General features: G+C 44.1%; 50 protein-coding genes (2 of these 50 only partly in view). 10 read left to right on the top strand and 40 right to left on the bottom strand.

Annotation, left to right across the window (positions count from 1 at the left end):
- The 6 genes from E1N14_RS07435 to E1N14_RS07410 all read right to left on the bottom strand — a co-directional run.
- Positions 1 to 301 carry the 5' end (the start) of a DUF4123 domain-containing protein gene (locus tag E1N14_RS07435; RefSeq protein ID WP_025012027.1) on the bottom strand. The gene continues 620 nt to the left of window position 1, outside the view, so the window shows 301 of its 921 coding nt (coding positions 1-301); it begins with the start codon at positions 299 to 301; its stop codon lies beyond the left edge, outside the window.
- Positions 302 to 316: 15 nt separating this feature from the next.
- A complete protein-coding gene (locus E1N14_RS07430) occupies positions 317 to 1,231 on the bottom strand; it encodes a DUF4123 domain-containing protein (RefSeq protein ID WP_152134885.1) in 915 nt (304 codons plus the stop codon).
- 28 nt (positions 1,232 to 1,259) lie between these two features.
- On the bottom strand, positions 1,260 to 1,967 hold the full coding sequence (locus E1N14_RS07425) for an ankyrin repeat domain-containing protein (RefSeq protein ID WP_025012029.1): 708 nt from the start codon (positions 1,965 to 1,967) through the stop codon (positions 1,260 to 1,262).
- Positions 1,968 to 2,055: 88 nt separating this feature from the next.
- Positions 2,056 to 3,426 carry a Tle-like phospholipase domain-containing protein gene (locus tag E1N14_RS07420; protein ID WP_025012030.1) on the bottom strand — a complete coding sequence of 457 codons (1,371 nt, stop codon included), beginning with the start codon at positions 3,424 to 3,426 and terminating at the stop codon, positions 2,056 to 2,058.
- A gap of 12 nt (positions 3,427 to 3,438) precedes the next feature.
- Complete coding sequence (tssI, locus tag E1N14_RS07415) at positions 3,439 to 5,499, bottom strand: type VI secretion system tip protein TssI/VgrG (protein ID WP_062793955.1); 2,061 nt, start codon at positions 5,497 to 5,499, stop codon at positions 3,439 to 3,441.
- Between the two features lie 156 nt (positions 5,500 to 5,655).
- Positions 5,656 to 6,174 carry an Hcp family type VI secretion system effector gene (locus E1N14_RS07410; protein WP_039035438.1) on the bottom strand — a complete coding sequence of 173 codons (519 nt, stop codon included), beginning with the start codon at positions 6,172 to 6,174 and terminating at the stop codon, positions 5,656 to 5,658.
- Between the two features lie 688 nt (positions 6,175 to 6,862).
- Here E1N14_RS07410 and E1N14_RS07405 point away from each other — a divergent pair.
- Both E1N14_RS07405 and E1N14_RS07400 read left to right on the top strand, forming a co-directional pair.
- A complete protein-coding gene (locus E1N14_RS07405; RefSeq protein ID WP_025012155.1) occupies positions 6,863 to 7,894 on the top strand; it encodes an IS630-like element ISSen5 family transposase in 1,032 nt (343 codons plus the stop codon).
- 95 nt (positions 7,895 to 7,989) lie between these two features.
- Positions 7,990 to 9,012, top strand: coding sequence for an IS110 family RNA-guided transposase (locus tag E1N14_RS07400; RefSeq protein ID WP_115389538.1), 1,023 nt, complete (start codon positions 7,990 to 7,992; stop codon positions 9,010 to 9,012).
- A gap of 314 nt (positions 9,013 to 9,326) precedes the next feature.
- Here the strand turns inward: E1N14_RS07400 and E1N14_RS07395 are convergent, their stop codons facing one another.
- The 10 genes from E1N14_RS07395 to E1N14_RS07350 all read right to left on the bottom strand — a co-directional run bounded on the left by E1N14_RS07395 (position 9,327) and on the right by E1N14_RS07350 (position 22,705).
- Positions 9,327 to 9,575 (bottom strand): helix-turn-helix domain-containing protein, encoded by a 249-nt coding sequence (locus tag E1N14_RS07395; protein ID WP_025011905.1) that lies wholly within the window; start codon positions 9,573 to 9,575, stop codon positions 9,327 to 9,329.
- Positions 9,576 to 9,915: 340 nt separating this feature from the next.
- Positions 9,916 to 10,821 carry a hypothetical protein gene (locus E1N14_RS07390; RefSeq protein ID WP_025011904.1) on the bottom strand — a complete coding sequence of 302 codons (906 nt, stop codon included), beginning with the start codon at positions 10,819 to 10,821 and terminating at the stop codon, positions 9,916 to 9,918.
- Between the two features lie 70 nt (positions 10,822 to 10,891).
- Positions 10,892 to 12,241 carry a phospholipase D-like domain-containing protein gene (locus E1N14_RS07385; RefSeq protein ID WP_062793892.1) on the bottom strand — a complete coding sequence of 450 codons (1,350 nt, stop codon included), beginning with the start codon at positions 12,239 to 12,241 and terminating at the stop codon, positions 10,892 to 10,894.
- A gap of 21 nt (positions 12,242 to 12,262) precedes the next feature.
- Entirely contained in the window at positions 12,263 to 12,943 is a 681-nt protein-coding gene (locus E1N14_RS07380) for a M48 family metallopeptidase (protein ID WP_025011903.1), read from the bottom strand.
- On the bottom strand, positions 12,943 to 16,929 hold the full coding sequence (locus E1N14_RS07375; RefSeq protein ID WP_025011902.1) for a type I restriction endonuclease subunit R: 3,987 nt from the start codon (positions 16,927 to 16,929) through the stop codon (positions 12,943 to 12,945). The genes E1N14_RS07380 and E1N14_RS07375 overlap by 1 nt, the downstream gene beginning before the upstream one ends.
- A 61-nt stretch (positions 16,930 to 16,990) precedes the next feature.
- Positions 16,991 to 18,226, bottom strand: a complete 1,236-nt coding sequence (locus E1N14_RS07370; protein ID WP_025011901.1) for a restriction endonuclease subunit S — start codon at positions 18,224 to 18,226, stop codon at positions 16,991 to 16,993.
- Positions 18,219 to 20,888, bottom strand: coding sequence for a type I restriction-modification system subunit M (locus E1N14_RS07365; protein ID WP_025011900.1), 2,670 nt, complete (start codon positions 20,886 to 20,888; stop codon positions 18,219 to 18,221). Before E1N14_RS07365 ends, E1N14_RS07370 begins: the two co-directional genes overlap by 8 nt.
- Positions 20,889 to 20,984: 96 nt before the next feature.
- Positions 20,985 to 21,920 carry a restriction endonuclease gene (locus E1N14_RS07360; protein ID WP_025011899.1) on the bottom strand — a complete coding sequence of 312 codons (936 nt, stop codon included), beginning with the start codon at positions 21,918 to 21,920 and terminating at the stop codon, positions 20,985 to 20,987.
- Between the two features lie 196 nt (positions 21,921 to 22,116).
- Positions 22,117 to 22,326 (bottom strand): AlpA family phage regulatory protein, encoded by a 210-nt coding sequence (locus tag E1N14_RS07355; protein ID WP_025011898.1) that lies wholly within the window; start codon positions 22,324 to 22,326, stop codon positions 22,117 to 22,119.
- Between the two features lie 169 nt (positions 22,327 to 22,495).
- Positions 22,496 to 22,705, bottom strand: a complete 210-nt coding sequence (locus tag E1N14_RS07350) for a helix-turn-helix transcriptional regulator (RefSeq protein WP_025011897.1) — start codon at positions 22,703 to 22,705, stop codon at positions 22,496 to 22,498.
- A gap of 145 nt (positions 22,706 to 22,850) precedes the next feature.
- On the opposite strand from E1N14_RS07350, the gene radC reads away from it, so the two are divergent.
- The 5 genes from radC (at position 22,851) to E1N14_RS07325 (ending at position 25,642) form a co-directional block, all read left to right on the top strand.
- The gene (gene radC, locus E1N14_RS07345; protein ID WP_025011896.1) at positions 22,851 to 23,342 is read left to right on the top strand and encodes a RadC family protein; all 492 of its coding nucleotides are present in this window, start codon (positions 22,851 to 22,853) and stop codon (positions 23,340 to 23,342) included.
- Entirely contained in the window at positions 23,335 to 23,697 is a 363-nt protein-coding gene (locus E1N14_RS07340) for a hypothetical protein (RefSeq protein ID WP_025011895.1), read from the top strand. The genes radC and E1N14_RS07340 overlap by 8 nt, the downstream gene beginning before the upstream one ends.
- Positions 23,698 to 23,770: 73 nt before the next feature.
- Complete coding sequence (locus E1N14_RS07335; RefSeq protein WP_051547189.1) at positions 23,771 to 24,178, top strand: DUF2787 family protein; 408 nt, start codon at positions 23,771 to 23,773, stop codon at positions 24,176 to 24,178.
- A gap of 108 nt (positions 24,179 to 24,286) precedes the next feature.
- Positions 24,287 to 24,847, top strand: coding sequence for a site-specific integrase (locus E1N14_RS07330; protein ID WP_025011893.1), 561 nt, complete (start codon positions 24,287 to 24,289; stop codon positions 24,845 to 24,847).
- Between the two features lie 69 nt (positions 24,848 to 24,916).
- On the top strand, positions 24,917 to 25,642 hold the full coding sequence (locus E1N14_RS07325) for a lecithin retinol acyltransferase family protein (RefSeq protein WP_025011892.1): 726 nt from the start codon (positions 24,917 to 24,919) through the stop codon (positions 25,640 to 25,642).
- 256 nt (positions 25,643 to 25,898) lie between these two features.
- Here the strand turns inward: E1N14_RS07325 and E1N14_RS07320 are convergent, their stop codons facing one another.
- Both E1N14_RS07320 and E1N14_RS07315 read right to left on the bottom strand, forming a co-directional pair.
- Positions 25,899 to 26,510, bottom strand: coding sequence for an inovirus Gp2 family protein (locus tag E1N14_RS07320; protein WP_025011891.1), 612 nt, complete (start codon positions 26,508 to 26,510; stop codon positions 25,899 to 25,901).
- A gap of 161 nt (positions 26,511 to 26,671) precedes the next feature.
- Entirely contained in the window at positions 26,672 to 27,997 is a 1,326-nt protein-coding gene (locus E1N14_RS07315; protein WP_025011890.1) for a MarR family winged helix-turn-helix transcriptional regulator, read from the bottom strand.
- Positions 27,998 to 28,223: 226 nt separating this feature from the next.
- On the opposite strand from E1N14_RS07315, the gene E1N14_RS07310 reads away from it, so the two are divergent.
- Positions 28,224 to 28,898, top strand: a complete 675-nt coding sequence (locus tag E1N14_RS07310; RefSeq protein WP_152134882.1) for a hypothetical protein — start codon at positions 28,224 to 28,226, stop codon at positions 28,896 to 28,898.
- 618 nt (positions 28,899 to 29,516) lie between these two features.
- Here E1N14_RS07310 and E1N14_RS07305 read toward each other — a convergent pair.
- The 3 genes from E1N14_RS07305 to rfbC form a co-directional block, all read right to left on the bottom strand.
- Positions 29,517 to 29,765, bottom strand: a complete 249-nt coding sequence (locus E1N14_RS07305; protein WP_025011888.1) for a DUF3297 family protein — start codon at positions 29,763 to 29,765, stop codon at positions 29,517 to 29,519.
- A gap of 379 nt (positions 29,766 to 30,144) precedes the next feature.
- Positions 30,145 to 32,388 carry a catalase/peroxidase HPI gene (gene katG / locus E1N14_RS07300; RefSeq protein WP_062793890.1) on the bottom strand — a complete coding sequence of 748 codons (2,244 nt, stop codon included), beginning with the start codon at positions 32,386 to 32,388 and terminating at the stop codon, positions 30,145 to 30,147.
- Between the two features lie 392 nt (positions 32,389 to 32,780).
- Positions 32,781 to 33,344, bottom strand: a complete 564-nt coding sequence (gene rfbC, locus E1N14_RS07295; protein WP_025011887.1) for a dTDP-4-dehydrorhamnose 3,5-epimerase — start codon at positions 33,342 to 33,344, stop codon at positions 32,781 to 32,783.
- Positions 33,345 to 33,553: 209 nt separating this feature from the next.
- Here rfbC and E1N14_RS07290 point away from each other — a divergent pair, with 209 nt between their 5' ends.
- On the top strand, positions 33,554 to 34,027 hold the full coding sequence (locus tag E1N14_RS07290) for a copper resistance protein NlpE (RefSeq protein WP_025011886.1): 474 nt from the start codon (positions 33,554 to 33,556) through the stop codon (positions 34,025 to 34,027).
- An 89-nt stretch (positions 34,028 to 34,116) separates the two neighbouring features.
- On the opposite strand, the gene E1N14_RS07285 is transcribed toward E1N14_RS07290, so the two are convergent.
- The 6 genes from E1N14_RS07285 to wecA all read right to left on the bottom strand — a co-directional run bounded on the left by E1N14_RS07285 (position 34,117) and on the right by wecA (position 40,494).
- Positions 34,117 to 35,118 (bottom strand): NAD-dependent epimerase, encoded by a 1,002-nt coding sequence (locus E1N14_RS07285; RefSeq protein ID WP_062793893.1) that lies wholly within the window; start codon positions 35,116 to 35,118, stop codon positions 34,117 to 34,119.
- A 41-nt stretch (positions 35,119 to 35,159) separates the two neighbouring features.
- Positions 35,160 to 36,323 carry a nucleotide sugar dehydrogenase gene (locus E1N14_RS07280; RefSeq protein WP_025011885.1) on the bottom strand — a complete coding sequence of 388 codons (1,164 nt, stop codon included), beginning with the start codon at positions 36,321 to 36,323 and terminating at the stop codon, positions 35,160 to 35,162.
- Between the two features lie 70 nt (positions 36,324 to 36,393).
- Positions 36,394 to 37,269 (bottom strand): glucose-1-phosphate thymidylyltransferase RfbA, encoded by an 876-nt coding sequence (gene rfbA, locus E1N14_RS07275; protein WP_025011884.1) that lies wholly within the window; start codon positions 37,267 to 37,269, stop codon positions 36,394 to 36,396.
- Between the two features lie 53 nt (positions 37,270 to 37,322).
- Positions 37,323 to 38,342, bottom strand: coding sequence for a dTDP-glucose 4,6-dehydratase (rfbB, locus tag E1N14_RS07270; RefSeq protein ID WP_025011883.1), 1,020 nt, complete (start codon positions 38,340 to 38,342; stop codon positions 37,323 to 37,325).
- A gap of 159 nt (positions 38,343 to 38,501) precedes the next feature.
- On the bottom strand, positions 38,502 to 39,386 hold the full coding sequence (gene galU, locus E1N14_RS07265) for a UTP--glucose-1-phosphate uridylyltransferase GalU (protein ID WP_025011882.1): 885 nt from the start codon (positions 39,384 to 39,386) through the stop codon (positions 38,502 to 38,504).
- Positions 39,387 to 39,450: 64 nt separating this feature from the next.
- Positions 39,451 to 40,494 carry a UDP-N-acetylglucosamine--undecaprenyl-phosphate N-acetylglucosaminephosphotransferase gene (wecA, locus tag E1N14_RS07260; protein ID WP_062793891.1) on the bottom strand — a complete coding sequence of 348 codons (1,044 nt, stop codon included), beginning with the start codon at positions 40,492 to 40,494 and terminating at the stop codon, positions 39,451 to 39,453.
- Between the two features lie 499 nt (positions 40,495 to 40,993).
- Here wecA and E1N14_RS07255 point away from each other — a divergent pair, with 499 nt between their 5' ends.
- Positions 40,994 to 41,683, top strand: coding sequence for an IS110 family transposase (locus E1N14_RS07255; RefSeq protein WP_152134881.1), 690 nt, complete (start codon positions 40,994 to 40,996; stop codon positions 41,681 to 41,683).
- 995 nt (positions 41,684 to 42,678) lie between these two features.
- Here E1N14_RS07255 and E1N14_RS07250 read toward each other — a convergent pair.
- The 13 genes from E1N14_RS07250 to E1N14_RS07190 form a co-directional block, all read right to left on the bottom strand.
- Entirely contained in the window at positions 42,679 to 43,392 is a 714-nt protein-coding gene (locus E1N14_RS07250; protein ID WP_025011100.1) for a WecB/TagA/CpsF family glycosyltransferase, read from the bottom strand.
- The gene (locus E1N14_RS07245; RefSeq protein WP_025011099.1) at positions 43,385 to 43,819 is read right to left on the bottom strand and encodes an acyltransferase; all 435 of its coding nucleotides are present in this window, start codon (positions 43,817 to 43,819) and stop codon (positions 43,385 to 43,387) included. The genes E1N14_RS07250 and E1N14_RS07245 overlap by 8 nt, the downstream gene beginning before the upstream one ends.
- Before the next feature lie 2 nt (positions 43,820 to 43,821).
- Positions 43,822 to 45,018 carry a glycoside hydrolase family 88 protein gene (locus E1N14_RS07240; RefSeq protein WP_082813113.1) on the bottom strand — a complete coding sequence of 399 codons (1,197 nt, stop codon included), beginning with the start codon at positions 45,016 to 45,018 and terminating at the stop codon, positions 43,822 to 43,824.
- A 12-nt stretch (positions 45,019 to 45,030) separates the two neighbouring features.
- Entirely contained in the window at positions 45,031 to 46,095 is a 1,065-nt protein-coding gene (locus E1N14_RS07235) for a glycosyltransferase family 4 protein (RefSeq protein WP_081782960.1), read from the bottom strand.
- 20 nt (positions 46,096 to 46,115) lie between these two features.
- The gene (locus tag E1N14_RS07230) at positions 46,116 to 47,477 is read right to left on the bottom strand and encodes a hypothetical protein (RefSeq protein ID WP_025011097.1); all 1,362 of its coding nucleotides are present in this window, start codon (positions 47,475 to 47,477) and stop codon (positions 46,116 to 46,118) included.
- The gene (locus E1N14_RS07225; protein ID WP_062793621.1) at positions 47,474 to 48,532 is read right to left on the bottom strand and encodes a glycosyltransferase family protein; all 1,059 of its coding nucleotides are present in this window, start codon (positions 48,530 to 48,532) and stop codon (positions 47,474 to 47,476) included. Before E1N14_RS07225 ends, E1N14_RS07230 begins: the two co-directional genes overlap by 4 nt.
- Positions 48,507 to 49,646 carry a glycosyltransferase gene (locus E1N14_RS07220; RefSeq protein ID WP_037437225.1) on the bottom strand — a complete coding sequence of 380 codons (1,140 nt, stop codon included), beginning with the start codon at positions 49,644 to 49,646 and terminating at the stop codon, positions 48,507 to 48,509. The genes E1N14_RS07225 and E1N14_RS07220 overlap by 26 nt, the downstream gene beginning before the upstream one ends.
- On the bottom strand, positions 49,639 to 50,841 hold the full coding sequence (locus E1N14_RS07215; protein ID WP_062793622.1) for an oligosaccharide flippase family protein: 1,203 nt from the start codon (positions 50,839 to 50,841) through the stop codon (positions 49,639 to 49,641). Before E1N14_RS07215 ends, E1N14_RS07220 begins: the two co-directional genes overlap by 8 nt.
- A 1-nt stretch (position 50,842) precedes the next feature.
- Positions 50,843 to 51,955 carry a UDP-galactopyranose mutase gene (gene glf, locus E1N14_RS07210; protein ID WP_025011093.1) on the bottom strand — a complete coding sequence of 371 codons (1,113 nt, stop codon included), beginning with the start codon at positions 51,953 to 51,955 and terminating at the stop codon, positions 50,843 to 50,845.
- Positions 51,952 to 53,220: a UDP-N-acetyl-D-mannosamine dehydrogenase gene (gene wecC / locus E1N14_RS07205; RefSeq protein WP_025011092.1), complete on the bottom strand. Its 1,269-nt coding sequence runs from the start codon at positions 53,218 to 53,220 to the stop codon at positions 51,952 to 51,954. The genes glf and wecC overlap by 4 nt, the downstream gene beginning before the upstream one ends.
- A 16-nt stretch (positions 53,221 to 53,236) precedes the next feature.
- Entirely contained in the window at positions 53,237 to 54,361 is a 1,125-nt protein-coding gene (wecB, locus tag E1N14_RS07200) for a non-hydrolyzing UDP-N-acetylglucosamine 2-epimerase (protein ID WP_025011091.1), read from the bottom strand.
- A 200-nt stretch (positions 54,362 to 54,561) separates the two neighbouring features.
- Complete coding sequence (locus tag E1N14_RS07195) at positions 54,562 to 55,533, bottom strand: Wzz/FepE/Etk N-terminal domain-containing protein (RefSeq protein ID WP_025011090.1); 972 nt, start codon at positions 55,531 to 55,533, stop codon at positions 54,562 to 54,564.
- 80 nt (positions 55,534 to 55,613) lie between these two features.
- A protein-coding gene (locus tag E1N14_RS07190) for an SLBB domain-containing protein (protein WP_062793623.1) crosses the window boundary here: on the bottom strand, positions 55,614 to 57,671 show its 3' portion. 762 nt of this gene lie beyond the right edge of the window; the window shows 2,058 of its 2,820 coding nt (coding positions 763-2,820); the start codon falls outside the window, past its right edge — the gene reads right to left on this strand; the stop codon is at positions 55,614 to 55,616.

The following is a 57,671-nucleotide window of genomic DNA, read 5'->3' as shown; positions in this document are numbered from 1 at the left end:
CGCCTTCCAGCACCCAGGCCATTCCCCAACCGGGTTGGCTACATATTTTTTGCTGCAACTCGGCCCAATTACTGCCATGAGCCCGGATAAGACACGGTGACAATGATGCGTGCAGCCTTCCCAGTTCCCCCCAATAGAGCCGGTTGAACTCGGGAGTTTCAGGAAGCTGTGATTCGGCTATACCTCTCACCGCTTCATTGAGTGTTGGATCTGCCAGCAAAAACACCGAGCCATTGACCAATAGCTGCCGCCATTGCTGTTCATCGAGTTGTTGTTGCTCTAATGCTGCTATTGCTACCACATCCCTGTCCTCTGGCTATTGCTCCAATGGAGGCAACCAATCATGAAAATCCATATCGCGACCGAGCGCCGCATCATTGCATACTTTTTGCTGAAAACGTCTCAGCGCCTTTTGATAATCACCATCCGTACACAAGGCCAAAAACACAGGATGGATAAAGTAATCTTTCCCCCAGACGAACCTGCGCTGTGCCATGATTTCACAACTCCTGGCATCTGCATCAGCAAACTGCTGTTGTACCCGTTGCAAGGTATCGAAATAGACGGCTCTGACATCCGCCGGCGAAAATTCTCTCCTGTGATAAGGCTGTAGCCTTAAAAACAGTTGCTGACTTTGCAGTTCACGCCGACTCTCGCGCGTCAAAAGCTCATATTGTTGTTCACTGAGTTGTATTTGCTCAAAAGCGGGTTCAGCCACTTGGTTTCCGATTGCCAACAGTCTCCAAGCTGCGCCTTCAGGCAAATAGAGGCCTTCCAAACCAGCGACAAAACTCTGTTGCTGTTCATCGCCCAGAGTTTGCCACAGCAATGACAGTATGGGAGCCGAAAAACTGTTAAATGGAGCGACTATGCCCTGAGGATAAAGAGCCTCAGTTCGCTGCAACCAAAAAGCGATGACTTGCTGCCAATCAAACCAGGTGGTGAACAAGATGCACCGCTGATCTGCCCCTGGTTGTTGCAGCAACCAAAGCATCAGGGTCTCGCAGGGGCTACCATCACTGAGCCGTAACAACAAAGGCTGCAACCCCGGTGCCGAGGCCAGCGATGCAATGGGAAGGCTGCGCCACTGTGCTCCCGGGGCAGTACTGAGAACTGACCATTGCTCGTCAAACCCGGCGATATCAAATGGCTCTATCAAGGCATAGCAATAATGACTTTGCCTGCCACTGATGATCTGGTGCATAAGCATGGGTTGTGCATTCCCTGACATTCAACAACATCCTTGGTTCCAACAGCGATCAGTAACCTGGTTTGCCTTCCTTAGCCCATATTGCCCGAACTTCTTTCGGTGAAAGCGGTGGAAAGCTAACCCCCTTCTCTTCAATAAACTGTTTGGATTTCATCAACCACTCGTAGTTGTCCGAAGATGACGATACCAGCCCACGGGACAGCTTTTTATGTATATTCCAGGCTAAATCCGCACCGGTATCGTTACGGTGGGTAAAGTCGGCTCCATGCTGCAACAGGAAGTACACCATTTCAAAGTCGTTGATGGCAGCAGCGTATTGCAAGGCGTTACTTCCAGGCCCATCGACAGCATTCACATCTGCATCGTGATCCAGCAGGATCTCAACAGCCTCCTTATTGCCTTCTCCTACGGCCTGAAACAAGGCGGGCTCTTTATTACGATCCACACTGTTGGGATCCCCACCGGCCTCAAGTAACATTTTCAGCCAATCAGTATCCTCATTCCCGGCTACAGCCGTAATCGCATTGTCACCATTCGCTCGCTTAAAGTTAGCGTCGGCCCCAAGTTTGAGTGCCAAAGCCACCGCCGCTTTATCCTGCTGTAAAATAAGCCATAGCAGAGGGGTAATATCCTCGTCACCATGAATATTGAGGTCTTGTCCATCAGTTAACGCCGCTCTGGCCTCTTTTTCATGGCCTTGCTGAATATGCTGAAGTACCGTCACCATTTCCGGCTTAAAAAACTGCTCAGCATCCATCTGTTTTCCTCCTACACCACAGGCACTCAGTACACAGGTTAAAACCACGCCTAACCAGGTAACACATCTTTTCATCTGGCAATCCTCTTCAGGCTGCTTGAGTCAAGGTTGTAATATCTTCACGTTTTTGAGCTTCAATACCGGCAATAACCTGGTCCATTCCATGCCTTGCCACAGGGTTACCACCAGCAATACTCTCCAGTTTATGCATTTCTCCCGGCGCGCTTGGAAGCGTATCCCGAGCCATCAATATACCGCTGGCCAACAGTCCAAGACCTGTACCGACTGGACCAAACAGGCTCCCAATTCCCCCCAGAAGCCCAGGCAATAACACTCCACGCCACTTCTGTACCCCGGTCAATACTTCGCCATTGACCGCCTGGGTTTGGATAAGCTTATCGATTTCAGCAATAGGCAGACCACCTCTTCGCTCCATGGTTTTGGGATGCAACCCGGCTGCGTTAAAGGTATACCCGTTTCGACCTGTCACGCCAACCGCGCTGGCTGCTAAACCGCCGCCCAGTGAATGGCCAACAATCGTAAAATCATCCAGTGAGTCATCCACCATATCGGCCAGATACATGGCCTGATTATATTGTTTAGTCTCCCCTCCGGAGCCCTGTTTCAGGTTGGTTGGCCAATCTTTACCACCAGTCACGCCGTTATTGGTTCCCCTGAACGTCAACATGGTTTCGTCGTTGATGGCTGATTTGAATAGCCCGGCGCCGAAACCGGTCTCTTTGTCCGAGAATACGGCATCCTTCAATCCCGGAATTTTGCTGGTATCCACAGCTTCCAGCCCCAAAGGCGGCTCAGGTAGTTCGCTGATGTGTCCCCGCTTGAATTCATCGACACGATACACATACTGGGCAGCTTCTGCTCGCAGTATATTGTCGTTGTTGAAAGCCAATCTTTCCGACGCAGCCTTTTGGGCCGCCGATGCCGAGCCCGCATGACTTTGGCTCAATGCTTTACGGGCTTCATATCGCGCCTTGCGCTCAGCAACACTGTTGACCGGGTCATTCAGAAAAGACACCATCTCGCCGGCATCAGCCCATTGCATCACAGGCAATGCGGCTAAAGGCAGCAACTTAATGAAGGGTGCATTGTCTTTTGCCGCAGCCTCACCACAGGGATGCTCTGTCGACTGGTATGGCGTATCACCAATTAAGACGTCCCCGGAGCCTGCGGCTACCGAACCTCCACACCCGACAGCATCACCGTACCTGGCAGCCGCTTTACCATTGATGGACACATTCGCAGAGCCGGCAGAGATACTACGACCATGAATGCCATGTGGCATTTTGGGACATGGGCAGGCGTGAAACAGGACCGAATCTCCCTTTCTGGCCGCAGGGATACCATTGATGCTGACATCACCGCTTCCAGCCGTTATCGGTGTAGCGGGAAAGCATCCATGTCCTGCACAGCTATCGCCAATTCGGGCTGCTTTTGGCATACGGTTTCTCCCTTAACGCCTGTCAGCCAGATCGGGCTTGGTTGGCTCAGCGGGCGCTTCCGGATCGACAGATTTGGGCTCAGTTGCGGTGCCAGGCGATCCACCTTCATTGATTTTGACTTTATTTCCGGAAATAGTGACGCCACCTGAGTCCAACTTGATAAAGCCACCCGGTCCCTTGATGGTCAGTTCCTGACCGGCATCCAGCACAATGGTTTTTGCTTTCTGAGAACTGGCATTGCCAACCTTAATCAGCAAATCTGCACCAATAATCCGTTCATCAGAAGCGGCGATATTGGTTTGGTTACCCCCATCAATGCGAGTGATAAGCCCTCCCCCTATATAGCGCTTCATCGCACCGATTATCTTGTGAATGAAGTTCCGCCCGACCAACAACTGATGATCTCTGTCTGTCTTAGCAATATCGTCCTGCGCAACCTGGGTATGGCGGTTGTTTTTCACCAGTTGGAACTGATCCTGACCTATGGTGATATGCTCATCCAAGCCGATTTCAGTTCGCTTGATGTTATTGATGACGCTATCCATGTCTTTTTGGGCATGGAGATAGATCTGCTCCCGGCTGGCCTCATCCTCAAACCTCAGTTCATTAAAACCTTCCCCTTTATGGGTTTGAGTTTTGAACAGTGTTCGGGTCTTGTGGTTAGGCAGCAGGTACGGGGTTGGATTGGCAGCATGATAAGTGCGGCCGGTAATGATAGGTTGATCCGGATCGCCTTCCAGAAAAGAGACTATCACTTCATGACCAATCCGCGGGATGGCCATAAAGCCATACTGGCCACCGGCCCACCCCTGGCTAACACGAACCCAACAGCTGCTGTGCTCATCTGCCTGGCCATATCTATCCCAAGGAAACTGCACTTTAACCCGGCCATATTTATCACAGAAGATTTCTTCATTTTTAGGCCCTACCACGGTAGCCATATGAGGACCCGTGACCAATGGCTTGGTCTTGGGCATAGCCAACCAGGGAAGGTTACCCTCTATCGCATGAAAACCGTTTTGATATTGGGTCGGGGTAGTGTTGTTGGTTTCCTCTGCCGCAGCGCCCTGTACGCCATGATGTTTCACAGCCACCAGCAGCCAATCACGGTTGAACGCAGTATCCGGATGCTCGGCAAGGTTCATTTTCACTCCGGCACTGGCCGTCACAATACTTGATTGTCCTACGGCCGTTTCAGTGTCGTTGCGCAAGGCTTGCAATCTGGCCGGTGTAAATAATCCCCCCTGAGCATCATCCTTGTAGCGTCCGGGGTAATCAAAATGCTCGTATTTATCCCCTGCGGCCGCTTGATGGAATGCCAACCGCTTGGCGGTTTCTGTTTGTAAAAAGCTATAAGCGGGCTTTTTGAAACTGTAATCCTTGAGTTCGGCCTTGGCACTCGCCAGTTGCTTGGCGTAACTGAAGCTGCAGACAAAAGGCACTTCGCTGTCGCCGCCGCTCAAGGCGTTATAGGGGAATAGTTGTTTGGCCGCTGGCAGCTTGCTGGTGGCATCACAGAAAATCAGCGTATGTTTGTCGTCACTGAATTCGAAATACCAGAACACCCCAGCCTCAGCCGCAAGACGGGTGATAAAGTCAAAGTCCGACTCCCGATACTGAACACAGTATTCGCGCTTTTCCGACTCGTAGCGTGCATCCCAACTGAAGGCATAATCACTGATACCCATTTCATCAAGCAGGGTGCTGAAAATCTGTTTGAGGGACTTTTCCTGAAAGATACGGCTGTTTTGTCTCAGCCGCAGCCGCGCCATGGCAGGTTCCATGGTCAGCTTGTATTGGGTCTGTTTATGGCCTGAGTCTTCCTTGGCAAAGCGACTGACTATGCCGTGAAAACTCCTGACTCGAACACCGTCCTGCCAAATACTCAAGACGCCATTCTTATCGACTATCTGCTCGGCAGTAATATCATCCCTGCGGCTCAGTAATATCAACTCTCCCTTGAAGGGCGAGGACAACTGCTCATCAAAATCAAACGACAGCAGGTTGAAACTATCGTCCGCCTCCGCTTCTGCCTTGAAATGAAACCGCAAACCACTGCCAAGATAAAACATAGCCGGTATCCTTGTTCGAGTTCGTCCTGACTCTAATCCGCTAGAATCACTCTTTTATTGCCATTGAGACGCTACTTGGAAAAACCTTGTATCAGATAGCAGAATGTATGCGGGCAAACGCCCGCATACATTCAAGCAAATCAGTCGTTGACTGAATTATGCTTCGATGGGCTTACGCCAATCGTCGGCACCAGAGGTACCGGCGCTGACGTGATCCCAGTCTATCTTGCGATAGGCCATGGACACTTCAACCAACTGAGTAAAGTCGGCTTTGTTGGGATCCTGACAGTGAGGCATATGACAGTTGATATCAATGATGGTGGCGCCTTCCAGCTTGGTCGTGAAGAAGTGCTCTTGCTTACCTTCGATAGAAGTGCGGTACCACTTGAGCTCAACCTTGGTCAGTTTCTCACCGGAAGAGAGCGAGTTGTACATGAGAGGAACGGCTTTGTTCAGCGCGACGGTGAACTTGAACGGCTTGTGCACACGCTGACCGGAAGGCATGCCGGACTGAGGGTCGGTTGGCACAGTCACAATGTGATTGAACTCCTGAACCAGCATCTCGTCTTCATGACCTTCCACAAAGATGTCACCGACAGATTCCGCAGTAAAGGCGCCGGCAGTGAGGTTGCCCTGAGTTTGGCCTTCGATAGAGATATAACATGGTGTTGGCATGATAAATTCCTTTTTAAAAATTCAAAGAGGTTTTGGATAAACCTGTTTGATGAAGAGCAACTCTCATGCCAAAATGTAACATACTGATTTATAATGAATACATAAAATGCCTTTTTATACTGGGCAATTTATTGCCCAGTTCCGGGCAATTTTTTGCTCAGCGGGCAATTTTTTGCCCGGTAAGCATTCAATATTTATAGTACGCAGCGACCTTAGATGAAGTCATTCTCCTACCGCCTTTAAAGCACACGCCTCCTGTTTAGCAAAGCAAAGATGAATACCTACGTAATTTAGGACGTTTGTTTAAATACTGTAAACAAAAAATATGAAAGACATCCCCAAAGGTCACTTTGACATTTAAAATCCAACACATTGAAAAGCATAAATAATTTATCAAACAAGGTCGTGCATTCCAATTGGAACTTCAGAGTAAAGTATGTTTAATGGAACACCAAACTCAGATGAGAGGTGATTGCACTTAAATTAAATTTAAATAAAATCAAACTATTAAGAAACATAGCCAAAATAAGATCATCATCAGATGATGGTCTACATCTCGGACTACGATTAAATGGTGCTTGGCTCTAAATAGCTGTTCCAAATAGTAGATCACAGGAAGGGAACTCAGTCCTGTTTGAGCGATCAGATCTATCGCCAAACAAACCCACCACTCGCCCAAGGACTGAGAATGGCCATTTTAGCACCACTATGCCGCGCTGAGCGCAAGCGCATGCAAAAATTGATTCAAAAAACCAACGATAAGCACTTTGCCAGGCGTCTTATTGCGATGTTGATGTTGCATCAAGGGCTGCCGGTTACCCAAGTTCAGCACATCACCGGCGCAGCCCGCTCCAGCATAGGCCGATGGTTGGGCTGGTACACCCAATGTGGCATCGATGGACTGAAATCAGAGAAGCCGGGGCGGCCAACCGTCTTGCCTATTAACCCGATATTGCTCTGCCTGTCACTGCTTATCCAGCTTTGTCCGGAAGACTTTGGTTACCAGCGTAGCCGCTGGAGCAGCGAACTGCTTGCCAAGGTGATTAATGCACAGCTTAAGCTATGCGTCGCTGCATCAACCATTCGCCGCCTGTTACCCGAAGCAGGCATAGTCTGGCGCCGCTCAGCCCCGACGTTGCGCATTAAAGACCCATACAAAGCTGAGAAAATGGCCGCTATAAATCAGGCTCTTGAACAGTGCAGTGCTGAGCACCCGGTATTCTATGAAGATGAAGTAGACATCGACCTTAACCCCAAAATCGGGGCGGACTGGATGCCCAAAGGGCAGCAAAAACGTGTTGTCACCCCAGGTAACAACCGCAAGCACTACTTGGCTGGAACGCTGCATACCAAGACTGGAAAAGTGCTTTATGTGAGCAGCGCCAGCAAGGCATCGGAGCTGTTTATTGCGGTGCTGGAAAAGCTCAAACGACATTACCGCAAAGCCAAAACTATCACGCTAATTCTGGATAATTACATCATTCACAAGAGCCGTAAAACCCTGGCTTGGCTCAAGAGCAACCCTAAGTTCAGGTTGTTGTTTCAACCGGTATACTCACCTTGGGTCAACAAGATAGAGCGTTTATGGTTGGCACTACATGAAACGGTAACACGCAATCATAGTTGCAGGAGCATGCGGGAACTTCTTGGCAAGGTATGGCATTTTATGGAAACCGTTTCGCCTTTTCCCGGCAACGGACACGGCATCGCGAAAATGTAGCAGTATTCGGATCTAATGAAATGGACACCTCCCCACAAAGACTTCAGTGAGCCATGCTGTAAGTGCAAACCAACAGCAATATGAAGAGGTGTCCCATGGAACAAATTATCGGAATTGATCTGGCAAAGCGAGTTTTTCAGGTGAATATCGTATCTGCGCAGGGTGAGAAGAAAGCGAATAAAATGATCACCCGTGAAAAATTGACGGCGTTTATTGTTCAGCAGCCTCCGTCCCGTATTGTGATGGAAGCGTGCGGCAGTGCAAATTACTGGTCACGCCAGTTCAGGCAATACGGACATGAAGTTAAACAAATCAGTCCACAGTATGTTGCCCCCTTCAGAATGGGCAGTAAAAATGACAAAAATGATGCAGCTGCAATTGTCGAAGCTGACAGTCGCCCGGGTATGCGCTATGTGCCGGAGAAGTCTATTGAACAGCAGGATATTCAGTGTCTGCACCGGGTTCGCCAGCGGCTGATGAAAAACAAAACCGCGCTGATTAACCAGATACGGGGGCTAGGCCTGGAATACGGTATCGCCATACCGGAAGGGGCTCATAAAATTATGGCCCACCTGCCTGAGCACCTGGAGGATGCAGAAAATGAGCTCACCACGCTCAGCCGGGAGCTGTTCCATGAGATGTTGCAGGAACTTCAGGACAATCAGCAGCGGATTAAAACTCTGGATCTGCGCCTTGCGCTTATCAGCCAGCAAAATGAGGATACCCTCAGACTGAAAAGCATACCTGGTATCGGGCCATTAGGGGCTTCAGCCTTGACGGTAGCTCTGGGCGACAGCGCTGATTTTCAGAATGGCCGGCATTTTGCCAGCTATCTGGGGCTGGTTCCGAAGGAGCACAGCAGTGGTGGTAAAGTCAGACTACTCGGGATAACAAAACGCGGAGATGGTTATCTGCGAGGACTGCTTATTCATGGCGCCCGCTCAGTGGTTTACCGGGTCATCAACCTTCCGGAAGAACGATGTGGAGGTCTCCAGCGGTGGCTGAAAGGTATTATTGCCCGAAGTGGCGTAAACAAAGCTGTAGTGGCGCTGGCTAACAAAAATGCCCGAATAGCGTGGGCGCTAATAAACCAAAAAACAGAGTATATCGTTAAGTAACTAACTGATTTTAATAAGTCCAAAGAGTTGATGTGCTGACAGGTAGAACCGACTCTCTGTGAACCTGACAAATAGCTGGGCTGCTAAAAGCCATGGCACTAATGAGGACAGAGAGTACGGATGTTCATCAGGGCTCACGAAGCCGGATATATGTGTGTGGCTACTTTGTCAGAAAGAGACCTGCCGGTGCTTGCATCGGAGAGGTGTCCATATAAGCTATTTAGAATTTTATATACCACTAAGAGTGACGCTTCCGCATTAGCTTTGGTGAATACTTGGATGAGCAGGCTGTACGATTAACAACATTTCCTTAGTTACTTTTTTGCCCGCTGAGATTTCAGATATTCAATACAATCCGAAGGGTCCACCCCTAACGCTTCACAGTAGACAATAAATTCTGCAACATCCATACGCCGAGAGAGACTCTCCACATTGCCGATAATCGAATGATGTCGCCCGATAATTTGGCCCACATCCCTGAGGGATAGTCCCTTGTCTTCTCTAGCTTTTTTTAGCCAAGCGACAAAGTCTTGATTAATAGTTGAGTAAAGTTGCTTTTGCATAGTTTGGAGACTATATCGGCAAAATAGCTTGTCTCGATTTTCGAGACGACATATACTCAACGTCCAGGGCTTATGAGTGTTAGCGAACTGACTTGAACTAAGCGTCCACAAGCAAATGGGCATTGGCAGAACCAGGAGAGCTTTCTTATTCCAGCCCGCTGTCAATATTGTTTTTTACTACACAAGGAAATTCATGATGAAAGTTATAAGTATCGTAAAAAGCCTCTCCGCAATGGTTCTAAAGTGTCCGAATTGTGGTTCCTCAGATGACATCATTCCGTACGATGGAGGTTGGTGTTGTCGAGATTGTGGCTGCGAGTGGGATTAAGTTAAAAAGGGGCTAAAGCCCCTTCTTTTCAGCTAGCCGTTCTGTTCTGGCATTATCAAAGCTAGCTACGACACTAGTGTGGTGGGTCTTGTCCCTTATGGTCATCTTGTCAGCCATGCTTAGCCACAGGTCCAACGCGGCACGGTGGCCAAAGCTATCACGCTCTGGATCAACATCTTTCAAGAATGTTGCCGGACAACTAACGAGTTCTTCGATTGAGCAGCGGCCCTGAACTTTAACCGTAGTAGCATCCTGATAAGCGTATTCGTAAACAGGCAGACGCAGACCTTGTGCTATTGGCTCAAGTAATTTGGGTTTAACGTAGCAGCCAAAAATGACCGAATATTTTCGAAGCATGTAGGCCAAGTTCACCGCGAGATAACCCCGAGTTCGCCAGTAGAATGCGCTCTCGTAACACACCAGCTCGAAACGGTAAATCTTGCGTTGGTTGACCTCTCCAATAGGTACAGAGATCATCAATAGTCCTGAGTGATCGGGATAGAATGGCTTGTTGTGGGTGGGAAGATATAGTGTTGCCCTAACTGGCATGCTTCTATTTGCACTTAGGCTATCAAAATAGTCTTCAAAACCTTGGGGGTTCTTGTAGAAATTTTGAGGCTCGTATACCTGCTCACTGGCACAGTCCAACCAGTCTTTGTTAACCCCAAATAGCGTGGCGGCCTTTTCAATATGACCACTGGTAAGTACCTTAGTGAGTGATTCAGGAGATTGGCAATCGGCTATGCTGAGGCCATGGCCGAAGAAATCGGGGATTTGACTTGGTTTTACGCCGTGGGCGTTGAACAAAGCAATAAAGCGGCTGGAGGGCGTCTCAGGATCAGTTGCAAGCTGCTTTTTGATCCAATCGAATGGCAGTTTCGCTAATTGAAAAAACGCTAAAGTTTCACTAAATATCATTATCATTCCCTTGATGAATCAAACCAAGATATATACTGATATCATCTTAATTCTTTGCTAAAAAATGGAGTTATATATTTACACGAACCGAATATCCCAACGCCCTTAAAGATTTATTTGTCCGTCCATTCCTAGGTGGTGTGATTTCTGGTTTAGCCCAACCAACTACTTCTGCAATAGAATTAATCCCATAATGATTAAATTTATAGTCATCATTTTTCCCAGCAAGATATATTCGCTCCCATATATCTTCTGATTTGCCTCCGTAGAGGACAAAGTCTAAAAGTTCAAAAATTGATTGCCCTTTATTATTACGACTATTAAACAACAAATCCGTAAACAATGGCAGTCGCTCATCTCGTGATAATGATTTTTTCCCTGGTTTACCAAGTGTTGCCGTACTCATTTTAATCAAGTGGTCCATTGTCGCATGAGTCGAACTTACGAGCCCTTGTAAATCATCTCTTTCAAGTGTTCGAATCGTATCACGCTGTAAACATCGTTTAATAAGAGGGGCTCGAACCAGCAAGGTGTGGTCTTCTTCAGAAGGCGGTTCCGGTAGCCTTTTCCACCAACCCAACATTGACATGAGTGCAGATTGAGGATCTTTATGATTTTTTTGATAGTATTCTTCGTAAGGGTACGTGTTATTACTTTGCCTTACCTGATTGTAATAGTAGGCGTGCAAAAATTGATCTACCTGCCAAAATTCAGGGGTACTTGACTCTATCCAAACAGGTCTAAAATCATTGATTTGTGAAGCTATATTTCTAATTGAAGACAGGGCGAAATCCCATTCTTTTTTAAAATTATCTTTTCTCCTGTCTTTGACACTTTTATCATCAACAAAGCTTACCCCCTCCCAAACAGGTACTTTTCGTTTTCTCTCCAGTTTTCTCTCTTCAGCCATCTTCCGCGTTTTAATTTCGAAGAGAAGACTCTGCTCCTTTACGATCTCTTCAGTTAAATCAACACAAGCATCCAAAGCCTCCAAATTATCGAAAAACTCTATAAGCTGCTCATACATTCCGCTTCCAATTAGGTCTGCTTCGGTAAAAAATACTCCAGCTTCAATGTTACTATTCCATGCTCTGTCGGTGAGATTTGCTGACCCTATATAGGCCCCATGGCCTTTCCACCAGATTACTTTACTATGCAACCTATCTGGCACCAGTTTACAAAAAACATTATTCATTAAATTTTTCAACAACTTAGACAAGAAAACTGGAGAAACCGGTACTTTATGGTCGTAACGCATCCAAATGTCTAATCGAAACTTATTACTCACACAATGCTCCAACAGTTCAGTCCTGTCATCACCATAGGCAATTGCAGCAACTACACCATCGAGCTCTGCTCCTGAAGGAGGCAGTAATGACCTAAAAAAATTCTTGTTTAAACCATTGGCAATTAACTTCATGAATACCACCATCCCAGTTGGCTAGAGATCCAATCCAGCTCCATTAAGCTTCAGCCAAGAAACCTGTTTCTGGTAGTCAGGCATTATTTTATCTACCAGATTCCAAAACGCAGCATCATGGTTCCGATACACTCTATGAGCAAGTTCATGAACAACAATATAATCAAGTACCGAAAGCGGTGCCATTAGACAGCGCCAGTGAAAATTCAAGTCGCCCTTTGGTGAGCAGGAGGCCCAGTGGTGCTGAAGCTCCATTACGCGGATTGCACGATAATTCACTCCTAGCTTTGGGGCGAAATGCTCTACCCGTTTACTAATACGAGATAACCCCTTAGTGCGATAGAAGTGTTTGAATAGCTCGCTACCGTATTCCGCTTTATCACGGCGCATGAGGAAGTAACCATTTTTCAGGATCAAGTCTTCTTTCTGCTCGTCCACCAGCTTTAAGCGATAATTGCAGCCCAGGTAGGGAAAGCCCTCACCGCTCACGAACTCACGTTCGACTTTAGTGCGGTTAAGATCTTCCCACTCTGCAAGGTTACGATAAATCCAACTGCGTTTTTCCTCAATGATGCTCTCTACTTTTTCAATATCGTAACTTTCAGGCGCAAGCACAGTGACATTCCCATCCCGTTCGATAAGAATGCTGGTGGTCTTTCGCTTGCTTTGTTTCAAGCTGTATTTGATATCTTTGTATCGCATTAGTGATGTTTATTCTTATCTGGGTTGGGTAAATTGCGGTCACGCAGTTGTTTTAGTGCATCATCAACTAAGTTTCTTTCTTCGGTATAAGAAATCCGATAATTTGATTCATTAAGCCCGCGCTCTGCTCGATTTCGTTCAACCAATGCAGGTAACTCACTTTTAACTCGACCACCTTTTGAAACTATGTCTTTTATCGGTTGTCGTCCCTTCAAGGCAGTCGTTTTAATGACATCGTAGATAAAATTGGTCATTACCCCCACGACAACAGTTATAAACAAACTGCCTTTTGCTGTCTCTTTTAAGGCAACTATAGGCTTATGTTCAAAATCAGGAAAAGTTAGCTCTGATTGAATTGATAGAATTATATCGGCAAGAGCTTCTCGAACATCTTCAGCATTAAGTAAAAACTGCTTCCTGACTTCATACGGCAGCGATGAATGGTGTTCTGCGTCTTCAACATAGTGAATATCGGTTGCTACCTTAATCAACGCTAGTTCGTAGAAGCTCTCATATTGCTCCAGCTCTTGGGCCAGGAATAAATCAACACCATCCAAGTCATATTTCAACAATGAGAGGTCTGGTTGCTTGCTGATTTGTTTTTGTAACGCTTCAGGGGCAATAGCACGAAGCATTTCGATAATTTCATCGATACGCTCATTCAGCGCCTGTTCAGACAGAATTAACAACTCCCTCCTGCGCGCTAATGCCACTACTTCAGTTGTCAGTTGCTCACTTAGCTCACTCAATTGAGGTACGCCACTTAGTAAGAAGCGCATTTCAACTTTCCCTTCTAGCTCCGAAATCAAATCATCGCGTTCCCAGAAGTCTAGGCTGCCAATATTCTCACCCAGCTCGTCCATAATGGCGTCGACACAGGCTTTGACCTTATCCATAGGCTTAACAGGCTCGCCATTTGGGAATGCAATGCTGACAATCAGATCAAAGAATGGGTCGGCGATTTTAGCGTTAGGGCCGCGTCCCGCGTCGATTTCATCACGCAAGGCGCTCTGAGCTAGAATCAATTTATCCCAGTTGCCCGCATGCTTCTTGATAATCTCATCCAGTTTTTCACTCATTCTCTTGTAAAAAACTGGGTCATCATCCGCATTGACTTTGCAGTGCTTACGAATGGCGTGCTCCATCTCACTCGCTTGTGCTTGTAAATCCGCCTCTTTACCCATATGTGCCATAAACGCATCACTGAACAGATCAATCGGTTTGATTTTAGGGTTTATACCCAGGCTGATCAGATGCTCGTTTACAAGGTGGCGAATTTTTGCACCCACGCCTTGGAAGCTCATACTGTCATCTTGGTAACGCTGACGTGCTTTCGCTTGAATATGCACAAACTGGTACATAGGCGTTTTGTAGGGGTCCGCCAAGGAGTTGGGCATGATGATGTCCATGCTTTGAAGAAACTTCTTCAAGAACACGTTGAAACTGTCACGCTGGCGAGGGTCTTCTAAAACTGCAATCGCTTGAAGCTGAACTTGATAGTGTTCATCGACATTGAGCTTCTGGTTCACAAACGCTTCAATGTTGTAAACCTTGAGGTCAGTAAACAGCTGAAGCAATCGGCGATATCGACTTTCCAAAACCGGTACTTCGCTATCAATGTTTTGCAAGCCTTTCAGAATGTCGTCTTGATCATCCTGAGAGTACATAGACAGCGCATCTCTTAGGTGATGAGCCAGACCAATGTAATCGACGATATACCCACGCTGCTTTTCTTTCGCAGTGCGGTTCACACGGGCAATAGTTTGCAGCAAATTATGTTCTCGCAATTTCTTATCGAGATACATTACCTGTTCAATTGGCGCATCGAAGCCCGTTAACAGCATGTCGCAAACAATCAAGAAAGCGACGCCAGTATTTGGCTTGCTGTGATCAAACTTCTTCTTGAAGCTCTCAACGGCTTTTAGCTCTTTGGCCTGCTTTCTGGCGTAGGTGAAAGACGCAGCTTCATTGTTATCATCACTGGAGATCACGACCGCCGTTTTCAAAAACTCAAGGCGTTCAAGCCAGGCTTTGTCGATACATTGCTCTGGCTGTTTTTTGTATCGCTCGATTTCTTTCGCCAGCGCTTTTTCAATGTAGGTTTGGTAATGAACAGCTGCTTGCTTGGAAGAGCACACCACCTGAGCTTTAAAGCCTGCTGGCAAAATCTGCCGTATGTAGTGTTTTACTAAGTCCTCAGCAATTTCCTCAATGCGCTTCTCTGCTTCAAGAATATCCCCTTCCGCACCGTACTTCTTACGGATCTCTCTTAACTCTTCTTCTGTTCTGTCCGCAAAGAGATCTTCAAACTTGGTATCAAACCCCGCTTTATCGTAAATCGCACTGTCAGCGGTTTTACCTTCGTAGAGGATTTTTAACGTGGCACCATCATCGACGGCATCCTGAAGTTTGTATTTGTCGATATAGGCTTTTTCTTGGCTGACGCCAAAGCGCTTCCAGGTTGGATAAGTGTGATGGTCCGCAATAAGCGGCGTTCCCGTAAACGCCACTCGGGTTGATTTGGGGAAAGCATCAAACAAATTATCTGAAAGGCTTGGGCGGTCTTTTCCGCCTCGCTGGGTGCGGTGCGCCTCATCCACCAAGATCAGCACTTTTTCACCGGCGTTGATCACGCCGAAAGGTCGATGCATGACAATCTCAGCATCAAAGTCAGCTTCCAGCTCTTCAATACGTTCAACGTCACCTGCTTCTTTTGCTTCTGCAAGATGCTTAGATAACAGCTTACGAACGGATTCAGGCAGGAAACTGCTGTCTTGCTCGCGGAACTTATGCACCATCACCATGTTAGTGTTCGAAGTGTCGTTCGCCAGCTTCTCTTTTGCATCCTTGGTGCTCTTGATCTCAATGACCGTATCACCAATTAACGCAGCGGTATTGGTCAGTTGCTCTTCAAGGTCACTCCGGTCGTTAACCATCAATACCTTGTAACTTTTCAGCTCAGGATGGCGACGAAGCTTGCGCACCAAGAACACCATAGTCAGGCTTTTTCCGCTTCCCTGAGTATGCCAAACCACGCCTGAACGTTGAATGCCCGTTTCGCCCTGCTCCATCCGCTCAATGATTTTCTGCACCGCGCGAAATTGTTGGTAACGGCAAATCACCTTTATACGAGGGCCGTTGTCGGTATCCATAAACAGGGTAAAACAACAGGTGATATCAAGCAGTCTTTGTGGGTGGAGCATGCCCTGAACGAGCTTTTCCTGGCTGCGATGGGTGCCAATTTCTGGTGCAATATAAGGCTCGGTATCGGGGTGGATGGTTTTCCAGTTGAAGTAGTAATCTTCATTTGAGGTGATGGTACCCACTTTGCAATCATCACCGTAGGTGCTGATCATCAACTGGTTGGTAAAGAACAGAGCCGGTTCACCTTCGCGCAGTTTACTGTGTTCAGGCTCGCGCAAGTCTGCATAGCGGCGCAATTGGTCAATACCTGCTGCCATTGGGTTACAGCAATGCTGTGACTGCTCTTTACACTCAATCACCACCAACGGCAGGCCGTTGACGAACAATGCAATGTCTGGGCGAATGTGCTCTTTCCCCAACCCTGGCGTATCAACACGGAACTGATTGATGGCGGTGAAAGTGTTGTTTTCCCAGTTATCAAAATCAATCAGCTTAACAACCGGATCTTCTTCGCCGGTCAGTTCGTTACGGTCGATCTGCCACTTATGCAGACGGCCAATAAACTCTTCATTGGCTGCCAGTAATTTGTGAGTACCAAAGTCGGTGACGTCATCCAGCAAGACATCGAGTTGGCTATCCGTCAGCCAGGGCTTACCGTCATCCGTGGTATTGATGCGATGTACTGCGGCTTTAAAAATGTCTTTTAAGATGACTTCACGAAAAGAGCTGCGAAAGCTGGTGGTTGGGTCGGTAGGCACACCTTGCCCTAAATCCGTCACATCCCAGCCCATGCTTTTAAGCTGGTTTAGCAGCGGCTTTTCAACCAATAGGTACTCTGACATTGTTTGATATCCTTATTACTGGCAGCGAGGCGTTAGCCTGCTGCCATTTTCTTCTTTTTTGTTATGCAGGTACGGGGACTTTGCCAGTTAAGAGGTCTTGCATTAGGCCTGCTTTTTGAACTTCGAGTTTTTGTAGCTCTCTCTTATTCAAAAGCATCATGTTCTCTATTGCATTGAGCCTTTCTGATATTAAAAATTGTTCCTCAGAATCACATAAAACTGCGTCCAACTGTTCGATAGCACCTTGAAACAAGTTAGGTTGCGCAGCCTGTAATGCCGAATTTATCATGGCTTTTTGCATCTTCTCAGTCCTGAGCCACCAGCAAATGTAACTGGACTGCACCAAGTTGTTATCCAGTTTTACTAGCGCTACGCTTCGAACTAAGGCACAACTAAAGTTTTCCGGAACTTCACAAACTCGCCCTATTGAACCTGAGCAAGAAATAAAGATGTCGCCGGCTTCAGGGAAGCATCGTTTTATCATTCGCTGGTATTCAAACTCTGGGACATAATCCACTTTAGAGAAGTCCAGATAACCATCATGAATATTTCGTGCACTTAACAAATAACGGCCTTCAGAACTACGCTTAGGTGTGTGGTGATCCCCATCAGTAATTTTTGTAGCTAATTTCGCTAACTTTGCGACACTCCACCCCTTCGGCAACATCCCCAAAGGCGTTTTATGATAAAGCTCTGGCGCTTCTTCAAACGTTGGACGAAGGGCTTTGGTTTCTGGGTCGATACCTCGGCTAAACAAATCTGCCATCATGCCTTGTTTGATAGCAGTGTATTTGTCGATAAGGGCTTGAGTGGCGTCGATTTGGTTGTCGATGGTGCGTAAGATCATACCTATCTTGGTCTGAGCTTCCTTACTTGGCGCTTTCACAACTGCGGTTGCTATATCTTTCACTGATAAATGCTTAACTGTTGTCGCTGCTGTAACAGCATTCAGTTTTGGTAGAAAGTCTGCCAACCAATAAAAAACAAAATTCATATCAAGTTCAGAATTAGGCTTTTCAAATATTTTAAGCACACGTTGATTGAGAACTCCCTCTCCACCTTTCCATCGAACAATATGAAAATCTCCATCCATGCCAATGAGTACGTCATCGTTTTCAACTAGATAAAGATCAGAATACTCCCCTTGATAGAAAACATCGGGAGTTTCATTATCTGTAACGTTACGAATTCTGATTAGTGGCATCCCATCCTCAATCGAAAACATCTCCGAAGAAAAAGGAAAGCCTGATAACGACTCAATATGCTCACCCAGAACATACTCTTCAAAATCACTCATAACCCAGCTCCTTCATAAAGCCAGCTAATTTGCCCGCTTCCTGCTCTCGCTTGGCAATGATGCTTTTGGCGGTAACTTGGTACTTGCGGTGTAGGTTCTCGATTGCAGCGATACGGTCAAGCAACAAGGCACGCACATAGCTTTGATACTGGCGATCCAACTCAGTTTTGAACCGGTCCAGAATCAACACTCTCGCCTGTTCTGGTGTGATTGCCGCTCGGGCAGCCTCAAGCAGTTCATCTCGGCGTTTTTCAGTTTCCTTGATTTCTGCTTTCAGCTGCTTCAATTCATCTTCCAACGCTTTGTGTGCTGCAAGCTTGATTTCAATTGCAGATGCTTCAGCAGCCGCCATTGCGCCTTTTCGCGCGTGCTCTTTGATCAGCTCAAGGTTATCTAACTGAACGCCAAGTTCATCCGCTAAGGCAAGAATCTCGCCATGGACTGCGAAGTTCAGTTCTTTGGCTGTCAGCCCTTTTGCAAAATCCCCTTGCTTAGTGCCTTTGGGGAGTTCTGCACTGTTTTTCAGCTGGGTGAATGCATCTTTGATTTGGGCTTTCAGCACTGCCAAGCTGGTTTTGATCGTCGCTTTGTGTTCTTTCAGCTCGTCTTTAAGCTGTTTAACATACTCAGATGGCAGCGCAGGATTTTCATCAGTCGGCTCGTAGTCCTCTTCATCTGCTGCATCCACAAAGGCTTGTAGTTCGCTGATACGCGCCTGTTTGGTCTCCAGCTCTTCTACCACATCCGCGCACTGGCTGGCGAACAGCACTTCGTCAGGAATAAGCTCAGCGTTCCAACCGCTTGCAGCAACAGATTTAAAATCTGCTTCCAGGGTTTTAAACCAATCTGCCAATGCGCCACGCACCTTGTATTGGTTCAGCAGTTTGGTCGGCATTAGGTGCTTTTCAATGGTATTCAGAGATTCTCGGCGCAGTGCAAATACACCTTCATCACCAAGCTTTTTGTCGCCCAACGCTTCAAAGCCTGCAAAGTCTTGTTTCCAATCATCCAACGCCGCTTGAAAATCCGCATGTTTTTTCAGTACTGCTGGGAAGTTTTCAATATGTGGTTTGAGCGATGACAGTCCTTCAAACTCATCGGCAAAATCTTGAAACTCGTCGTTAGTACGTGGAACGAACAGGCTTTCTTTCAATCCTGGGTAATCATTCCAAGTGCTTTGTAGCGCATCAATTTCTTTGGTTGGAATACCGCCGTTTAAGTGTGCTTTAACGTTTTGAGGCTCAGGTGCTGGGCTGTTATCGACATAGCGGCGAATATTGAGGTTGTAATCTTCACGCGCCAGTTCGTCTTTATGAACCAAACGCGCATATTTTTCGACGCCAGGATGCTTATCATCTTCCAGCATGGCTTTATAGACGCTGGTGATTTTCTCAATATCTTCAGGGCGTAAGCTGTTTTGGTTTTTGCCTTCACGATATTCACGGTCAGCGTTAATAAACAGCACTGAGTCACGGCTTTCACGTCCAGCTTTGTTGAGCACCAACACACAGGCTGGAATGCCCGTACCGTAGAACAAACCTTGCGGCAGGCCAATCACGGCTTCAAGAATGCCGCGCTCAATGAAGTCTTGGCGGCAAGTACGCTCTTCTGCACCACGGAACAATACGCCATGAGGCATGACCACGGCAGCTTTACCGTTGGCTTTGAGCGAGGCCACCATGTGCTGCACAAACATCAAGTCCGCTTTTTTACCAGATTCTGGCATAAAGGTGTTGAAGCGTTCTTTGAGCTGCATATCCGCTTTCTTATAGTTTTGTGAAAACGGAGGGTTGGCAATTACGCGATCGAAAGGACGCACTTCACCATCTTTGGTTCGGTGCAGTGGTGTGGCTAGTGTGTCACCATTTTCAATGTCTGCGCCGCCTGTTCCGTGCAAGATCATGTTCATCTTACAGATAGACCAGGTTCCGCCATTGTCTTCTTGCCCGAACAGGTGAATTTTCTTAACGTTGCCGCCCGTTTCCTGCACGTAGTTGCGACTTTGGATCAGCATACCGCCGGAACCACAGGTGGGATCGTAGATTTCCATGCCTTCGGCAGGCTCAAGAATTTCCACCAGCAAGCGCACCACTTCAGCAGGGGTGTAGAACTCACCGCCTTTTTTACCTGCACTGTCGGCGAAGTATTTGATCAGGTATTCGTAGGCTGCGCCCAATAGATCGGGGAACTCAAAATCGTCATTTGAGAGAGGGATGCTGTCAAAGTGCTGAATAAACTCAACCAGACGCTCATCAGGGATAGGCTTTTTACCCACCTTACGGTTGAAGTTAATGTGCTTGAGTACGCCTTCCAAGCCTTTCTTGGTATTGCTCTCTTCCAATGCTTCCAGTGCTTTGTTTAACCCTGAGCCGACGTTTGTTTTTAAATGACGCAGTTTTTCCCAACGCGCTTTCTCTGGTACGAAAAAACTAAACTGAGACGCTTTACCAACTACGGTTTGGATAGCTGCGTCACTATGGCCTGCTTTTTTTAACTCTTTTACTTTGGTTTCATAGTCTTTATGAAACTGGTCAGACATACGTTTAAGGAATAGAATCCCGAAAATGTATTCTTTGTATTCAGAAGCATCCATCTTGCCCCGCAGAATGTCACAAGCTTCAAAAAGCTTACGGGACAGTTTGTTAAGCGTCAGTTTTTGCATTTCATTTCCAAAAGTTATTGAAGATCTATCTTAGTAATCAGTTTTATTGGGGGCCTAAATTCACTCAGGCGAAAATAAATACAAAGTAAAAGTTGGCTAGTCTACCAAAAAATAATCTGAGTCTATCGCCTTTACGGCATATAGCTCGCGAGTCGAAACGCCAACATTGTGCTCTATCATAAGCGCCGCAAGTTCACGGCCATCTATGAGCACTATGCGCTTTTCAATCATGGTGACGAAGTCGCGAGCATCTTTGCTGAAGCTCGAAGTGGTGATAAACACCCCTTTGCGGGCGCGGTGCATATCGAGCGCACCAGCAAAGGCTTGGATATCCGGCCTGCCGACTGCGTTATCGCGATAGCGTTTGGCTTGCAGGTAGATGGAATCAAGCCCAAGTTTATCTTCCTTGATGATGCCATCTATACCGCCATCGTTACTGTACTGAGTCGCCTGCCCTGCATCCTTTTGGCTGCCGCCGTAGCCCATGGCCAGCATTAAATCGACCACCAGTTGCTCAAAGAACTTGGGTGGCAGGCTGTGAATTTGCTCAAGCAGTTCATCGGCCAGGGCAGCATTTAGAGCGGAGAAGGCTTTTGCCATCAACTCAGTGGGTGTTTGGTTATCATCGTTGTGGCTGACACTAATGGCACGGGCGCGATTGGATGGTTGGCAGGGCCGGGCAGTGTGTGCGCAGCGAAAGTCGTTAAAGTCATCAAACTTGGCCAGGTAATCGTTGTTAATCAACTGACCACTTGCCAATGCGTCTAGTCCTCTTTGGGTGATCTCACACATACCTCGCTTTGGCTGGCTAATCAGACCGGCCTTAACCATGTAGGTTTTGGCCCAGCCAATGCGACTACGGATATAGGTTTGTTTACCACTAGGCAGAAGGAGTTCCAGCTGCTGCAGAGAAAAGCCATAGAGGGCAACGACCTCATCATAAACCTGCTTAAGCGGTTTTTGCTGCCCGTCAGTCAGTACCTTCAGTACCGCTGGCATCATCTCTTCGTAACTCGGAATTGTCTCGACCATCCCTGTGCCTCTTATCAAATCTTAGATTAAGGTGATACTGCTTTGGACCACACGCCATTGACAACCGGTCATTCTCATGACGATTTTTTGATAGATGCCAGTGACTTAATTTCCCTTAATACTGATGGATGATTGTGCCAGAGTCAGCGAACCCTATCCAGTGCGACGGGCCACAGAATCCCACTTTGGTTAAGCCTTAAGCAGGTTTGATTAGTTGGGTACTACTCGCGTCTCGTTTGCTGATTTTATCAGCAATCCATTCATCTATCTCATCCTCTACCCAAGCCTCCAGCCGGGAACCTAGCTCCACTGACTTAGGGAAGTAGCCTGCCACCATGTAGTTGTTGATGGATGAACGGCCAAGGCCGGTGCGTTCAATGACGTGCTTCAACTTGATGAGTTTCATACTGTGCTTCTGTCAAACTCCAGTCCCCCATGTTGGCAGACTATTCGGTCTGCCAACATGGTATTTAGAGTGAAGTTAGAGTAGGCCGCAGGCGGAAGGGGTTCGTCATTCAAACTCAAGTATATAGCGAGTATCGACAAAGTATCTTCCAGTACGTTTCAATAACTATCTATGCAGCCGCTTTCGATGTATTTTGGCCATCGTCCCTGGCGGCAATTCGCTCTTCTATCCAGTTCAAAATCTCTTCTTCTACCCAGCCAACGGAGCGCTCGCCGAGGGATACAGAGCTTGGGAATTTTCCGTCAGCCATCATGCGGTAAACACTGGCGCGGGACAGGGCTGTCAGGTTCAGTACTTCTTTCAGTTTAATTAATCTCATGATGAGCTCCTGTTATTGACTCATCACATAAGCGCTGTCAGTAATTTTTAACTTTTCCGCATCCACTCTGCAGCCCGCTTTTCGAAACATTTTCAGATATATATCACCCCTGTGCATAAACCAGAGTCATCATCAAGGAGGCGATATGCACAGAACCATTTCTGCACCCAGCAACAACTGGTCTCACACATCCAGTCAAATCCTCGAAACCGCGGCCGGCATCATCGCCGAGCGCTATGTTAGAGGTGACGTATTCACCAACCCAAGCGCTACCATGGACTTTCTGCGCTTCAAGTTGCATCAACATGAGCGCGAGGTATTCGCGGTCATGATGCTGGACAGCCAGCACAGATTAATTGAGTTCACCGAGCTGTTTTACGGCACGATTGATGCTGCCAGTGTTTATCCCAGGGAAGTTGTTAAAGCGGTACTGAGCTGCAATGCAGCGGCAGTTATCCTCACTCACAACCACCCTTCCGGTGTTGCCGAACCTTCTCAGGCCGACAGGCGTATCACCGAGCGGTTAATCAACGCTCTCGGTACCATAGATGTGCCAGTGCTGGACCACATTGTGGTGGGCGACCAATGTGTGTCGTTTGCGGAGCGAGGTTGGCTGGAGGGAAGGCACCATGATTGAGTTTACCGACAGCTTTTCGCAGGCTGCGGTGGCTGAAGCCTGTCAGGCATTCCCTGAATTGCGGGCGTATCTACTCAGAGAGCTTACCCTGCCCACGTTCGAGCGACCGCTGAATGACACAGGCGAGGTAATTGGCGCTCCCCAGGTGATGCCATTAACGTCACTGCGCAAAACCGTGTTGTATGTGTCTCACAAAGATATGAATGGTCACATTCCCAGGGAAATCGGCTTTTGTCGCTACCTGCAGCGCTGCGACACTTACGGCGTGCCGTTTGGTCCTTGGCTTAAGGTGATCAACGGCTGCTACTTCAATCACGGCTCCAATACCCAACCGAATTGGAGCGCCCACAGCTGAATCCCAAACCTTTTATCTATCCCCTGCCCGCTTGGCATCCACCAAGCGGGCTTTTTGTTTTTGGAGAATCGATATGAACATTATCCAGTACCAGGCTCTGACCTTACCCGCCGACTTTTATGAACTGCTAAAGATGCACGCCAAGGACTATCAAACCCAGAAAGCCCGCTTTATCACCCTCAATTTTGCCGATCCGGATTACAACGCCGAGCGGGGTGGCTTCCATCCGGTGGAGATAGGTTTGAGTCGTCAGGGCGATGCCTGGGCACTCAGCTACTTTACCGACTTCGCTTTCTATGGTCGGGTCATGCCGGAATTGGAGCGGGAGATTGACGTGCATTTTCAGGCTCAGGAGGTTTACAGCACCTTCTACGGAACTCGGCCTTTGCGGGAAGTCGCGGGGTTGGTGCAACTGCTGCTCAAGAACTTCCTCAGCTATGTCGCCATCGACGCTTATGTCGTCAAAGTGCAGGCCCACTGAAGTGGTTCTCAAAAAGGTATTGTGGGCACCAGCAAACCCAGGCCCAATAGGGGTTGGCAAGAGGCTGGTTCCCATATTCATCAAATAGCCAAATGAGGGAACTTCACCATGAAAGAAGTCGAGGCGGTGAAAAGCCGCGATACCATCAAGCTTATCAGCTACCTGCTTGAACGTCACTTTGGTCAGCAGATGGCTGATGTCTGGAATATCGGTCTTAATCTGGCGCTGCGGATCTCTGATCTACTGGCGATCAGATTCAGTGATATCCAAGGTGACAGGCTCAGCATCATTGAGCAAAAAACCGGTAAAAGAGCCGACATTAAACTCAACGCCAAAACCAAGGCTTTGATCGACGCTATTCGCCAGCGTCACCCGGACCACATCTATCTGTTTCAGTCTTACCGTAGCCAGCAGATGCAACATGCAGCGCCTAAGCCGCTCAGTCGTCGAGCCGTGACCAAAGCCTTTGCCTTCGTTGGTGAAGACATCAGGCTTGCGTTAGGGACCCACTCAATGCGTAAAACTCGCGGTTACCACTTGTACCAGTCCTGCAAGGATATTGGCCGAGTGATGCGTATGCTCAGGCACCAATCGGAAGCGGTCACGCTGCGTTACATCGGCATTACCCAACAACAGATAGACCGCGACTTTATTGAACTGGAAATCTAACCCTAAACCTTTCCCACTTGAGAGCAGTTGCCTAAAAGGGCGCTGCTCTCTTTTTATTTGGAGTACAACATGAAGAAATTCAAAGCCGGTGATCATCTGGTTACCAATATCGATCCGCTTGGATTGACTGAACACCATGGTCTGTGTGTTGGCCATGATCAAGTTATCCATCAACGTAAAGATGGTTTTGTTGAGCAACTCAGCCTGAGTGAATTCTCGGGTGGGGCCAAGGTTCGTCGCAAAGCGATTGCATATGATAGAGACGGTGCTGTGAAGCGAGCAGAAAGCCAATTGGGTTGCAGGCCCTATGACCTGCTCAGCAATAACTGTGAACACTTCGTCAACTGGTGTATCGATGAAACAGAAACGTCCAATCAGGTCAGTAACAACCTCCATTTCACAGCACAAGTGACAGCTCGAGCGGGATTGCTTGGCTGTGCCGCTCAACGTGCAGCACAAGGGAGCCTGGCCAATATTGCCCTTGCATCAACAGCAGCCAAAGCCGTCGGTGAATACATTGGGTTACCGGATGCAGTGAACAGGGCCATTGGGACTCCAGGCGATTTGGTCGCCAAACCACTTGAGACTTTTATCAATGGCACCAGTGAAACACTGAGTACGTCCTCCGGGCATTTAAGAGCAGGAAACTATAGTGAAGCTGCAACATCACTCGTCAAAGGTTCATTGGAAACGGCTGTATATTGCACCATAGTCAAACCCCTTGAAGTTACCGGAGACGGTATTGTGGCAATTGTGGATATTGGCAAGGATATCTGGAGCTGGCTACGTCATTGAGACTTTGGCTCTAGGGCTTAGATATCTAAGCCCTAGAGCCACTTCAATATTTGTGTCGATGACATGGGGATGGTAAACATTGTTAGGTCAATAATGGCTCTTCGATAACGAAAAGATGATCAACAACGTCTTTATCGTCACGTCTGCAAAAAACACCAGCAAAGCCAACAAAACAATGACCGGTACTGAATGGAATGCTCCACTTATAAAATTGAGCGATCATCTTTGCGTATTCAGCATCGATGCTGAATGCGGCTCATCCCATAAACAACTGCTGACTCGAACCTATATTGCGGCAACCATCGTAGATGTCCTTAGTAGCCGCCTTTGCGAGGTAACTGCAGCGCTGCATCACAGCCTGGTATTGCAGAGGGAACTCATCTGAATTTCTATCTAGCCAATACACGCCGTTCTCACAGACATGAACCAGCCCAATAGCATTATCCACTGGAACCCCAATCGCACTGGCCCAAGCCTTCAATATTCGGTTATAGGTGTTACTCCTGCCAAACACTGTCTGTCCAAAGCCACAGACAGCATCCTTGTTGAAAACGAATGCCACGTGATAATGCCAGTTCTGCGAGGTCTCTTTCTCCCGGCACCAAACATAGCCAAAACCTATTGGATGTTCGCTGGCTCGCTGTCGATCCCATGGCGTTATATGGGCTTTGAATGAGTCAATAAAACGGGAGATTACCCTAGGGTCACAGTACTGTTCTGACTCAGGAAACCTTAGGTCAAATCTCAGCACACACACTCGGTTAAATTGCGCCAAAGATAAATCCAGTGTCCTTTCAATAATCTCAAGGTACTCGGGAATCCAAAGGGAGCGATTGGCTATGGCTGAGAAAGCGTTTAAATGGAACATGATAGTCATCCTTCGTGATTGATTCACATGATGACTACTGCCAGTAGAGTTTTACTGTTGCTTGCTAGATACCCTTTCCAATAAACGCATACTAAATAGAATCCCCTTTATTGTTAATATACTACTAATCCGAATCAGCAAAGCTTGGGAAGCTCACTAAATCAGTAACAAATGAGCTTGTCCACTTGCTGAATGGAAGGATGAGTCACTCTGGAGTTAGTCATCAACAACACATCACCTAACACCAAGCAGTTGTCGTATTTTTCTTCATTAGGAACAAGCACACTCAACACGCAGGAAGTGACCCATACCTGCTTCGGCTCTTTTCCTGGCTCTGTGTGAAGCTCCAAAAAAGATACAGCCTGATCGTGTAATATAGTGGCCATATGCTCATTCTTTTGGTGTTCCAACACACGTAGTTCGCCACCCAAACAGCCAACAAATACTCGCAATTGCCGTGAGACTAGTTGGACTAAATTGGCCACCTCGTTCGTCAACTCACGGAGGGTAAACACTCCAAGCCAATAAGCGCCGTCAACATCAGATGATTCATCTACTATCTGCTTCTTGTTCGCCTTTGCAAAGTTCTTCATATCCATGGAAGACAAGCCATTGGCTAATATAGACATAACCTGCTCACGTAGCGCTACTTCCGAGTCTCTCCTCGTCTGATTAGGCTCATCCTGTAAATCAGCTCGTTCACTAATCGATGAATAGCATGGGGCGAGTAAAAAAATTGCCGACCTGCAAACATGGTAAACCAAGGCCCGAAGCTTCTGATTATGAAAAATCTTCGCTAATTCAAAATATCTATGATCTGGCAAATAAGATGACTGGGAAGGCAATCGTCCTTTTCGCGAATGCTTTGCAGCCTTCAGATAAAAATCCTCAAGCTTAAATAAGAATCTAAGAGGGGCTAATTGACTATCCCCGAGCGAAACCCCCAACTTTATTAATTTCCATTTTGTCGACTGAGGTTGGAGTTTGTATACAGGAGGTGTTGGTCCAAACAGAGGAGTGCGTGCTAAGTGGCTTACTGCAATTGATACTACACCTTTGCGGGATAATGCCTTAGCCGCTCGGTAAAACTGCTCTTTTGACATTCCCAGCATCTTGCTTAAGGTACCAAAGTCAACACCGACAACATATCCAGCCCTGTTGGACGCCATTAATAGTGCTATCCAGACCAACCGCATTTGCACAGTTATGGCTACCCGTTTTTTAGAACCAGCGGCCTCAACTGATTTTGGAAGACTGAGTACATGGTCAATTTCATCCTTCCAGCTACACTCCTCGGCGGTCCATACAGACCACATTAGCCTCGCTTCGGGAGTGAGATAATAGTAGAAACGAACTTTTCTCCGGTCACCTTCAAGCGCATCAGAAGGGCTCTTTATTTTCCAAAGATATCCCTCCCTCACCAAGTAATCTAAAGCTACTCCAAGATGGCGTTTCGATATCCCCAAATGAGCTGCGAGCTCATCCATTACCCCTGATTGAAAGGCATGACCGAGACGAGCAGCACAAGCAAACAGGACAAACCTAGTTTCTGGTGAAGCACCAGTCATTGAGTTTAAGAGATGCATCTACTGAATTATGGTTTGCCTATATGTTTGGTCAGATATACCACATAAAACTCAATAAAACAGCCATTGTTCAGCAAATGTAACACATGTTATGTTACATGTAATAACTCAGCTTGGGCTACTTTTTATGTTGAAAGACCACCAATTATCATCTCCAGATATCCTTAAACGATTCGATTTTCTCAATGTAGACACGCCTGCTGCGCGAGAGTGGGTCAGGCGCTATCTGTTAAAGCAAAAACAAATCCAGATTACTGAGTGCTCGCCCAGTATGGAGAACATTAAACTTGTACTCTTAAATCACATTCAGGCTCATCATTTAAGTGCCAGTGACATCAAGAATCTTTCCCGAGCGATGGGGAACGCTTGGCGTGTAATGCGACATCGCAAGGAAAAGAAAATTGGTACTCTGTCAGTCAGCATGCCCAAAGCCGTGTTAAATCAACTTGACGAAATGTGCCGTGGGCAGAAGAAAGCGGAAATCCTTACACTGTTGATAAACGGTGGGTATGAAAAGTTCTTAGCGTCTAAACAAGAGCTAAAAGCCAAAAAGGCAGAAAAAAATCTAATCAAGCAAATGGCCCTTGAACATAAGAAACTGGAGCTTCGGTTGAAAAGGCCACCAACTACAGAGAAAGACTCTCAAGCAATCCAAGAATTACAAGTGCAAAATGATGATCTAACGCACTGCATCGCCACACTTTACGATCTTATCTATTTAGCAAATGAGCGAGACCAATATATTGATACTCAAAAGTTGATTGAGGCAACAAAGTTATACTACTCTGCTTTCAGCAAGTAGCCCCAAAGTAACCAAATCAACGTTTAGGATGCTGAACTCAATTCCAAAAGGAGAGTTCTTCATAACTAATTAAAAATCAATAGAAATTTGAAAGAGTAGTGCACATTAAGACTTGGTATTCCAAATGGTGTACCAAAGATAAAGTCAAATCACTATAAATCATTTAAAAACAAAAAGATAAAAAGCAAATTCAGATGACGCCGCCCCACCAAATAAAACAAAGGGTTAGCAGAAATGCTAACCCTTTTTCTTTTGGTTTTGTCCACCGATTGCCCACGTGTTCAATTTTAGTTCCCAATGTTCTCCAATAAGTTACTGCAAGTGGCATTACTATCGGCGGGATGACCGTTCCTCTGCAAGTTAACTACTGCCCAGTTGAGAACCTCACACCAACAAATGGCCCTAGTGGCAGGATAGATAATGGTGGGAATAAGTTACTCCTGTTCAAACCGGGGATAGGTTTAACTTACTGTCCGGAATTAGTTGACAGCTACAACCGCTTCCAGCTCACGGTTTGGCAGTACTCCCGAAGGTCTGTGACCTTGGCAGTTCAATTTCCAAGTAACAAAAAAGGGCCATCCTTACGGATAGCCCTCAGGGGTTAATTGGCAGATAAGCTTACTTATAAAAAGCTTCTACTGTGCCTTTGATGGTCATTAGCAGGGGCTGGCCGCGGCGGTCGAGCGCTTTGTGAGAGGCGACTTTAATCCAGCCTTCGCTGATGCAGTATTCTTCCACGTCATTGCGCTCTTTGCCATTGATGCGAATGCCCACATCGAACTCAAACACTTCGGCCACATGGTGTGGGCTGCGTGGGTTGATAGAAAGGCGATCCGGCAGAGCGGGTGGTACTTTGGTATCGGTCATAATCTTCATCTTGGGTAAATAAAACTCGCAATATTGTAGGCAATCCCCCAATCTGGCTCAATAGCGGCGAATGGCTTTATCCACACGGTTTATGCCCTTTTTATCAATCCAATCAGCCAACTTGGTTGTTTGGCCATGGGTTACTCGATTGCACGCCCGTTGATATGTGAATCAATAGAGTCTCGTTCCAAACAATTAACGGCGTATGCGACGAGCCGGCAGCTGAAGTTGTTCTAATGGCCGAACAGCTCATCCCCAAATCCAATAGAAATAGTACTTGGGAAAGCCCCAAGAAAAATCGGCGCAAAGCCAAAGCCTGCGCCAATTTCATGGGGTGGATTATCCCCTTATCTTACTTGTTTACATCAGCCGTCAACGATTACTGCAAATCGAACCTATCCAGCTCCATCACCTTGGTCCAGGCTCTGGCAAAGTCCTCAACAAAGCGGGTCTTGCCATCGTCTGCGGCATACACTTCAGCAACGGCCCTGAGTTCTGAATGGGAACCAAACACTAAGTCGACCGGCGTAGCCGTCCATTTGAGTTTGCCGGACTGACGATCAAGGCCCTGATAGAGACCAGCCTCCTTGCCCTTTTCCCAACGAGTGGACATATCCAGCAGGTTAACGAAGAAATCGTTACTGAGCTTGCCTGGGCTTTGGGTGAACACCCCATGCTTGCTGCCGCCGCTGTTGGCATTCAGCACTCTGAGACCGCCGACCAATACCGTCATTTCAGGAACCGTCAGGTTAAGGAAGTTCGCCTTTTCAATCAGAGCTTCGGCCGGTGATGCAGGGCTTTGATCACTGAAATAGTTTCTGAAGCCATCGGCCTTGGGCTCAAGCACGGCAAAGGAGTTCACTTCGGTTTGGGCCTGAGTCGCGTCCATACGCCCGGGATGGAAGGCAACATTGACTTTAACCCCGGCATCGGCCGCGGCTTTTTCTATGGCTGCACTGCCGCCCAATACAATGAGATCGGCCAGCGACACCTTTTTACCACCCTTGGCTTTCTTGTTGAAATCCTTTTGGATTTTCTCAAGTTTACCAACGACTTTCGCCAATGCCTTGGGATCATTTGCCGCCCAATCGCTCTGAGGCTTCAAAGCGATTCTGGCACCATTGGCGCCGCCACGCATATCTGTGCCACGGAAAGATGACGCCGCGGCCCAAGCCGTTTTCACCAGCTCAGGCACGCTGAGGCCTGAATCCAAAATGGCCGCTTTCAGCTGTTTGGTATCGGCCGCGTCGATCAAGACATGATCGACGGCTGGGATAGGGTCTTGCCAGATCAGATCTTCAGTAGGCGTATCTTTGCCCAGGTAGCGGGTCTTCGGCCCCATATCTCTGTGGGTCAACTTGAACCAAGCCTTAGCGAAGGCCAGCTCAAACTCGGCCGGGTTGTTGAGAAAACGGGTCGTGATTTCGCGGTAAATCGGGTCTTCCTTCAGCGCGATATCACTGGTGAACATGATGGGAGCATGACGCTTGTCGGGGATATGGGCGTCAGGCACCAAATTGGCGGCCTTGCCATCGGCAGGGATCCACTGAATGTGGCCGGCCGGGCTCTTTGTTTGAACCCAATCGAAGGTGTAGAGCCAGGTTAAGTATTCCATGGTCCACTTGGTGGGGTTGGAAGACCAGGCACCTTCCAGGCCGCTGGAAACCGTATCTTCCGAGTGACCTTTACCACAGCGGTTTTTCCAGCCAAGACCCTGCTCCTCTATTCCGGCGGCAGCGGGTTCTGCGCCGACACACTTGGCAGGATCATGGGCGCCGTGAGCCTTACCGAAGGTATGACCACCGGCGATCAGCGCCACGGTTTCTTCATCATTCATGGCCATACGGCCAAAGGTATCACGTATTTCCTGGGCAGATGCCAAGGGATCGGGCACGCCATTAGGCCCCTCAGGGTTCACATAGATGAGCCCCATCTGGGTGGCTCCCAAGGGTTTTGCCAACTCACCCTTTTCATTGTGGCGTTTATTGTCGAGCCACTGTTTTTCGGCGCCCCAGTTAACCTTTTCGGCTTCCCAGTCATCAGTGCGGCCACCGGCAAACCCGAAGGTTTTAAAACCCATGGACTCCAGGGATACGTTACCCGCCAGTACCATGAGGTCAGCCCAGGAGATCTGGCTGCCATACTTTTGTTTGATTGGCCAAAGTAGGCGGCGAGCCTTGTCGAGACTGACGTTATCGGGCCAACTGTTGAGAGGCTCAAAACGTTGCTGGCCACCACTGGCACCACCGCGACCGTCAAAGATGCGATAAACACCGGCACTGTGCCAGGCCATACGGATAAAGAACGGGCCATAGTGACCATAATCGGCGGGCCACCAGTCCTGGGACGTGGTCAACGTGGTTTTGATATCGGCTTTGACGGCGTCCAAATCCAAAGAGCCAAAAGCCTTGGCATAATCATAATCGGCGCCGTAGGGATTGGATTCAGCGCCGTGCTGGCGCAGCGGCGATAGATCCAGTTGCTGCGGCCACCAGTAGGCGTTGGTTGTTGCGGCCTGAGGCTGAACAGCCGATTGCGACTGCGCCGCTTGGGTAGCGGCTGCGCCAAAAACCATAGCGACAGACAGCGCCACCGCGGTCAGAGATGGGATACTTGATTTCATGTTGGAAGTCCTCTTCCTTGGTGAAGGGCGTGGGATAAGCCACTTTCCCGATTCAAGTGCCGCGAATGCCGGCGCCTTTGGTTAGCACGCCTTAACAAACGGGCACAGTTAAACAGCGGCGAATACGGCCTGCCGCTGTTCACTCCAAGGTAGTGAGGAAACTTATTCGCGACTAACGATTAAATCAGATTGTCGTAATCTAAAAAGAAGTATCAACTAATTTAGAGAATGGTATTCTGTAGTTACCCAACTATCTCCGGTACATTCCTAACCCGGTGAGATTGACGCCATTTCAGCCATCTCAAAAACACAAACCTGCTATTAAGCCATTCTGCTTAACCATTCTCTAAGCCAAAGATTGGAAGTCAGTAACTACTATCAAGTATTCGTGTTTAAACCCACTTTTGAGCGCAAAAGGGCTTGGCCTGTCTGTCTTTGGCAGAGAGTAATGGCTCACCCTGTGCGATATTCAGCGGCCAGTCTATCGCTAAGTCAGCATCGTTCCAGACAATGGCACCTTCATCGCCGGGCTGATAATAATCGCTGCACTTGTATATCACCTCGGCCGGGCCCTTGGTCACATAAAAACCATGGGCAAACCCTGGTGGGATCCACAGCTGACAGCGGTTCTGTGCCGATAAATACAAACCGTGCCACTTTCCAAAAGTGGGAGATTGGGGACGAATGTCGACGGCGACATCGTAGATCTCACCGCTGATAACCCGAATCAACTTACCCTGGGGATATTGGCGCTGAAAATGAAGCCCCCTAAGCACTCCCGCGCCAGAGCAACTGTGATTTTCCTGCACTAAAGTGACAGCAGCCTGACCGGAATCCATTAAGGCTTTTTCAAAACCGGAGGCTCGAAAGCACTCCATAAAATAGCCCCGGGTATCGCTGAAGATCTCGGGCGTAAACAATATCAGACCGGATAAAGGGAGAGATTGAGCTTTCATCAAGAGACACAAAAAACGGTAATTGAAGGGATTGTAGCAGGAGTCGCAGTCATAGGACGATAGCCTTTCCATTGCATTGCGTAAACAAGCCGGTTACGTGACTGAATATGCTCTGAACCGTAACCCAGATGGTGTGACAAAAGCCTTACTCCCGCCAAAACAGCTGTGCTAGCCTGAAGGCCAACTTAGGTAACTTAAGGGAATAAACCATGAACAAGTCCACTATTTTTGCGTTATTGATGACGAGTGGTATGGCGCTTGGCTTGGCGGCTTGCCAAGACCAGGAGACACAATCTCCAGCCACTAACAGCCAAACAGAAACGGCTACAGCCCCCGCCGAGCAAACAGCGCAAGTACCAATGGGTGATACCAGCCAAAATGCGCTGGATTGGGAAGGAAGTTATAAAGGGCTGCTGCCCTGTGCAGATTGCTCAGGAATAGAAACCACGCTGACGCTCAAGGGAGACAACAGCTATCGCCTGCAGCAAGTGTATCAAGGTAAGGACGAGAGCATATTCAGCGAAAGCGGTAAGTTCACCTGGGATGCCAGCGGCAGCAAAATCACCCTCGAGGATGGCAGTAAATATCTGGTAGGGGAAAATCAGCTGTTTATGCTGGATAGAGAAGGCAACCGCATCACCGGCAGCCTGGCGGATAACTATAGGTTGAATAAAGAACAGTAATTGGCACAGTGTAAAGCTGCATAGTTAAGCTAGGACAGCCAAGTCAAGCCATAGTGCGCTTCAGATCTGAAGTGCACTATGGCTCTTTATCAATAAAAGGCTTTATACCAATCAGCAAAAGCCTTCACCCCTTCACTGATCCCAACTTGTGGTTTGTAAGCCACAGCTTTAAATAAATCTTCGGTATCTGCCCAAGTGGCCTGAACATCACCATCTTGCATAGGAAGCATAATTTTTTCGGCCTTGTGCCCGAGTGCTGCTTCAAGCTCGCTGATAAAGTCCAATAAACGAACCGGGCTGCCATTGCCTATGTTGTACACGCGATATGGAGCACTGCTTGTTGCCGGAGTGCCCTGCTCTACCGTCCAATCACTTTGTGCCTTTGGCACTTTATCGGCCACTCTGATAATGCCTTCGACAATATCATCAATAAAGGTGAAGTCACGGCTCATATCCCCCTGATTAAACACCTTGATTGGCCTGCCAGAGGTAATGGCATCGGCAAACAGCATAGGTGCCATATCCGGGCGCCCCCATGGGCCATAGACGGTGAAAAACCTCAGTCCCGTTGTTGGCAAGCCATATAGGTGCGCATAGCTATGAGCCATCATCTCATTGGCTTTTTTGGTCGCCGCATAAAAAGAAACTGGATGATCAACCGAATCCGTTGTCGCAAACGGCATCTTCTTGTTCAGGCCATAAACAGAGCTGGAAGAGGCGTACACCAAATGCTCTATGCCGTGATGACGACACCCTTCCAACACAGTAAGAGTGCCAACAAGATTACTGTCTGCATAAGCATAGGGATTTTCAATCGAATAACGGACGCCGGCTTGGGCACCCAAGTGGATAACCCGCTTAAAACCACCTTTGGCAAAGAGTTCAGCCATGGCTTCCCGGTCTGCAAGATCAAGCTTTTGGAATTGGAAATGGTTAAAGTCAGCCAGCTTTTGCAATCTGGCCTGTTTTAAACTGACATCGTAGTAATCATTGAGATTGTCGATACCAACCACTTCGCACCCTGCCTCACAAAGCCGTTCGCAAACTCGGGCACCGATAAAGCCGGCTGCGCCGGTAACCAGATATTTCATTTTGTTGGCCTCATTCAACTTGCAGCCCTTCTGCGTTGTATTCAGTCATTTCCAAACAGATCCCGGGTATAGACTTTATCGGCAACATCCCTTAGCTCATCGACCATGCGATTGGAAATAATCACATCAGAGACCTGCTTAAACTCAGCCAAGTCGCTTATCACTCGCGAACGGAAAAACTCATTCTCCTCAAGTACCGGCTCGTAAACCACCACTTCAATCCCTTTGGCCTTTATCCGCTTCATCACACCTTGCACTGCAGAAGCGCGGAAGTTATCTGAGCCAGACTTCATTATCAGCCGATACACCCCAACCACTTTGGGCTTTCTGGCAATAATAGAGTCCGCAATAAAGTCCTTACGAGTTCTATTGGCATCCACTATGGCCGCAATCAAATTGTTGGGAACCTGGTTGTAATTGGCAAGCAGTTGCTTGGTATCTTTCGGTAAACAGTAGCCACCATAACCGAATGATGGGTTGTTATAGTGACTCCCAATCCTGGGGTCCAAACACACACCATCAATTATCTGGCGGGTATCCAGCCCATGGGTTTCAGCGTAAGTATCCAGCTCATTGAAATAAGCCACACGCATGGCCAAGTATGTGTTGGCAAAAAGCTTAATGGCTTCGGCTTCTGTGCTGCCGGTAAAAAGTACCGGAATATCTGGTTTTAGCGCGGCTTCAGCTAGCAGATGAGCAAAGCGCTCTGCCCGCTCAGAACGTTCGCCGACAATGATCCTCGAAGGATAGAGGTTATCGTATAAGGCTTTGCCTTCTCTCAAAAACTCAGGTGAGAATATGATATTGGCCGAGTTGTACTTCTCACGTAATGCTCTGGTGAAACCAACTGGCACAGTTGACTTAATTACAATGCAAGCAGAGGGATTAACGGCGACAATGTCCCGCGTCACCTCATCGACGGTACTGGTATCAAAGTAGTTAGTCTTGGGGTCATAATCAGTCGGTGTTGCAATGATGACATAATCTGCACCGCGATAGACTTCTTTGTCCGTTGTGGCAGTTAACTGCAACTTATTGCTCACCAAGTGCTGTTCAATAAGCTCATCGGCGATGGGCGAGCGCCCGGCATTGACCATTGCCACCCTCTCCGAGGAGACATCCAAAGCCCACACCTGGTTATGTTGTGCCAACAACACCGCATTTGACAAGCCCACATAACCCGTACCAACAACCACTATCTTCATTTTATTCCCCAATGGCTTATGCTGTACGCTAACTTAGCACAGGAGAAAAACGACCGATACAAGACAGAATTCATAAATCGAGTAAGGAGCAAAGATAGGCTGCATATTCACTGCTTCCCATAGATATCGCGTATTGCCTGAGTTGTTCTTTGGATATCCAATGCTGTCGCAAGGCTATTTCCTCAAGACAAGCAATCTTTACTTGCTGCAATGTTTGAATACTCTGAACAAAACATGCAGCCTGGTGAAGCGACTCTACGGTACCGGTATCAAGCCAAGCAAACCCTCGACCCAAGCACTCAACATCTAGGACGTTTTCCATCAAGTAATGATTGATAAGGTCTACTATCTCGAGCTCGCCTCGCGCAGAAGGTTGCAAGCTCTTGGCAATGTCTGATGCTCTTCCATCTAAAAAATACAAACCTGTCTGTGCCCAATTAGATTTAGGCTTCAAAGGTTTTTCTTCAATCGATAGAGGCTTTCCAGAATCATCAAATGTAATGACCCCAAAGCGCTGAGGATTTTTCACTTGGCAAGCAAAAACAGTTGCGCCTATATCTCGGGCACGTTTCGTCATTACATTATTTAACTGACCGGTGAACCCTTGGCCGTAAAAGATATTGTCGCCAAGGATTAAGCAACAAGGTTGCTGCTTCAAAAAATCATCGGCCAAAATCAGCGCTTGAGCAATCCCTTGGGGCTCATGCTGAACCAAGTACTCAAGTCTAATCCCATAAGCACTTCCATCACCAAGTAAACGCTCAAATGCGGTCCTATCCTGAGGAGTGGTTATGATGAGAACTTCACGAATACCCGCCAACATAAGAACCGATAAAGGATAATAAATCATCGGCTTATCAAATACGGGCAGTAGCTGCTTGGATATCCCACGAGTAGTAGGAAACAAACGGCTACCTGTACCGCCAGCTAATACAATGCCTTTCATGGCTACCTTTTATCTGCTGAAACCGTTCCAGCACACTCGTTACGGTCACAATATTACTGTCCAGCACTTTTACGACGATTGACATACCAAGCAACTGTTTTACGTAGACCTGATTCAAAAGACTCATAAGGTTGCCAACCTAATTCAGTTTGAATCTTGTTGGCGTCTATAGCGTAGCGCATATCATGACCAGGCCTATCCGCAACATAACTAATCAACTGCTCATACTGTGTCAAACCTTGGGGCTTGTTAGGGGCAAACTCTTCCAAAAGAGTACAGATAGCCCTCACAACATCAATATTTCGCCTCTCGCTCTGCCCGCCTATGTTATAGGTTTCACCTATACACCCTTGAGTTAGAACGCTATACAATGCTCGTACATGATCTTCAACATAAAGCCAATCTCTTACTTGCTCCCCTCTTCCATATATTGGCAAAGGATTACCTTCCAGCGCACAGGATATCATCCGTGGGATTAACTTTTCTGAGTGTTGATAAGGGCCATAGTTATTTGAACAATTGCTGATAACTACAGGTAAGCCGTAGGTTTTATACCACGCACGCACCAAATGATCACTGGAAGCTTTGGATGCAGAATATGGGCTACTTGGTGCATATCGATTGTTTTCAGTAAATGATGAATCTAACAAATCTAGATCACCATAGACTTCATCTGTGGAAACATGGAGAAAACGAAAGTTAGCCTTTTGAACACCATAAAGCCCCTGCCAATAACTACGAGCGGCGTCTAATAAAGTGTAAGTGCCCACTATATTGGTCTGAATGAAAGCAGCTGGGCCACCGATTGAACGGTCGACATGGCTTTCCGCTGCAAGATGGACAACAACATCCGGTTTATGTTCCTCAAACACTCTGTCTAATTCTGCTCGGTCACAGATATCAACTTGTTCAAAAGCGTATCGTTTATCTTTCTCTACGCTGACAAGAGACTCGAGATTGCCTGCATAAGTTAACTTGTCGACATTAATTACGCTATCTTGAGTATGGTTGATAATATGACGAACAACTGCAGAGCCAATGAATCCAGCCCCGCCTGTGACCAGTATCTTCATTTTTCACTACCAGATTTGATGAGTTTAGCCATGCGAGATGACTATGACTGAGTGATAAATTATGAACAATTTCGCAACACTTCCTCGAATCTAATCTGCTGAAAACGAAAATGCCCACTTTAAGAAAAAGTGAGCATTCACTTGAAGTTAAAGTAAAGTCTATTGCGCTAGCAAATTCAATAGTTGCTGACGAAACTCTTTACCCAGCTTTTCATTACGCAAACCATATTCGACAAACGCTGTCATATAACCAAGCTTATCACCACAGTCATGAGACTTACCTGTCATATTGAAGGCTTCAACTGTGTCTGATTCAATCAACATGTCTATTGCGTCTGTTAATTGGATCTCATCACCTGCACCAGCGGGGGTTTTAGCCAGCAAATCCCAGATTTTTTCTGACAAAACATAACGACCAACAACAGCTAAGTTTGATGGTGTTTCATCAACGGCAGGCTTCTCAACCATCGCCTTAATAATTGATGACTCTCCAGGTGCAATGTCTACCCCAGCACAATCAGCAATACCGTACTTGTTTACTTCATCTTGAGGTACTGGAGCCACCATGATTTGGCTAGCTTGAGCCACTTTATAGCGTTTGATCATCGCCGCCAGATTTTCAGAGCTCTGATCGGCACTATACTCATCCAAAATCACATCAGGTAACACAACCGCGAAAGGACTGTTGCCTATACAAGGTTTTGCGCAAAGCACCGCATGACCGAGTCCCTTAGCCTCGCCCTGACGTACATGCATAATAGTCACGTCTTTAGGGCAAATTGATTGCACCTCATCGAGCAACTGACGCTTTACTCGCTTCTCAAGCGTCGACTCAAGCTCATATGATGTGTCAAAATGGTTTTCGATCGCGTTTTTACTGGCATGAGTCACCAGCACAATCTCTTTCACACCGGCTGCAACACACTCATTCACTATGTATTGAATAAGCGGTTTATCAACAAGTGGCAACATCTCTTTCGGGATAGCCTTAGTCGCAGGAAGCATACGGGTACCAAGTCCCGCTACGGGAATAACAACTTTCATAAAAATTCCGTTAATATAAACACATAAAAATCCAATAGAAAGGATTTTCGCGACATACAATAAGCTAAGCTTTTCGAAGCCAAGTCAGTATTTGCCAAACATGGGCTAAAGCCCAGTTATAAGCCGTAAAAATAGCTAAAAAAGCAACAAACATAATCCATTCGGGCACATTCAACCATTCGCCCGCTATCCCAATGGCTGCCAAGCCTATGGATACTATGGTTATACGAATCAAGGTTTGCTTACGACTATAACCAGCTCTTTCAAAGATGTGATGAAGATGATCCCGATCGGGTTTAAAGGGTGACATCCCCTTTTTAACACGACGATACATGATCGCAGCCATATCCATTAGCGGAATACCAATCAAATACAAGGCAGTAACTGGTGCAAATACTCGCACATCATCTTCAACACCTAATACTAATAACCATACTACAGTCAATCCGATCAACATACTCCCTGCATCACCCATAAATATTTTCTGAACGGACTCAAAAGGCCACCTCAAATTGAATATCAAATAACCAACAATGGCGCCTATAAAAAGTAGTGGCAAAACAAACCAATGACTTCCGGCAATGTAAAATAAAAATGCAAGAGAAGTAAACGTGACGAGGCTCAACATACCAGCTAAGCCATCAATACCGTCAACCATATTGAAAGCATTTATAGCACCAATAACAGCTAATACCGTAACAAAAACACCTAGGTAACCAAGTTTCAACTCAAAGAAATAGACAATATTCCCCAAAGAGGTAAGATAAAATCCCGCGCCAAAAATAAGAATCGAGGATGTGATAATTTGTGCAACAATCCTGACTCGAACAGACAAATCATATTTATCATCCAATACGCCCAAAAATAGTATAAGTGCAGCAGAAATCAAATAAAGATTGAACAATTGGCTTTGTTCAAAAAAAACACTAGAAACAATAACAACACTACAACATATAGATATCCCGCCGATCAATGGTATTGCACCAACATGTGTTTTCCTTTCATTCGGCAAGTCTACCAAACCAATTTTTTGCGCAACTGGTTGAAACAACTTAATCACAATGCAAGTTAAGAAAAACACAGCAAAAAACAATGTAAAGCATTCCATGATACCCTCTTCCTTAAGCTATATAGAGTGACAACGAAACTATACTGCCCATACCGCAAAAAACCACCAGCCTGATAGTATAATCGCAATATAAAAAGATACAATTCCCAAAAAAAACTAGAAGCCAGAATAAAAACACCATTAATCTCTCACAAATAAAGATTACTTATAAAATACCAATTCACCAAACATGAACCAGTTACAAAAAAATAAAGCATTAAATGCCATGCCACCAACCTCAACTTTATTAATTTTTCACAAAAATTCACTGTACCAGTTATAGCACCAAGGGTAGGCGTTATGCCTCAAACGCAATACTCTCAAGATTTTCAGTTGCTTTACGAGATTGTCTGACGAACAAATATACCAAGTCTTATAACTTTGTTTAGACATAATGATTCCCTGTGTAGGTGTTAGCCTCCGAGTTTTCTCGTGGATTAGTTAAACCAGAGCCCCACTGTTTATTAATCCAATAGGCAAACAATCACAGGAGGCCGACATGTCTAAAGCTAACACACTTTTTATCGGGTTGGACGTACACAAGGAGACCACTGACGTGGCCTGGGTTTCTGATAAGTCTGCTGAGACCGTGCATTACCATGGCACAATCCCAACCAACCTGCGTTCATTCGATAAACTCATTAAAAATCAAACAGTCAAGACCAGCAAGCTCTGTGTTATCTATGAGGCTGGTCCCTGTGGCTTCTGGCTCTATCGCCATCTGTTGCGCCGTGGCATTGAATGCTGGGTGGTCGCGCCGGCACTCATCCCCAAAGCTCCGGGCGACCGGGTCAAAACCGATAAACGCGATGCCATGACATTGGCCAGGTTAGCGCGTAGCGGCGATTTGCACTCTATTTATGTTCCGGATGAGCGGGATGAAGCTATCCGCGACCTTATCCGCTGCCGGGAAGATGCCATGCTCGATTTGCGCCAGGCACGGCAACGGCTGAAATCCCTTCTGCTGCGTCATGGTCATCCCTGCACAGGTCGGCAAAACTGGACCGAGGCCTATCGACGCCACCTGGCTGATATCAACTTTCCGCAAAGTGCTACTAAAATCACCTTTCAGCATTACATTCATATCGTTACCGAGCGCTATGAGCGCTTGCAACGGCTGGAATTGGAACTGCAAAGCCTAGCCGAAAGCTGGCGTTGGTACCCACTACCCGCTGGTGCATCGTTATAGATTGGGCTGACAACTAAGGCTAATGACATTGCGCGCTTCCATTAGTATTCAGGGGCGCAGCGTGGTACTTTATGAACGTACCTTTGAATTCAATGATTACAGTGATGCACCTCGCAGTCATAATGCTTTTTCTGAATGAGCTGGTAAAAGAGCTTCCAAACAGTCACAGTCAGCCAATAGTCACCGATGTTGGCTATCGCAATTCTTGGTTTACTCATCGCCATCCAAACTGGTTAAATTCTAACAGTAACAACAATCCTGCAGAGGGGGCCGTGGTGACATCAGCTACCAGCATTTTGGGGCGCATCAATGGCACTCAAAAAAGTAGCGCCACCCAACGGCAACGAGCAAAGCCAAATACATCGGCCGTGATAATTTCGCCCCTACAAGCCCATTGCCCCGTCATTTACACCTGCACAAGGCAAAAAAGGCCATGAAGCTCGCTGCTACTCAAAAGAAAATATACCGCCCAAGCAAGTTGCCAAAGGAGTAGCAAAGAGCCATGGTTATTGGCAACTCACTTACCACCAAGCATTTCAACTCAGTCCAAGTCACAAAGTTCTACGCTAAACGAATCCAGATTAAAGAAGCCTTTCGAGACTTAAAGAATCCACAATAAAGCATAGGACTGAGGCAGTCCGAAGCGGTTAAATGTATTACTGCGCATCGACATGCTGACTTAGATAGACTTATGGATCATTGTTATCATTATTCTGCATTAATGTTAGCAAAAACACTTCCAAGCCAACACCGTTCGATATCGGCCCGTGTTGTAGATTGTTAGATTGGGGAAAGAAGTTGAACTATCGAATAACAACACAACATTAATGAGGGGCAATGCATAGATACTTCCGTTTCGTTCACACAACTGCTGTTCTAATTATGATGGGTACCCCAGTACTTGACTATTACATAGTATAGATAAGTGAGCCCCAAATTCAGATAGTAAGTATCAAAACACATATTAAACCATACAATCAAAACCAGAAAATGAATTATATTTTATTAAAAAAAGACAAAAAATAAAACTTAATCAAATTAAACTGACGAAATATACGCCTAGGTTGTACAATCAAACGATACAGCCATTCAAACCCATTGTCACGAAATAGTTTCGGCGCTCGTTTTACATTACCAGTATACACGTCATAAGTACCACCAACCCCCATAAAAAAAGCATCTATTTTTTGGGAGCGACATTTATTAATAAATAACTCTTGCCTTGGGGAACCCATAGCAACCGAAACAATCTTAGCCCCACTATTAATAATTTGGGAAATTAAAAAATGATCATCTTCAAAATAGCCATGGCTTGAGCCAACAATATTAGCACAAACAGTATCCTTCAATTTTTTAACAGTCTCATCTATCACTGCTGGAGTACCCCCTATTAAAAAGACAGGTACTTGTCTATCAGCAGCTGAAACCATTAATGATTCCCATAGTTCGCAGCCTGGAATTCTGGAAAATGACTTCCCAGATTTCTTATTTAATAAATTTACAACACCAATACCATCTGGATAGCAGATTTCAGATGTGCACAAGGAGCTTCTTAGGAATTGGTCCTGCCTTGAAATCATAATCTTTTCAGGATTAACCGCCGTCGCTGAAGAGCAGATTCCAACATAATTAGTAACTATATCTTCTACTGCATCAGATAAAGATGGATAACCTGTAATCATAATGCCATCTATAGGGTACTTATACATCACTAATATCCTGAGAAATTTTCCCAAACTTAGTTGTGGAAATGCCTGATTTGATTATTCTTGCCGGATTACCGGCAACAATGCTGTGAGCTGGAATGTTTTTAGTTACAACAGAACCCGCTCCAATAACTGTCTCTCTACCTATATTAACACCTGGCATAACAATTACATTAGCACCAATAAACACATTTTCACCTATATAAGTATCAGTTTTAATGCCTCGGCAAAAGTCATGACTAAAAACTATAGTTCCTGAAGCAATATATGCTCCATCAGCAACATGGATCCCTTTGGGATAAGTTTTATCTAACTTCACTCCTACAGAAATACGGCATTTTGGAGAAATATCCATCTTATACAAATACTTAAAAACAATGTATTTAAAATTTATAACTACCAACCTTAACAATCCACGAACAAAAACCATTGTTAAACATCCTTATACAAAAGATAGAAAGATAAACCATATATAGCCCATGCCTGTCCCCACCGCATATAAGGTATGTTAATTTTATAATGCTTTTTTTTCTGAAACAGAAACATATTTTTATCTCGTGAATAGAATGTATCAAGCATCCATTTATAAACATTTTCTGCCAAATCAGCATATTCTTTATCTTTATCTATATGGAATAAGGTTGAGAAAAACTGACCAGGACAATGTATATCTAGGGGATATACAGAATCATCAAAATAATGACAAGTACCATCATCAGAAAAAAAATTTTCAAGCCAATATTTTTTTGCTTCTAATAGGAAATATTCATAAGAATTATCATTAGTATAATCAATATAACGTGCTAAAGACTCCAATTTAAAACCAGTATGGAAATTATCGCGCCACGATTTTCCAACTTGAATACTATGATCAATTGAACCATCTTTATTAAAAGCAGGAAGGGTAGAGTCTATAGATTTCTTAGCAAACTTCAATAAAATGGGGTCATTAGTATATTTATATACATTTGCCAACAAACGGGTACCTAATAGAGATGCATTATAAACCAAACGATTATCAAGTGGAGAATATGAAAAACCAATACCATCCCCATTACTAATATGGTTTAAATCAAGCCTAACAAATTCGCTACAAGATATTGAAGCCGATAGAAGAGCTGGCTCACCAGTAATATCATACGCACGTAGTAACCCATCAACCACAAATGATGATGCAACAACTGTAGGACACCACCTAGGTAGATAAAATGCTTTTGACTGCCATGGAAAATTATAACCCCAGCAAAAGTTATCAAAATTGGGAGAACGTAACTCTAAAATTCTATTGGAGATATAATTAATCTCTAATAAAAGACTCTCTTTTGACCAACTACCAACCGTAGAAATGTTCTTTAAGCTCAAAAAATCATAAATATTACAATAAGATATTAGAATAAGAGCCAAACCTTTAGGATTTTCTCCCTGTTCGACCAATAAGAGCTTCCGTAAATTAATGGGGGAGTGTTTAAATAACTGTATCCAAGCCATTCTAAACAAGACACTATTAGTAAAAGGTAACACATCAAACACTTTCGAATTAAGTCCGTCATAAGGGTCCCAACCCGAATACATCTTATCTTTACAGCTATTTAATGAAAGTGATAAAATATCTTCTATTTTATATGACATATACAAACTCAACTAAAAATGGGAGTTAATTATTGATTTTAAGTTACGAGCAACTTTCGATGCATAAAAATTATTTTTTGAAAATTCGATATTAAATTTAGATATACTGCTCATAGCATCCTGATGATTTATTAATTCAGTAAGCTTTACTCGAAGAGATTCTATATTTTTCTTCTCACAAAAAAAACCCATTCTACCATCTATAAAGTAATCATTAATACCTCCTTCTGGAGTTGAAACAATTGGCAAACCAAATGCCATTGCTTCAAGAACAGAAGTTGACATGCCCTCTGTATATGAAGGAAGTACGAATATATCTGAATGTATGTAGAAAGAAGATAAATGTTCATGAGGCTGATGCCCCCAGAAATACACCCTCTTGAAAGAAGTGCAATAGCGAACTAGACTATCATATTCCGTACCACTTCCAACAATATGTAGTGATATAGTTTTATCTAAACTAGAAATTAATTTTTCATAAGCATAAATTAATTCCCATACACCTTTAGACTTTACAAGCCTACCAGTAAACAAAAGTTTGACATCAGATGAATCGGATGAAAGAACAGGACTATCAAATATTACATTATTTGGGTTCAACATTTCATCATCAACCTTTGTGGTAGAGAACGAAATAGGCCCATTATATCCCCAACCTCTAAGTGTAGAAACATGCTCTTTAGAAAGTAAAATAATCAAATCTGCTTTCAATATTAATCGAACATATAAAGGCATAGTATTACTTATTAAACTAGAAAAAGTAGGGTTCCAACCATGAAAATGAAGTATAATTTTTTTTGAAAACAACTTACATGCGCACAAATAGATAGATTCACGAACAAGGGATTTTTTCCCAAGTGACGGATTCAGTAATACCACATCGGACAATAAAAAATCTTTTGAAAAAAGAAACTTAATAAAATCAATCAAAAACTGAAAAAATGCATATCTTCGCCCCCCTCTATTACCGATGAAATGAAATGAGAAATCATTTCCCAAATATTTACTTAATCCATAGTAATGATTAGATACACCACCAAGAACATCAAAACTAGGACAACAAACTAAAACTTTCATGAGGAATACAATCCAAATCTCTATCTAAAATTATAAAAAAATATCAATAGAACTATAAAGGGGAAATATAAAACAGTAGCTAATTTGCAAGTATCAATTCTAAAGATGATTAACTTTTGTTGCTGGACTACTAAAGATGACATTACAATGTATAAAAGTGGAAGAATCGGATATACATATCGAAAATCAAAAGTTGAAGCAGCAATAACAAGCATAATTAAGTTAATAAAAAATATAAATAACAGAGGGTAATAAACTTTTAGTCTTAACCTAAAGATATGAATAATACTAAATATAAAAAATAATGATGTACATACTTTCAAAAAATTAGGAACAGTATACATAGCCAAATTACTATGCATGCTTTTATAATCAAAATATGGCAATGGGCCAACAATCCCGACTACAAATAAAATAAGATAATCAAAAAACCCAACATCAGCCTTACCTAATCGATGAGCAGCCAATTTGGTCAAATCTAAAGAAAACCAGCCACTAATAATAGGTCCAATTAAAATGTAAAATGCAAAAACACTTAAAGCTGTTAATAGTGTTATAACAAGATTTATTAATCTCCTATATTTACCTTCATATATCAACCAGAAGTAAAGTAAAAAGCCTGTGATAATAAATAGTGAGTATGGAAGTCTAAAAAAAGAAGTACTAACGCAAAAAGCAACACCAAAAACAAATAATAAGACACTTTTGTATTTAAAAGATGCATAAAACAAAAATACAGAAGAAATCACAAACAACTGAAACAAAGGTTCCTTTAAACCTGTAGCATTATAATATACTATCAAAGGATTAAAAGCGAAAGCACAAGTGAAGAAAATGGCGAATCTAGAACTTAAATTTATTAATCTACAAATAAAATAAACTAAAATGGAAACAATAAATGAAATTGCAACATTTGCAACTTTCATATTAAATATCGAATCACCAGGTATACTGTAAATAATCATGGAGTAAAGAGTAAAACCTAACTCGCCCAGATCATGATTCGTCAATATATCACTAAAAGCATTTCCAAAAGTAAGAGAAGACAAATATCTCGAATATTCATCGTAAAACACAGCGTCTACTGGATCAATACCTAATGGATTCCCAACTATTCCAACAAAATAACCAAATATATAAAATGTTGAAAGAAATTGAAAAGCAAAAATTATTAAAAATAAATCAAAAGCCTTCAAATAAAATGAGATATAAACCAAAATCAAATACATTAACAGGAAAGTCAATTGGTATGTCAGTTTAACAAAACTTTCAAATGAAAAATCACCAGCATACGTAAAAATCACCATTTGCAATGATAAAAATAAAAAAATCATCACCAAGGAGAATTTAATATATTTAGATTCCAATTCAGTTAACATCATTCATGAAAGCCTTTCAAAATAGGTTTCAATTGATTTTCAACTATATATTCCCATGTATTACTAGAGAGTGTTTTTGATATAGCAACTCTATCGAGAGTATTTTTATCAAGAACCATTTCCAAAGCAAGAATTAACGAGTTAACATTATCATCAACAATACAACCATTGGTACTAGTGATATGTTTACAGTTCTCTTTTGTATTTACAGCAATACAATATATTCCATTCAACACATATTCAAATAGCTTTGTAGGTGGTTGTTCCTGATAGAAATCAACTATTGGGTAATAACAAAAACCAACATGACTTTCGCTAAATAGATTTTTACATTCAACATGACTCAACCTTCCATGATAACGTACAACCCCATCAGGAAGTTTGGATATTTCGTTTATAATTACATCTATCTCATTGTTATCTCCAAAACCAACGATATCATAAACCAAGCTCACTCCATTTTGATGTAAGTACGAAGCAGCTTTGATTGTGTCTATAATTCGTCGACCATTGAAAGTGCCGATATAAAATAAGCGTAGAACATCATTTTTTTTGTATCCATCTCGATTCAAGTCAGTAAAAACTTCCGCCCCAAGTGGAAGAATAACTGAATTCTTCAAGTTCAATTTTTTTTTAACACCTTCAGATATAACGCTAACCTCTTTAAAAAACTTTAATTCCAAGCGCATCAAGCCATCAAAAAAACTTCTAATATATTTATTAGCTGATACTGAAAGAGTTCTTACATCACATACCGCTCTATCTTTATAAAAAAATGAAAAAATCGAGCAAAACGGAAAATAAACTAATACGATTTTTTCAAAACTATTTTTACGAAGAGTTAGGAGCGTGTTAGCAAAAAATCTATACGCATTTACAAACTTGCTACCACCTCTTTGAACATAAATAACTCTGATATCCCCCTCAACTTTATCATGTCCAGCATCAAAGCCTAGGTATGTCACATCATATTTATCCTTTAAATACTTACAATAATAATAAGTATCGGAATGATATCCATATTGCGCTTTATTAACGAATATAATTTTTTTCTTCATTGATATTTTTCAACAACAGGTTATAATTTCCCAAAAAGGCTTTTAACGAATAATTTTCATTATAAACGTTAAGTATATCATCACTAGAATAAGGATGACTTTCTAGCATTTTCATTAATTGGAAATCAAATTTTACATCTGAATTAACATCCAAAAACAAAGTGGCTTTTTTAGGTAATACTTTAGCACCGCCAATATTTGTAGTTATAACTTTAACACCAAGTGAATAAGCCTCCAATATAATCAAATCAAAATACGAAACCCTATTAGGCACAATAACGTAATCACATGCTTTTATTAAATCTTGAATATCAGTTCTCCAGCCCAGATCCTGATAATTACTCTTAGAAACCGGACAAATAGGACCAATACCAGCAGAAATAAATCTAATTTTAGAACATAGATTACTCTCTACTAACTCACAAAAATAGTCGTAACCTTTATCTTCATTATACCGCCCAAAGAAGCCTATAACCATATCAGTACTTGTGAGAGATAACTCTTTTCTAATTTCTGATTTCACTTTTGAAGAATATAATTGCCTAACGCCCGTAGGCACTATGTATTTTCGTTTCTTAGCCAATAAGGTTTTAAGGGTTTCGTCATTTTTATAATATGCATCCATCGAACCAAGATCAGGCAAAATAAGAGCATAAGCGCAATTTATTGCTTTTCTTTCTTCTCTCTTTAAAAAATACTCATATATTCGCTGAAAAATTTTACTGTAGCCTGCTTGCTCAACTGCATCTAAGATCTCTTTAGAAGGTTCTTTTGGTGAGTGAATCATCAACAAAAAATCTTTTCTAAAACGACTAAACTTAACAGCATCCGTTACTGAGTGAAATATAGGCATAGATTCATTTGAAAGGCTTTCGTAAAAGCCTGGAGAAAGTCTTCCAAAACGTCTAAATATAGACTTAAGAACCATAATTAAACCGTAATATAATCTATTGGTACTATCAATTTTTTTGCTTTGACTGTTAACTTCAACACGATTGAAAAATACTTTCACCTCTTCAGAATCACAAGCAATTTCATTCAAGTTGAATAAATAGCCTGCTGGACCACCGCCAGGTCTTATATAATTAAAATAATGCGTAAGAGAATTATACATTTTTATACCTAATAGAAAATAACAACAACAAAAGAAGAACCATCAATTCAGTACAGATGACGGTATAAACCATTCCATCAACACCATAGTTAATAATCATTGGATACATTAATAAGCAAGATAACACACCGCAAATAACAATCACTTTAGAAAATAAACTATCATATCCTTTTGCCAGCAAATTATTAACACCGAGCATATTACTTATTGCAATAATAGGAACTATGATGATCAAAAACTTTGCGACATTTACTGAGTCATTGAAATTATCACCATAAATAATTCTTATGACAACATCTGAAAAAATAGCGAAACCTATTACACCTATAACTCCAATTAAAAGTTGCACAAGCAAAACATTCAAAAAAATCTTATTATTATTATTACCCTTAGATATAATTGGATATACAGCTTGCGAAATTGGGCCTAATAGACCTTGGTAACTTCTTACAAGGCGATCGGCTGCAACATATATAGCAACTTCTTTTGCTGATAACATTATCCCTAATAAAACTGCTGCTGCACTTCCGTATAAACTTGAGCTCGCTTTAAAAATGAAAAGCGAAAGCGAGTTTTTTATTCTATATACAGCTGATTTCAAATCAAACTTAAAACATAATAAATATTCAACCATTCCGCCATAACATACAAAAAGAACTAAAGATTTTGATAAAGCGTAGCTTAATAAAGCTGTATTAACATCAAGGACTTTTAATTGTCTAAATAGTAATACTAACATTATAAATAAAAGAGAAGACAACGATTCTACGATAGTTATAAACCTAAATCTTTGCATTCCATGATAGAAATATGTCGGTGTAATACCAATAATAATTACACTAACGACTGCAATCATTGCAGGTAAGTATTCTCCAGAAATACTTTTAAGAACAAATGTTAATATTACTGCAATTACAAGCGCAAATATACTTAAAAGAATCTGCGCATTTAGGATACTATGAATTATACTTCGTAGACTTACATCATCATTAGCCTTTGCAATTTCTTTTGTTCCCGAATACACAAAACCATATTCAACAATTATTATAAGCCATGCAGTTATAGCCATAAAATTTAAATATAAAGAAAATCCTATATCATCTAACACACTAGACAATATAGGAAGCACTAACAAAGGCGTGATTAATTTTACAAAATATAAAAAGAAAAGAAAAATAGAGTTTTTTCTCAACATACTATTTATTTTCAGCTTTTATTTTAGCCACTACATTTAAAGCTGAACGTATAACTTGATGCATGTCGTAATACTTATACTCTGCTAATCTTCCGCCAAATATTACATTTTCGCCCTGGGCTAATTTTCTATATTTCTTAAATAGTTCCATATTTTTAATGTCGTTTATAGGGTAATATGGTTCTCGTCCTACCTCCCACTCCTTAGGATACTCTTCTGTAACGACAGTATGTGGTGTATCTGCTGATTCGAAGTGCTTGTGTTCAATAACTCTTGTATATGGCACCTCTTTTTCTGTGTAGTTTACAACAGCATTTCCTTGAAAATTTTCAATATCGATTTCTCTAGTTTTGAACTCAAGAGAACGATATTCAAGCTTGCCCAGTTTATTATCGAAATATTCATCTATTGGGCCTGTATATATTACATTTACAGCCAAAGAATCATATAACTCTTTATTTTTGAGGTAGTCAACACCTAATCGCACCTCAATTCCCTCTAACATTTTTTCTACCATTGCTGAGTATCCACCTATAGGCACACCTTGATACAAATCTGTAAAGTAGTTATTATCATAGGTAAACCTTACTGGTAATCTTTTAATTATAAATGCAGGAAGTTCTTTGCAATCTCTACCCCACTGTTTCTCAGTATAGCCCTTGATCAATTTTTCATATATATCCCTACCAACTAAAGATATAGCTTGTTCTTCTAAGTTTTTAGGTTCTTTTCCTTCAACTTCCTTTTTTTGTTCTTCTATCTTATCTTTAGCTTCTTTAGGCGTTACAGTACCCCAAAGCTGATAAAAAGTATTCATATTGAAAGGTAGGTTTAGTAATTTCCCTTTATAATTTGCTAATGGCGAATTCGTATAGCGATTAAATGACACAAAAGAATTAACATAATCCCAGATGTCTTTATCATTTGTATGAAATATATGTGCACCATACTTATGGACATTTATACCATTATGTTTCTCAGTATAAACATTTCCACCTGTATGATTTCTCTTTTCAAGCATCAGAACTTTTTTACCTTCTTTATTTAACTCATGCGCACAAACAGAACCAAAAAGACCTGTTCCGACGATTAGATAATCATATTTTTGATTCATAACCACACTCCTTTAGTATCGATAACCCAATCACTTGCAACTTTATTATTTTTAAACTGTTTATGATCAACAAGCATGACATGAATATCTGCTTTATTAAGTGCAGACTCAGTAGATAAAAGCTCAACATTATTAATTGATAACGGTAATTTTTCGATATTGGGTTCTACAGCAACTACCGTTCCTGAATGCATCTCACAAATCTGCTTTGTAATACGAAGCGCAGGACTTTCTCTTAAATCATCAATATCAGGCTTAAAAGCTAAACCGTAACAAGCAACCGTCACCTCTTTAGCAGTTTTAGTTGGATTAGCTTGTAAAAAGTCAGCAATAGCTAACTTAACTTTATCAATTACCCATGCAGGTTTTGCATCATTGACTTTACGTGCAGTGTGTATCAATTGAGCTTCATTTGGAGTTTTAGACACAATAAACCAAGGGTCCACCGCAATACAGTGACCACCAACACCAGGGCCTGGTTGTAAAATATTTATACGCGGATGACGATTGGCTAAAGAAATCAACTCCCAAACATTGATATCTAACTTATCACAGATAACTGAAAGCTCATTTGCGAATGCAATTTGAACGTCACGACAGCTATTTTCAGTTAACTTAGCCATTTCGGCTGTACGAGCATTAGTGATAACACATTCGCCTTGAACGAATGTTTTATAAAGCTCAACGGAACGTTCAGCACAGCGAGAAGACATTCCACCAATAACCCGGTCATTCTCAACAAGCTCACGAACCACATGACCTGGTAAAACACGTTCGGGGCAATGAGCTACGTTTACGTCGGCTTCTTTGCCTGCGTTTTGTGGAAAAGTTAAATCAGGACGAGCCGTAGCCAACCATTCTGCAACTTGCTCAGTCGCGCCAACGGGGGATGTAGATTCTAGAATGACTAAATCGCCTTTTTTCAATACTGGTGCGATTCCATTACAAGCAGATTGAATATAACTTAAGTCAGGCTCAGGAATTTCAGCTTCTTTGCATGGTTTAAAAGGCGTTGGAACCGCAATAAGGAACGCATCTGCAGGTTCGGCTGTAGTAACCGCTTTCAGGTATCCATCTGTAACAGCTGAATGCACAATTATATCTAAATCAGGTTCTACGATATGAATTTTACCCTGATTGATTGTATCTACGGCATGTTGGTTAACATCAACACCAATAACTTTCTTTTTGCGGGAGGCAAACATTGCTGCAGTAGGAAGACCAATATAACCAAGTCCAATGACTGAAATCGTTTCAAATGACATTTTCTTTCCTAAATTCTTATTTAACTAATTCTTCTAAAATTCTTTGGCATGCTTTACCGTCGCCATAAGGGTTATGTGCATAGCTCATTTTTTGGTATGCATCTGCATCACACAGAAGCTCATCTAGATTGGATACTATTTGGTTAACATTAGTACCAACCAACTTAACAGTCCCTGCCTCAACGGCTTCTGGGCGCTCTGTAGTATCCCGCATAACTAAAACCGGCTTACCTAAGGAAGGTGCTTCTTCTTGAATACCGCCAGAATCCGTAAGAATAATGTGTGCTTTATCCATGAGATAAATAAAAGGAAGATATTGCTGAGGCTCAACCAATAAAATGTTATCAACATCACCAAGAATACGATTTACTGGTTCTCTTACATTGGGATTCAAATGCATTGGATATAGTATTTGCACATCAGAATGCATTCTAGCTACTGTTACTAACGCTTCGCATATACGCTCAAATCCACCACCAAAACTTTCCCTACGATGACCGGTGACCAAGATCAGCTTTTTGTTTACCTCGAGGAAAGGGAACTGGGCGGCTATCGTCTTTTTGAGGTCAGTGTCTGAATCAATTTTATCTTTCACCATCAATAACGCATCGATAACAGTATTACCTGTTACGATGATCTTGCTTGGTTCAAAGTTTTCTTTGAGAAGATTCTGCCTTGAGGTTTCAGTCGGCGCAAAATGAAACTCAGTCAGTACCCCCGTCAAACGGCGGTTTGCTTCTTCTGGCCATGGTGAATAAATATTACCTGTGCGAAGGCCTGCCTCTACATGCCCAACAGCAATTTGTTCATAGTAAGCGGCAAGACTTGCTGCGAAGGTCGTTGCTGTATCACCATGCACAAGCACGACGTCAGGCTTAAACTCTTGAAGGACAAGTTTTAGCTTTTGAATAATGCCTGAAGTGACATCATTAAGTGTCTGACCGGCTCTCATCAAATCAAGATCGTAATCCGGTGTTATGTCAAATAATTCGAGTACTTGATCGAGCATTTCCCTGTGTTGGGCTGTTACGCAACACTTTGCTTCAAAACGGTCATCCGATGCTAAGGCGTGAACTAGAGGGGCCATTTTGATTGCTTCTGGCCGGGTACCAAAAACGGTAAGCACTTTCTTTTTTGTCATTACATCGGACCTTTCTATTACGTTCTACCTAGAATTAAGTTGAAACATTAACACTTTAAAATCTCAGTCTTTTAAGTCTAACTGAGACACTGTTCATCCATTTTGAGACAATCGGCCCATCCTTATCCCTTAAAGGGCCTAGATATTGCCGCTTTTTCGAAATTCGAAAGCGCTCCCAACAGGCTATTAATTTCTTTGGTTTAACTTTCTTTTCTAACAAAATGTCTGATAAGAACTATCATCATGGCCAACATACCGCCTAACATAGTACCTAGCACACAAATTAATGCCCGTTTTGGCTTCGCCTTTTCTTCAGGGATAAAAGCTGGATCTATTGTTTTAAAGACATATTCATCCCGCACCTCAGCGAACATGATAGTTTTCGCCTGTTCTTCTACCAGTTTGTAGAGAATAGTTCGAATGTCAGCAACATTAGTAAGTGCTATTTGTTTGTTCAAAAACTCAGTACTACGTGTAGCCTCTACTACATCTCGTTCTTTCATAGCCCGATTAATATCTGCTATCAGCCAATCTATCCACTGTTTTGCTACAAAGGGAGATTGGTGTTCGATAGAGATTGTTACCATGCCGCTTTCTTTGTCTTTATTTACAGAAAAAATCTTCAAAAACTCTTTATAAGCTTCTTGAAGAGAAGGTTTAGATTGGAATGGGAGGTTAACTTTGCGAACCCAAGTTTTGCTCTGACTATTATAAATTTCCTGCTCAAACGATAGCGTATTATCAGCCATATTCCATTTATCAACTGCCATTAGTTCAGGCAAAATTTGATGCTTTTCAATAAAGTCGCCGATAAATTGCCTTGACTTGAGTACTTCAATAGCCAATTGCGTCTTGTCTGTGCCACCTTTGCCGCCCAAGTTGATTCCAGCCATACTGGCAAGGCCACCAAACTGAGAAGCAAGCCCGGCTAGCCCTCCAGCCCCCTGCTCTTCAGATGCTGGGGCTAGAAGTGCTTCCGATTTATAGATATTCGGCAACTTAAGTGCAATAACCACTGAAGCAACGGCAAATACCAGAGTGACTCCGGCAATTAACCATTTCCCTTGCCAGATTACCGAAAAGAGCTCACGGAGATCTATTTCGTCATCTCTCATCGTGTTCACAGCGAACTGTGCATCCGGATGCTGTTGAGGAGTAATTTGTGAAGTCATATTTATGTCTATTTTTATACTGTATTAATTTTGTTCTAGAGCCTGAAGTCACGACTCTAGAACAAGTTTGTTATTAAGAATTACAACCCTGAAATTGTCGCAACAGCCACAGCTGTGTTGTAAATAATCTGTGTGACTTGACTCCAGAGCGTCAGGTTATCCTTATACTCAGTGTCCAGGGGAACTATGATGGTATCTCCTGGTTGCAGATTATCTTCACTGCTAAACCACATGGAGCGCTTCGGCATCATCACAGAACCATCTGCTTTAATCACATAAGTTCTGTCTTCATCTGCACGCTTACGGGCTCCGCCGGACATATTCAGATACTGGTCTAACGTGAGACCTTCCTTATACCTGTGGGTCGATGCATGTTGAACTTCTCCCATAACAGCTATGGTCTGTTTGGTTGAAGGCACGTAGAGGACATCCTGATCTTCGAGCTGAAGGTCGGCTTGGGTAATGCCCACGGAGATAGCAGGTAAGTCAACAACCAGTCGGCCAACAGCTTTAATGCCTTCAAGATCTTTAAGCATCAACTGAGCATCTGCATAGTTGACCACATTGCCATCTTTGGAAACGCCTCGAGTGGCAATATCACGCCGAAGTTGATCAGCCAGTTTTTTGATTTCCATCTGCTCTTGTTTGCGAACAGACTCACGCACAAACACGGCTGATGGAAGATAAGCGTATTCAGTAAAGCCGCCAGCTCGTTGAATAACATCCTGTAGTGTTTCGCCGCGGCGGATGTTATATACGCCAGGGAACTTCACTTCACCGCGTATTTCAACAGTTTGATGTTCCTGCCAATCAGGCGTAGTCATCACTGTCAAGATATCCCGCCCTTCAAGAGCCAGATCAGCTGCTTTGTTACCTTGTAGAGCCGAAGTCAGATCTACAGTCTTATGCACTATTGATGAACCAGTAGCATCTGTAATCGTGCGGGTTAACTCTGCTCTGGCTGTGTAGGCACCTTCCTTTAGGCCGCCAGCGGCTTCAATCAAAGAACTGACTGAAGCATTGACACTTAAAGGATACATACCTTCGTGGCGCACTTGGCCGCTGACAGCGACTATTTTAACGCTGCTGCCTGCGCGAGCCTGTGCGTTAAGTTTGCTGATAACCGGATACAAAAGCTCACTGCGGTTCATCATATAGCTGTACTTTACCAGATCTCTATCATCGAAAAGATTGGTAAGCATCTTGCTCACTTCTGCAGTAACAGCTTCCTGTTCAGCCTTTTGTGCTTCTTCTAATTCGGTATCACCGGTCGCTCCATCATTAACTACGACGCCGGCAAGTTCAGTACGCTTGTTGAGGCGCTTGTTTTGCAGGTCGCTGAACCCCGCCTTGAAAAGATCTGAACCCAGTAACGAATCGCCGGTAAGGGAAGTAACCTTAGCAACTCTTTCTTTAACCAGCTTGTTCAGCTCATATCTGTTGATGCTGTCATCGCTAAAGTTAAATATGATCAACTTATCTCTTGGTTGCAGCGCCAGGTTCTCACCGACGTCCTGATGCACTATTGCTTTGCCAGGTGCGAATTGATAGATCTCAATATTGCCATAATCATCTACTTCACGAAGCAGGATGGCGTAATCTAGATCTGCTGAAATTTGTAAATCGGACCAAATAGACTTGAGGATGTCATTGACTTTTAAGCCTTCATGCCATTGATATTTCCCTGGCCGAACCACAGCACCAACCAAGGTAATTGCATTATCATATTGGCCCGAGGTGCCTTTAACTCGAATAACATCACCGGCCTTGGCAAGCGTTTTTTGCCCTTTAGCAGACGTCAAATCAACCGTGAGCAGCGACTTAAGCCCCTGGTCATTGTAACGCTCAACCACACTGCCTTTAGGATAAGAACCCGGTTTAGCCCCGGCAGCCATATTAACGACATCACCAAGGGTTTCTCCCCCTTTGAGCTCATAAATTGCCGGACGGCGAACTTCACCGGCCACGCTGACCAGGCCACCTACTGGAGGAATGAAAACCACATCACCAGATTGCAGACGCATATCGCCGGAGGCATCGCCGCGCATCAATAAATCATAAAGGTCAAGAGTACCAACCAGCTTACCACCACGCTTGAGTTGCACTTTACGTAATGAACCAATTTCGTTGACGCCGCC

It is taken from the genome of Shewanella algae (assembly GCF_009183365.2).
Taxonomy (GTDB): Bacteria; Pseudomonadota; Gammaproteobacteria; order Enterobacterales; family Shewanellaceae; genus Shewanella; species Shewanella algae.
This window is presented reverse-complemented; position numbering and strand designations above follow the sequence as displayed.

What these genes read in the sequence shown, in the direction of transcription:
- E1N14_RS07430 (WP_152134885.1), bottom strand. Translation starts at nt 1,231, where the DNA reads ATGTCAGGGAATGCACAACCCATGCTTATGCACCAGATCATCAGTGGC.
- E1N14_RS07425 (WP_025012029.1), bottom strand. Translation starts at nt 1,967, where the DNA reads ATGGATGCTGAGCAGTTTTTTAAGCCGGAAATGGTGACGGTACTTCAG.
- E1N14_RS07420 (WP_025012030.1), bottom strand. Translation starts at nt 3,426, where the DNA reads ATGCCAAAAGCAGCCCGAATTGGCGATAGCTGTGCAGGACATGGATGC.
- tssI (WP_062793955.1), bottom strand. Translation starts at nt 5,499, where the DNA reads ATGTTTTATCTTGGCAGTGGTTTGCGGTTTCATTTCAAGGCAGAAGCG.
- E1N14_RS07410 (WP_039035438.1), bottom strand. Translation starts at nt 6,174, where the DNA reads ATGCCAACACCATGTTATATCTCTATCGAAGGCCAAACTCAGGGCAAC.
- E1N14_RS07405 (WP_025012155.1), top strand. Translation starts at nt 6,863, where the DNA reads ATGGCCATTTTAGCACCACTATGCCGCGCTGAGCGCAAGCGCATGCAA.
- E1N14_RS07400 (WP_115389538.1), top strand. Translation starts at nt 7,990, where the DNA reads ATGGAACAAATTATCGGAATTGATCTGGCAAAGCGAGTTTTTCAGGTG.
- E1N14_RS07395 (WP_025011905.1), bottom strand. Translation starts at nt 9,575, where the DNA reads ATGCAAAAGCAACTTTACTCAACTATTAATCAAGACTTTGTCGCTTGG.
- E1N14_RS07390 (WP_025011904.1), bottom strand. Translation starts at nt 10,821, where the DNA reads ATGATATTTAGTGAAACTTTAGCGTTTTTTCAATTAGCGAAACTGCCA.
- E1N14_RS07385 (WP_062793892.1), bottom strand. Translation starts at nt 12,241, where the DNA reads ATGAAGTTAATTGCCAATGGTTTAAACAAGAATTTTTTTAGGTCATTA.
- E1N14_RS07380 (WP_025011903.1), bottom strand. Translation starts at nt 12,943, where the DNA reads ATGCGATACAAAGATATCAAATACAGCTTGAAACAAAGCAAGCGAAAG.
- E1N14_RS07375 (WP_025011902.1), bottom strand. Translation starts at nt 16,929, where the DNA reads ATGTCAGAGTACCTATTGGTTGAAAAGCCGCTGCTAAACCAGCTTAAA.
- E1N14_RS07370 (WP_025011901.1), bottom strand. Translation starts at nt 18,226, where the DNA reads ATGAGTGATTTTGAAGAGTATGTTCTGGGTGAGCATATTGAGTCGTTA.
- E1N14_RS07365 (WP_025011900.1), bottom strand. Translation starts at nt 20,888, where the DNA reads ATGCAAAAACTGACGCTTAACAAACTGTCCCGTAAGCTTTTTGAAGCT.
- E1N14_RS07360 (WP_025011899.1), bottom strand. Translation starts at nt 21,920, where the DNA reads ATGGTCGAGACAATTCCGAGTTACGAAGAGATGATGCCAGCGGTACTG.
- E1N14_RS07355 (WP_025011898.1), bottom strand. Translation starts at nt 22,326, where the DNA reads ATGAAACTCATCAAGTTGAAGCACGTCATTGAACGCACCGGCCTTGGC.
- E1N14_RS07350 (WP_025011897.1), bottom strand. Translation starts at nt 22,705, where the DNA reads ATGAGATTAATTAAACTGAAAGAAGTACTGAACCTGACAGCCCTGTCC.
- radC (WP_025011896.1), top strand. Translation starts at nt 22,851, where the DNA reads ATGCACAGAACCATTTCTGCACCCAGCAACAACTGGTCTCACACATCC.
- E1N14_RS07340 (WP_025011895.1), top strand. Translation starts at nt 23,335, where the DNA reads ATGATTGAGTTTACCGACAGCTTTTCGCAGGCTGCGGTGGCTGAAGCC.
- E1N14_RS07335 (WP_051547189.1), top strand. Translation starts at nt 23,771, where the DNA reads ATGAACATTATCCAGTACCAGGCTCTGACCTTACCCGCCGACTTTTAT.
- E1N14_RS07330 (WP_025011893.1), top strand. Translation starts at nt 24,287, where the DNA reads ATGAAAGAAGTCGAGGCGGTGAAAAGCCGCGATACCATCAAGCTTATC.
- E1N14_RS07325 (WP_025011892.1), top strand. Translation starts at nt 24,917, where the DNA reads ATGAAGAAATTCAAAGCCGGTGATCATCTGGTTACCAATATCGATCCG.
- E1N14_RS07320 (WP_025011891.1), bottom strand. Translation starts at nt 26,510, where the DNA reads ATGTTCCATTTAAACGCTTTCTCAGCCATAGCCAATCGCTCCCTTTGG.
- E1N14_RS07315 (WP_025011890.1), bottom strand. Translation starts at nt 27,997, where the DNA reads ATGGATGAGCTCGCAGCTCATTTGGGGATATCGAAACGCCATCTTGGA.
- E1N14_RS07310 (WP_152134882.1), top strand. Translation starts at nt 28,224, where the DNA reads ATGTTGAAAGACCACCAATTATCATCTCCAGATATCCTTAAACGATTC.
- E1N14_RS07305 (WP_025011888.1), bottom strand. Translation starts at nt 29,765, where the DNA reads ATGACCGATACCAAAGTACCACCCGCTCTGCCGGATCGCCTTTCTATC.
- katG (WP_062793890.1), bottom strand. Translation starts at nt 32,388, where the DNA reads ATGAAATCAAGTATCCCATCTCTGACCGCGGTGGCGCTGTCTGTCGCT.
- rfbC (WP_025011887.1), bottom strand. Translation starts at nt 33,344, where the DNA reads ATGAAAGCTCAATCTCTCCCTTTATCCGGTCTGATATTGTTTACGCCC.
- E1N14_RS07290 (WP_025011886.1), top strand. Translation starts at nt 33,554, where the DNA reads ATGAACAAGTCCACTATTTTTGCGTTATTGATGACGAGTGGTATGGCG.
- E1N14_RS07285 (WP_062793893.1), bottom strand. Translation starts at nt 35,118, where the DNA reads ATGAAATATCTGGTTACCGGCGCAGCCGGCTTTATCGGTGCCCGAGTT.
- E1N14_RS07280 (WP_025011885.1), bottom strand. Translation starts at nt 36,323, where the DNA reads ATGAAGATAGTGGTTGTTGGTACGGGTTATGTGGGCTTGTCAAATGCG.
- rfbA (WP_025011884.1), bottom strand. Translation starts at nt 37,269, where the DNA reads ATGAAAGGCATTGTATTAGCTGGCGGTACAGGTAGCCGTTTGTTTCCT.
- rfbB (WP_025011883.1), bottom strand. Translation starts at nt 38,342, where the DNA reads ATGAAGATACTGGTCACAGGCGGGGCTGGATTCATTGGCTCTGCAGTT.
- galU (WP_025011882.1), bottom strand. Translation starts at nt 39,386, where the DNA reads ATGAAAGTTGTTATTCCCGTAGCGGGACTTGGTACCCGTATGCTTCCT.
- wecA (WP_062793891.1), bottom strand. Translation starts at nt 40,494, where the DNA reads ATGGAATGCTTTACATTGTTTTTTGCTGTGTTTTTCTTAACTTGCATT.
- E1N14_RS07255 (WP_152134881.1), top strand. Translation starts at nt 40,994, where the DNA reads ATGTCTAAAGCTAACACACTTTTTATCGGGTTGGACGTACACAAGGAG.
- E1N14_RS07250 (WP_025011100.1), bottom strand. Translation starts at nt 43,392, where the DNA reads ATGTATAAGTACCCTATAGATGGCATTATGATTACAGGTTATCCATCT.
- E1N14_RS07245 (WP_025011099.1), bottom strand. Translation starts at nt 43,819, where the DNA reads ATGGTTTTTGTTCGTGGATTGTTAAGGTTGGTAGTTATAAATTTTAAA.
- E1N14_RS07240 (WP_082813113.1), bottom strand. Translation starts at nt 45,018, where the DNA reads ATGTCATATAAAATAGAAGATATTTTATCACTTTCATTAAATAGCTGT.
- E1N14_RS07235 (WP_081782960.1), bottom strand. Translation starts at nt 46,095, where the DNA reads ATGAAAGTTTTAGTTTGTTGTCCTAGTTTTGATGTTCTTGGTGGTGTA.
- E1N14_RS07230 (WP_025011097.1), bottom strand. Translation starts at nt 47,477, where the DNA reads ATGATGTTAACTGAATTGGAATCTAAATATATTAAATTCTCCTTGGTG.
- E1N14_RS07225 (WP_062793621.1), bottom strand. Translation starts at nt 48,532, where the DNA reads ATGAAGAAAAAAATTATATTCGTTAATAAAGCGCAATATGGATATCAT.
- E1N14_RS07220 (WP_037437225.1), bottom strand. Translation starts at nt 49,646, where the DNA reads ATGTATAATTCTCTTACGCATTATTTTAATTATATAAGACCTGGCGGT.
- E1N14_RS07215 (WP_062793622.1), bottom strand. Translation starts at nt 50,841, where the DNA reads ATGTTGAGAAAAAACTCTATTTTTCTTTTCTTTTTATATTTTGTAAAA.
- glf (WP_025011093.1), bottom strand. Translation starts at nt 51,955, where the DNA reads ATGAATCAAAAATATGATTATCTAATCGTCGGAACAGGTCTTTTTGGT.
- wecC (WP_025011092.1), bottom strand. Translation starts at nt 53,220, where the DNA reads ATGTCATTTGAAACGATTTCAGTCATTGGACTTGGTTATATTGGTCTT.
- wecB (WP_025011091.1), bottom strand. Translation starts at nt 54,361, where the DNA reads ATGACAAAAAAGAAAGTGCTTACCGTTTTTGGTACCCGGCCAGAAGCA.
- E1N14_RS07195 (WP_025011090.1), bottom strand. Translation starts at nt 55,533, where the DNA reads ATGACTTCACAAATTACTCCTCAACAGCATCCGGATGCACAGTTCGCT.